This is a genomic window from Pseudomonas sp. ok266 (assembly GCF_900110195.1).
Lineage (GTDB): Bacteria > Pseudomonadota > Gammaproteobacteria > Pseudomonadales > Pseudomonadaceae > Aquipseudomonas > Aquipseudomonas neuropathica.
Genome location: NZ_FOCU01000013.1, coordinates 110,833 through 167,070, shown reverse-complemented (window position 1 = coordinate 167,070; position 56,238 = coordinate 110,833). Strand labels below are relative to the sequence as shown.

Sequence of the window (56,238 nt, the reverse complement as noted above, 5' to 3'; positions counted from 1 at the left end):
TGGCCGGCGCATCCGAACTGGCTGGCCGGTTTCCTCGGCTTGCTCGGCACCAAAATCACCCTGTAACGAGGATCCGCCGATGTGCGAGCTCTACGTCAAGGCTGACCCGATTCTCTACGAATCACGCTCGCGTTCGCTGCGCATCTGCGGTGTGGTGACGACGTTGCGCCTGGAGAATCAGTTCTGGGACATCCTTAGCGAAATCGCCGAGGTCGACGGTATGACCACCAACCAGCTGATCGCCAAGCTGTATGAAGAGGTGATGGATTATCGCGGCGAAGTTGTGAATTTTGCCTCGTTCCTGCGGGTGAGTTGTACGCGCTATCTGAGTCAGCGGCGGGTGAATGTGCCGGAGTTGTCGGTGGTGCGGGCGGTGGTGAAATAGCCGGCACCGAGCTGCCTCATTCGCGAGCAGGCTCGCTCCCACTTTCGAGCGCGTTCTGCAACTGGAATGCGCTCAAATGTGGGAGCGAGCTTGCTCGCGAAAGGGCCGGTTCAAGCGACAGATATTCAGGACTGGTCTTTACTCTGAAGCGCCAAACCTCTCAATCGCCAAGGAGAAACGCGCATGTCCGGATGGTACGAAATCAGTAAAAGCAGCAACGGCCAGTTCAGGTTCGTGCTGAAAGCGGCGAATGCCGAAACGATTCTGACCAGCGAGCTGTACACCACTCGCGCTGCGGCCGACGGCGGCATCGCTTCGGTGCAAACCAACAGCCCGCTGGATGAGCGCTATGAGAAGAAGTCGACGAAGGACGGCCATCCGTACTTCAACCTGAAAGCGGCCAATCATCAGATTATCGGCAGCAGTGAATCGTATTCGTCGGAGGCGGCGTGCGATAAAGGCATTGCCAGTGTGAAGGCGAACGGACCGAGCAAAGTGATCAAGGACAAGACCTTGCCGGTGCTCTGACCTCACTTTCAAATCCACCAAAACCCCTGTGGGAGCGAGCTTGCTCGCGAAAGCGGTCGTTTACTCAACATCAATGTTGACTGAACTGACGCCTTCGCGAGCAAGCTCGCTCCCACAGGTATTTGTATATTGCAGTGAGATCAGCGCAGGGTTTTCAGGATTGCTTGCAACTGAGTCTGGCCCGCTTCACTCAGCGGAAACACCGGCAAGCGCGGATCGCCCACCTCCAGCCCGGTCTGCCGCAACCCTGCCTTGATCGTCGCCGGCAAGCCACCCTTGAGGATGAAATCCAGCAGCGGCAACTGGCGGTAAAACAAATCCCGCGCGCGATCCAGATCACCGGCCATGGCGGCCTCGTACAAGTCCAGATTCAACTGCGGGATCAAGTTCGGCGCCGCCGTGCACCAGCCTTTCGCCCCGGCCGCAAACGCTTCCAGTGCCAGCGGATTGCAGCCGTTGTAGAACGGCACCTGACCTTCGCCGAGCAATTGCAGTTTGTGCATGCGCTGAATATCGCCGGTGCTCTCCTTGACCATAGCCACGTTTTCCACGCCTTTGACGATGCGCAAAATCAGCTCCACCGACATGTCAGTGCCGCTGGTGGCCGGGTTGTTGTAGAGCATGATCGGCACGCCGATGCGCTCGCCAATAGCGCGGTAGTGAGCGAAGATTTCCGCCTCGGTGAGCTTCCAGTACGAAGCCGGCAGCACCATCACCACATCGGCACCGTGGCCTTCGGCGAAACGTGCGCGGCGCACGGCTTTGGCGGTGGTCAGGTCAGAAACGCTGACGATGGTTGGCACCCGTTTGGCGACGTGCTTGATGCTGAACTCGGCAACCTGATCCCACTCCGCATCGCTCAGGTAAGCGCCTTCGCCAGTGCTGCCCAACGGCGCGATGGCGTGGACGCCGCTGTCGATCAGGCGATCGATCGATTGACCGAGCGCTGGCAGGTCCAGCCCTTCGCCGTTGGCGCCGAACGGGGTGATGGTGTAGCCGATGATGCCGTGAATAGTGGACATGGGAATCTCTCCGTAACAGATTTCAGTTCAGGCAATCGGCGTGTTGGCGCAGGTTCTGCCGGGCGTAATAGTTGAAGGCGGCGGCGTGGCGTTTCGGCTTGGCGATCCAGTCATGGGCTTCGCGACCCAGTTCGGGAATGATCGGCTTGATCGTACCGGCCGCCATCGCCAGCAGTTGCAGTTTTGCCGCGCGCTCGATCAGTTGGGCGATGACACAGGCCTCTTCAATCGTTGTGCCGGTCGACAGTTGACCGTGGTGCGAAAGCACAATCGCGCGTTTGTCGCCCAGCGCGCCGGCAATCAGCTCACCTTCTTCATTGCCCACCGGCACACCCGGCCAGCCTTCAAGAAACGCGCAGTCGTCGTACAGCGGGCACAGGTCCATGTGGGAAATCTGCAACGGCACCTCCAGCATCGACAGCGCCGCGACGTGGGTCGGGTGGGTGTGGATGATGCAGTTCACATCGGGGCGGGCGCGGTACACCCAGCTGTGGAAACGGTTGGCCGGGTTGGCCATGCCGTGACCTTCGAGGACTTCCAGATCCTCGTTGACCAGCAGCAGATTACTCGCGGTGATTTCGTCGAAACCCAGCCCCAGTTGCTGCGTGTAATAGGTGCCGGGCTGAGGCCCACGGGCGGTAATTTGTCCGGCCAGACCGGAGTCGTGACCGTTCTCGAAGAGGATCCGGCAGGTCAGGGCCAGCTTTTGCCGGTCCGTCCACGTATTATCCGCCAGGCTTTTTTGCATCTGGGTCAGCGCTTGCTTGACCAGTTGGTCTTTGGGTAGTGCTAATGTCTTGGCCATGTCTGTGCCCTTTGGGTGATTGCAAATGACACGAAAGAGGCTATATGACACAAAGTGTCATTGGCAAGCACGAATCGTCGCTTCCTCCATGGAATAACTGTTTCGCATGTCTATCCGTTTGAAATTATTGAGAAAAAAACTTGGTGTAACCCTTGAGGCACTGGCCGAGAAATCCGGCATGACCAAGAGTTATCTGTCCAAAGTCGAACGTGGGCTGAACACGCCGTCGATTGCTGCCGCGTTGAAACTGGCGAAAGCGCTGAATGTGAAAGTCGAGGAATTGTTCTCCGAAGACAACGTCAGCCTCGACAGCTACAGCCTGGTGCGCAGCCATGAGCGCCAGTCACTGGCGGCGAATGACCAGAGTCCCGGGTACGCCGTGTTGGCCCATCAGGTCAGCGAGCGCAGTCTGCTGCCGTTCATCATCTACCCGCCGAGCGAGTTCACTGACAAAACGTTCAAAGAGCATTTGGGCGAAGAGTTTCTATTCGTCCACGAAGGGCAGGTCGAAGTGGATTTCATGAACGAAAAGGTGCTGCTGGAACGCGGTGATGCGCTGCACTTCAATGCACAGAAACCGCACCGGATCCGCTCGGTGGGGGAGGTGCAGGCGCAGTTGCTGGTGGTGGTGCACAGCACCGAGGAATGAGGTGTCAGCTAAAAGCTTCGCGAGCAAGCTCGCTCCCACAGTAGTCCGCGTTCCAATGTGGGAGCGAGCTTGCTCGCGAAGGCGTCGGCGCGGTCTACATCAAACCTCGACCGGCACCGACAACTTCGGATTGCCGAGCGCATGGCTCTTGGCATCAAAAAACCGCAACTCCACACCCGTGCCCTCAAACACCTGCGCGTAATGCCGCTTCTGATGCTGAACAAACGCCGCACTGCGCGGATAAATCGAGATCGCCACCACCTTCGGTTTCGCCAGGCGCAACGCCCGCACGATGTGCGCATCCTGCTCGCCTAACGCATGACCAAAAATGCACAAGCCGTCGCCATGCCCCAACAACTGCTGATAACAGAACGACAGATAATCCGAGCTGCGAATGGTCTTGAGTTTGTCCGCACTCGGCCCTTCGGTGACGAACAGCGGCACGTCATCCAGCGTCTTGATCGTGTTGTTGATGGCGAAGTTGCCGAGCAACGTGCCCTCGGTTGAGGTCAGCTTGCGCGCGGTGCCGTCCTGATTGCGCACCAGATGCAGACCACCGTGCAGGTACAACAGACGCGGTTTGTCGGTAGCCGTTTCGCTCAGATCAAAACTCGCATTGGCGCCGTTGAACAGATCGTCGATGGCGTCGCTTTGGTGTTGCAGCGCCCAGTAGTTGAGCAGGTCGTAATTGGTGGTGAACACGGTGCGATAGCGCGCCAGTTCTTCGTTCAACGTCGCCAGCGTCGAAGGCTTCACCAGTCGCCACGGAATGTGTACGGCGTGCACGGTGTTGATCAGCGCTTCCTTGATCGCGTAGTAGCGATTGCGCGGTGCCGCCGAGCTGACGGCCAAGGCCTTGTTGACCCGGCTGGTGGTTTTCAGTGCGCCGAGTACCTGCTCGAAACTGCGCGTTTGCATGGCGTCGAACACCGCCAGTTCCGACGGGCTGAGTGGTTTCTCCTCGACGGTCCGGGCGTTTTCGAACAGCGAGTCATAGCCGAAATCGTCCCACACCGCACGACTGGCGCCATTGCCCACCAGCAAACCGTTGAACTCGGTCGCGGCGCGCAGGGTGTTCCAGTCTTCAAGGCTGGCGTCGACATCCAGAAAATCGGTCATTGCGTAGGCGGTCTCAAAACAAAGGGGCTGATGGGCGGCGACTTTATCACGAGCGGGCATTGAGCCAGATCAACATCGCTCGTGACCGATCGGTCGATCCTGTGTGCATCCGCCGGATCGGCGCAGTCGATTCGGCCTCAGTCAGGAGATGCACGATGAGCAGCACCTTTTTCATTCCGGCGGTCAACATCATGGGCAGCGGCTGCCTCGACGAGGCCATGGTCGCGATCCGCAACTACGGTTTTCGCAAGGCGCTGATCGTCACTGACACAGGTCTGGCCAAGGCCGGCGTGGCGACCATGATCGCTGAAAAGCTGGCGATGCAGGACATCGACTCGGTGATTTTCGACGGCGCCAAACCGAACCCGAGCATCGCCAATGTCGAGTCGGGTCTGGGCTTGCTCAAGGAAAGTCGCTGCGATTTCGTCGTGTCGCTGGGCGGCGGTTCGCCGCACGACTGCGCCAAAGGCATTGCCCTGTGCGCGACCAATGGCGGGCAGATCCGCGATTACGAAGGCGTCGACCAATCGAGCAAGCCGCAACTGCCGCTGATCGCGATCAATACCACCGCCGGCACCGCCAGCGAAATGACCCGCTTCTGCATCATTACCGACGAATCGCGCCACGTGAAAATGGCCATCGTCGACCGTAACGTCACGCCGCTGCTGTCGGTCAACGACCCTGCGTTGATGCTCGCCATGCCCAAAGGCCTGACCGCCGCCACTGGCATGGACGCGCTGACTCACGCCATCGAGGCTTATGTCTCGACCGCCGCCAACCCGATCACCGACGCCTGCGCGCTGAAAGCCATGACCCTGATCAGCAACAACCTGCGCCTGGCCGTGCGCGACGGCGGTGATCTCGCCGCGCGGGAAAACATGGCTTACGCGCAGTTCCTCGCCGGCATGGCCTTCAACAATGCCTCGCTCGGTTACGTGCATGCGATGGCGCATCAGTTGGGCGGTTTCTACGACTTGCCTCATGGCGTGTGTAACGCCGTGCTGCTGCCCCACGTGCAGACCTTCAATGCGCTGGTGTGTGCCGAGCGGCTGACCGATGTGGCCCACGCCATGGGTGCGGATATTCGCGGTTTCAGTGCCGAAGAGGGCGCGCAGGCGGCGATCAATGCGATCCGCTGCCTGGCCAGGGATGTCGAAATTCCCGGTGGCTTGCGTGAACTCGGCGCCAAGCTCAGTGATATTCCGCTGCTCGCCACCAATGCCCTGAAAGACGCCTGCGGTTTGACCAATCCTCGGGCGGCGGATCAGCGCCAGATCGAGGAGATTTTTCGCAACGCGTTTTGATGGGCGCGGCAGGGTTAATTCTTGAAGGTCAGGTTTTGCCCTTGCCCTTGCCTTTAGCGATCACCGTAAACGTACGAACACGGACCCAGTCGGACAAATTCCCGTTGATGTTGTGAATGGCAGATATCCGGTGCGGTCCGGGAGGTAAGGGTTTTGTAATCTGTTTACTCCATTGCTTGAGGGAGTCGACGTCGGCTTTGGCAATCATCTCGCCGGTGTCCAGATCGATAATGCTAACGAAGCCTTCAGCTTTTGTGACATTTCCGGAAAAGACCGGAACAGCGCTTACCTGTGCTCCCTCTTTTGGTTCGACAATTACCGGGACGTCGATTGCTGGCTGCAGTAGCACGGTATACCTGCGCTCCTCACTCCAGTCTGACTTGATGCCTTCCCATGTCTGGTGGGCGCGAACCCCGTGCTGACCCGTCGACTGGGCACCGCTGATGCTGAACGCCCATCGTCCATTTGCGCTGACCTGTCCTGCACCGAGTGAATGCGTATTTTCAATGTTCCAGACCTGCACCAGAGCACCCGGTATACCGCTGCCGAGAAACAGTGTTGCAACTCCCGTTTTCTGGCCCTCTTCGGGGTACGTGATGGTTGGGGGCGGGACAGGTTGCGTATTGGGCTTGTCGGGAGTGCTCATTGTTCTTCTCGTTTCAGGCTGAACTTGAATCGAGAGGCTGGCATGACCGGTTGCGTTTTGAACCTGTAAGAACTACCAGTTTTTTAGCCTTTTTTACTTGATCAGTAATTTCGTTTTCTTCTAAAAAACTGTCATTTCTGTCAGTTGTCTGGTGTGGCTGCTTCGGATCGAATGCTCTGACAGCGGGGTCGACTCCGATCCTTCGAGGAGCACACGAACATGCCGAAAGCCAATGCACATAAAGCACGATCAGCCGGTGAGCTGGATCACACCTTTGCCCATTCGGGCCTGCAAACACTGCGGTTTCCAGCCGCGCGCAAAACCATCGGGAAAAGTGTCGCAGTGCTGCCTTCGGGACACATCATGGTCAGTACAACCGTCATCGATGCATCGGGAGCCTCGCATTACGGCCTGACGCGATTGCTCGCGGATGGTCATCTCGATACCAGCTTCGGCGATGACGGGTACCTTCGCGGTCAGTTTGTCAGGGGGCGATTGTCACAAGGCGGGAACCTGGCCGTCGGTGAGAGCGGCGTATTCTGGTTGTGCGCAGTGCTTGCAGATGCAGCAGGCAAGCTTGAGCAAATCATCGCTCGATTCAAACCGGACGGTACGCTCGATCCCGAATTTGGTGATGGACAGACAGGCTACCGAGTCGTGCCGATGCGTATTCCCGTGCTGAACAATGCCACGGGCGGCCGCTTGATATTGGCGCACTCCACTCCAGCGAAAGCGCTGCCGGACAGATTGCTTTTCGTCACCTCTCAAGGGGGCAGCGGGTTATTGACGCGTTTTTTTCTGGATGGCAAGGATGACCCGGAGTTTGCAGGCAAAGGCTGGATTCACCTGACGCTTTCCGGTGTGGCGATCACGTTGCACGGGGTTACGCAGTTGGACGATGGGCAGATTCTGGTTCATGGCAAGACAGAAGTGACCAACCAGGGTTTGGTCATGGCTTACGAGCGTTCCGGGCAGGTTGCCACGTCGTTCGGCAAGGACGGCACGCTGCTGCTGAATCTGCACAATGCCGGCGCACCGCTCGAAAGCTCGGTGAATCGCATCGTTGGGCAATCGGCGCAGCGCTTGTTGTTGATGGGATCGGCCGTCGAGTCGTCCGCCGGGGAAAAGCGTCAGCATGGCTTCATCAGCGGGATCACCCGCGACGGTGAGTTTGATCCAGCATTCAACGGCGGTGCGCCAGTCATTACTGCCGCAACGCGGCCACTGGATCTGAAAAGCTGGAGCGCAGGATTCGCGCTGAATGACTTCCCCGGTCCGCGAATCGTCACGGTCGGGCAGACCTCGGACGGCGAACGACGCTTACTCACCGGAGGCTTTTTGGTCGATGGTGCCGTGGATCCTGCATTTGATGTCGAAGGCGCCGCCGGTATCGAGTGGATTGCGCAGGACGCCTGTCTGCAGGAGTCGTCAGTGTTGGTACTGGGGCAGAGAAATGAAGCCGCTCATCTGGTGCGATTGTTGACGGTAGCGGACTGACGGGGAGGGCTGACAAGCCTTCGCTGAAGGGGCTGGCCTCTTCGCGAGCAAGCTCGCTCCCACAGTTGATCGCATTTCCCAGTTGAAATGCATTCCCCTGTGGGAGCGAGCCTGCTCGCGAAGACTGACTTCCAGACGCAGAAAAATCATGGATTCATGACATCAGTTAACAGCCAGTCCGTTCCTCTCAAGCATCCGAATCACCCCCCCCCCGCGATCACCAACATCGCCCCGCCACCCGCGCCGCCGTCAACTGCTTCTCGCTACCAAACGGGACATGCGCTTTGGTCTACTGATGATTCGGTTGAAAGGGCCGATACAGCAGGGGATAGTGCGCGGCTGAAAAAGTAATCAAGGAGCGGGAAGTGACAATGAAGTCTGGCTGGATCGGATGTGCGGCATTGTGCGGGTGGTTGCTGGCGGAGCAGGCATTGGCCGATTGCACGCCGGCGCCAAAGGCGCATGAGATGGATTTTTCCGTCTGTAAGGACTGGCCGGCGTATCCCGGACTGACGCTTACCGCCGCCGCCAATTTCTCGCCCGATCCGGTGTATGGCGAGTCAGAGACTATAGGGCTTTACGATCTGCGTTTGGCCTTGGTGGCGAGCGCAGACTCACAGCCGTTAGCGAGCTTTTATCAGCCATCCGCATTCTCTGTTGATGCCATCGCGCTGGACGAACTGAAATTCGATACCGCCCGCTATAAGCTCGCACCGCAATTGCAGGCCTTTGGCGTGCGAGTACGGTTCAAAGGCTCTTCGCGCGTGAATCCTGTGGATGAAGCCTGGTTGTCGCTCTATGTGAAAGACGGCAACGCATTGCGTCCTGTCATGGATCGGCTGGTGGTTTATGAATATGGCGGGGAGTGGGATGGCAATTGTGCGGGAGAGCGCTACGAGACTACGCGAACCGTGGCTCTGGCCAAGACCAGCAGCCATGGCTATGCCGATCTGATGATCAAAACGATCCGTAGTTCGACCGTTGGCGAGGGCGAGGGCGAGGGCGAGGCGTGTGTATCCAATACCGTCACGCAAAAACCGGTCTTGACGACACTTCGCTATGACGGCAAAAACTACGTAGTGCCTGAAGATTTCAAAGGCCTCTAAGACCGATGACTTTTACTCAAGGAAGAACAATGATTTCGCTTAACACACTGCTTGGCGTTTTCATCGCAACAGGTCTTTTGACCATCACCGCTGAAGTCCAGGCTGCCTGCGAAGTGAAAAAATTCGATGGCCATTCCCTTTCACGCTGCAAAGCGTGGCCGGCGTTCAACGATCAGTCGATTGCGGCGAAATCTTCATTTCTCTCGGATTCGGGCGACGATGAAATGGGGGTGTTCGATCTGGAATTGGCGCTCGTCAGTTCGACAAGCGGCAAGAGTCTCGCCACCTATGCCAAACCCGGTGCCTACAATTCCGATGCCATCAGTTTCGACGATCTGACCATCGATACGGCCCGTTACCGATTGGCTGCTGATGTCCGTGCGTTCGGTTTGCGTTCGAGATTCGCCAGCCACGGCTCCAGAGCCAATCCTTACGCAAAAACCGATCTGGCGTTGTATGTGCGCGAAGGCAACAAATTGCGCCCTGTGCTGGAAGGCTTGGTGATTCGCAAGGAGTTCGGCGAAGGGACGGATGAGTGTGGAACCGAGGACACGCAAATTCGCAGAACTATCGATATCGCACCGACGACTCACCATGGTTTCGCCGATCTGATCGTCAGCTCGAGTGGTTCAGTTTACAAATCCTTCCTGTCGGGCAAGGAGTGCATCTCGAAAACGATCGAGATGAAGAAAACTCGCGTCACCCTGACCTACGACGGCCAACAATACATCGTCCCCGAAGACCTCAGAGGCTACTGATCCGATGCTCACCGGCCTCAATCACCTGACCCTCGCGGTCAGCGATGTGCAGCGCAGCCTGGCGTTCTACCGCGATGTGTTGCAGCTGCGCGTCGACGCGACGTGGGACGCCGGTGCCTACCTGTCGCTGCCGGGACTGTGGTTGTGTCTGTCGCTTGATCCGCTGCGCAAAGCCGATGCGTGCAGCGATTACACCCATTACGCTTTCAGCCTCAATGCAGCCGATTTCTCAACGTTCGTAGCAAAGCTAAAAGCGGCGAACGTGCGGGAATGGCGGGATAACCGCAGCGAAGGTGCGTCGTTCTACTTTCTCGATCCCGATGGCCACAAGCTCGAAGCCCATGTCGGCGATCTCGCTTCACGGCTGTCGGCGTGTCGGCAAAAACCGTACTCCGGCATGCGTTTTTACGACGAGTCATGATCAGACACATTTGTCTGTTATAGACTGGCGGCCACGTGTTCTGGCGCTGCAGGTTTTCCATGACTCCATCGTTGCTAATGGCCGTGCTGGCCTCGGGTTTCATTTACGGCATTACGCCAGGGCCGGGTGTGCTAGCGGTGTTCGGCATCGGTGCAGCCCACGGGCGGCGGGCCGGGGCGGGGTTTCTTTGCGGGCATCTGCTCGGCGATGTGGTCTGGTGCAGCACCGCGCTGATCGCGATTGTCGGCGCCCGCGAGATCGGCAGCACCGCGTTTGATGTGCTCGGTGTGCTCAGCGGTGTGTACCTGTTCTGGCTCGGCTGGCGCGCGGTGCGCGCCCAGCGTCGCAGCGGTGACGCGCCGCAGGGCGCGGCGCGCAATCCGTTCTGGCACGGCATTCTGTTTGGTTTGACCAATCCCAAGGCCTATCCGGTGGCGGTCGCAACGTTCACCGCGCTGCTGTCGAGCCGTGCCGAACTGCTCAACTGGTCGATGCTACCGGCGCTGATTGCGCTGAGTTTCCTCGGTGGCTTGCTGGCCTACGCTATTCTCATCGGCGTGGTCGGCGCGCAGCGGGTACGCACGCTGTATCAGCGCCACGAACTGTTGATCACCCGGCTGTGCGGCGTGATGTTTATCGGTTTCGCCATCAACGCGCTGATGCATGCGCTGCCGGGGCTGATGCCGAACAAGGCTTGAAAGTGAGTGCAGGGAGGCGCAATCACGAGGTCAGGGATGGTTGATCAGTGCTGCATTACCCGGACACCCACGCTGAACCATGGAAAGCCGAAATTCCGCGCCGCTGGCGAGTTTTATCGATCTGTTGCTGGACGCCGTTTGCGCGGTCGACAAGCAGGGGCGCTTTGTTTTCGTCAGTGCCGCCTGCGAGCGTGTTTTCGGCTATTCGCCTGAAGAGTTGATCGGCCGGCAAATGATTGAGCTGGTGCACCCGGCGGATCGTCAGCGCACTCTCGCGGCTGCCAGCGAGATCATGGGCGGCGAACCCAAGCTCAACTTCGAAAACCGTTACTTGCGCAAGGATGGCAGCGTCGTGCATATCCTCTGGTCAGCGCGCTGGTCGGAAGTCGATCAACTGCGCATCGCGGTGGCGCGCGACATCACCGAACGCAAACAGGCTGAATCGCGCCAGGCAGCGCTGTACGCGATTTCCGAAGCGGCCCATGCGGCCGAAGATCTGCTGGCGCTGTTCAAGCGCATCCACCTGATCATCGGCGAGTGGTTGCCGGCGATGAATTTCTCGGTGGCGCTGTACGACGAGCACTGCGCGCAACTGAATTTCCCCTATCACGTCGACGACCACGAATTGCAGCCCGAGCAACCGGGTACGGTCACTGGACGCCTTTGCGCGGAAGTTATCCGTAGCGGCCAGCCGATTCTTCTGACGCCGGACAGTGAAGATTCCTCTGCCGATTTCGCCGAGCTGGTGGCGGGGCAGAACGCGCCTTGCTGGCTCGGCGTGCCTTTGAACTCGAAGAACGGCACCATCGGCGCCTTGATCGTCAAAAGCCTGCCCGGCGGCGAGCGCTACACCGAGCAAGACAAGGAACTGTTGCAATACGTCTGCGCCCAAGTCGCCACCGCCATCGAGCGCCAGCAACTGCACGCTCGCCTGCGACGCATGGCCCAATACGATCAACTGACGCAACTGCCCAACCGTGAATTGCTGCGTGATCGCCTGAAAGCCGCGTTGGCCGGCGCTCGCGAGCAATCCGGGCATATGGCCTTGTTATATGTCGACCTGGATCGCTTCAAACAGGTCAACGACACCTTCGGTCACGCGGTCGGCGACATGCTCCTGCAAACCGTGGCCAACCGCCTAAAAGGCTGCGTGCGGGAAACCGACACCGTGGCCAGAATTGGCGGCGATGAATTTGTCGTGCTGCTGCACAGCGTGCAGGTTTCGGAAGATGCTGACGGCGTGGCGGAAAAAATCCGACAGGTACTGGTACAACCAATGCGCCTCGATGGCCACAACCTGCACATCGAACCCAGCATTGGGGTCGCCCGCTATCCAGAGCACGGCAGGGAGGAGCAGCAACTGTTTCGCCATGCCGATCAGGCGATGTACGCCGCCAAACGCTTGAACCATCACGCGCTCAATGGCTGAAAAAGCGACGCCGTTCGTCGCAGCGACTGCAATTTTTCTAAACCTTTGCCGGTCAGAAAATTCTCAATCTAGGCGGGCACCTGCTCGCCACGATCATTACCAAGAGGTAGAGAATCATGCCTAATTCAAGAAACTCGAACTCGGGAAACTTCGCCAACGATCGAACGAAGGCCTCTGAAGCAGGTCGCAAAGGTGGGAAAACCACCACAACGACTGTCGACAAAGAGCCAAAACCAGACATGGGCCGCAAGCCCGCTCAGAAATCGAAGTAGTCGGTGAAGGTAGTTTTGATTGAGAGGCGGGGGCGTAAGCTCCCGCTTGAATTTCGCTAGGAAGGAGGGCGCGACCATGAGCCGGATGGCCACCCGTGTACGCATTATGAGTTTTGCATCGCTTTTGGGTCTGTTTGCCAGCAGTGCTTTTGCCCAGTCGCCCGCCGATTTCATCAACGATGCCTCGGCCAAAGGCATGGCCGACATCGAGGCCAGTCGTCTGGCCCACAGCAAGGCCGAATCGAAAGAGGTCAAGGACTACACCATCGTCGTCATCAACGACCGCACGACTGCCAACCAGCATCTGGCGAAAATCGCCAAGAAGCTCGATCTGCCTGTCGCGCCTCGTGAAGAACTGGCCGACAAGGCTAAAGAATTGATGCCGCAAGTGACCGACGGCGCCTCCTTCGATCAGGCGTACGCCGCCAGTCAGGTCAAAGCCACCGAAGAGGCCATCGAGCAGATTCAGCAGGAAGCGCAGACCACCGACGTGCCGGAGATCAAGGCGTTTGCCGACGAGACCTTGCCGAAGCTGCAAAGCCATCTGGAGATGGCCCGCCAGTTACAGGCCAGCCGCTAACTGCAAAAGATCGCAGCCTTCGGCAGTTCCTGCACCCGTTTCTGTAGGAGCTGCCGAAGGCTGCGATCTTTTGATTTTAAACCCTCAGCACTCATTCAAATCCTGCTTCGACTTACTCTTCTCACCCAGCCCCTCAAGGTTAAACACCTCACCCTCGCCCAACGAGCGGTAGTGCCTGCGCAACGCCTCCAACTGTTTCAGATCCAGCGCCTCCAGCCCAAGCATCGCGTTCTGCGCCTCTTTGGTCACCAACAACAACTCATCGATCTTCAAATGCAGAATGTCGGTATCGCGGTTCTGCGTGTTCTGGATCAGGAACACCATCAGGAAGGTGATGATGGTGGTTGAGGTGTTGATGATCAGTTGCCAGGTGTCGTTGTAGTCAAAGATCGGCCCGCTCAGTCCCCACAGCCCGATCAGGATCAATGCGCCCATAAAGGTCTTTGGACTGCCCGCCCACAAAGCGAGCTTCTGGGAAATCTTTGCGAATTTCATGGCCGTTTTCCTTATTGGGAAGAGTCTTGAAATTCAGACATCTGCGGCTGGTGGAAAATTCTAATTACAAATCCGCCCACGTCACTGGACGTTGGTAGGGCAGGCAGACGCGCCAGATAGCGGTATCGTGACCAACCGCTGGAATGCCCCCGACAGGAGAACGCAATGAGTTGGTCCGCCAAACAATACGTCGCTTTCGAAGATGAACGCACCCGCCCGGCCCGCGATTTGCTGGCGGCGATTCCCACGCCTGAAGCGAGGACAGTGGTCGATATCGGTTGTGGCCCCGGTAACTCGACGGAGCTGCTGGTGCAGCGTTTTTCCGGGGCGAAGGTCAGCGGGCTGGACAGCTCGGCAGACATGATCGACGCGGCTCGCAAGCGCTTGCCCCAGTTGCAGTTCGAGGTGGCCGAGATTGATCAATGGGCGGATGCAGGCCCCTACGATGTGATCTTCGCCAATGCCGTGCTGCAGTGGGTGCCGGATCACGCTTCATTGCTGCCGACATTGGCCCGCAAGTTGTCGGCGGGCGGCAGCCTGGCGATCCAGATGCCGGATAACCTCAATGAGCCCTCCCACCGTTTGATGCGTGAAGTCGCCGCGAATGGTCCGTGGGCGAGCAAGCTCAGCGGCGCTGCGGGGCAGCGTACCGACATGGCGAGCGCCAGTGATTATTTCTCGATGCTGCGGCCACACTGCGCGCGGGTCGATGTGTGGCGCACCACCTATCACCATCAGCTGTCAGGTGGGGCGGCGGGGGTGGTGGAGTGGTTCAAGGGCAGCGGGTTGATTCCGTTTTTGAGTCCGCTGACCGAGGCGGAAAAGGCGCAGTACCTGGAGCAGTATCTGGCGGAGGTTGAGAAGGCTTATCCGGCATTGGCGGATGGCTCGGTGTTGTTGCCATTTCCACGGTTATTCATTGTCGCGACTCGCTGAAATGAGCTGGACGTGTTGTTCGGCTGGAGATTTCGGGTGCGTTTTCGGACGGGCCCCTCACCCCAGCCCTCTCCCGAGGGAGAGGGAGCCGACCGGTGTTGTATTCGAAACCGGAGTTCGGCTCGATATTTCAGGTCGGCGTAACCCTAGAGAACAACTCGGTCAGTCCCCTCTCCCTTTGGGAGAGGGTTAGGGTGAGGGCTTCTGCACCGCCACCAACATCATCATCGGCCGCTCCCGCTCTTCCGCCAGCGCCGGTTGCGCCGCCACTTCAGCTTCGCTCGGCCCCCATTCATTGACATGACGAATCGAAAACCCTGCGTCGATCAACGAATTGAGCAATGTCCCGACCGTACGATGCTGCTTGATCACTCCCTCAGCCAACCAGTTCGTAACCCGCTCCCCCTCCAACTGATAGCTGTCCAGCGGCCAACGCTTGTTGCCTTCACTATCCACCAGCCAACCCGGATTACGCGGTGCCATAAAGATCGGGTGCTCAATGGAAAACACAAAGTGCGAACCCGGTTTCAGCGCTGTGTACAGGCGCGCAAACAGCCCCGGCAGATCTTTGATGTAATGCAGCGCCAGCGAGCTGTAAGCCAGATCGAAACTGCAAGCGGGCAGGTCGAGCTGTTCCAGGTCGGCGCGCTCATAGCGAATATTCGCCGCCGTCGGGGTCGCACGTGCGCGCTCCAGCATCTTCTCCGAGACATCAAGTCCCAAGACACTGGCGGCGCCATTCTCAAGCGCCCAGCGACTGAACCAGCCATAACCGCAGCCCAGATCCACCACGTTCAGGCCGTGCATGGAGGGCAACAGCGCCTTGAGCGCTGGCCACTCCGGCGCCGCGTCGAGGCCGCCGATGGAACGGTTCATCTGGCTGTAGCCTTGAAAGAATTCGGGATCGTCGTAAATGTTTTGCGTCATGGTGAATGGCTCTTTTGAGTTCGGTCGTCAACGGCAAAGTGGCCGCGATTGGAATCCCTCGAAAGTGATGGCGCGTATTCGTCGATGGCCGCGCAGGGGGAGGGTGGTGGGTGATGAGGAAATGCTAGTCGGTTGGGCGGGAGGTGAAAACCGGTGGAGTGTTGTGGGTCTGTAATGTCGGGGAAATCGCTATGTTTTATCGCCGCGTAAACATCTTCCGAGCGAAGTGTTTAAAGGCGTGCGGTGTTACGTCCTGAAGCCTACAAATCCTTGCGCCGTTGCCTACCGCTACGCCAGAATCCGCCGGCTTGTGCGCCTTTGGGGCAGTCGGTAACTTGGTTCGCGTCACTGATTTCCAGTGATCGGGTTTAGCAGCCACGCGTTTCCACCAAATCGTACAAGCGTCATTTAGCCAGGTTCTCCTGTGCTTAATGGTGGCTGTGCGCATGGCACCCTCGGGTGCGCCGGGATTTTGGTGGATTCGCCCGGTCTGCTAACTTGCGTACAGCCGCCACCCTTTCGTGTAGCAGCGGAATGGTCGTAGCCCTATTTTGGAATACACCACATGTTCAAAGTAACGCCCAATCCGCCGGAAACCGATCCGGCATCCCCCTACGAATCACCCAACTCAAAGAAATTCCACGAAGCCGCCGAACGCGCCCTCGACCACTATCTAAGCCCCACGGCCAGAATCATGGGTTCCACCCACGAACCCGAACCGATGTACCTCGCCAATCCTGCCTACGACACCGAATCCTTGCTGGCCAACGCCAGCGAAACACTCGGCTCGGCCACCACCATGCTCAACAACTTCGCCGCGTTGCTCGACACCTCACACCGCAAGACTGCACTCGGCATCGCGCAGGTCGTCATGTTGGGGGAATTGGCGGTGAATCAGGCACTGGATAAGGTCGTGCCGGCGGGGTAATCACAAAATCGTCGAGGTGTAGCAGACACAAAAAAACCGGCTCTAAAGGCCGGTTTTTTGTAATTGCGGCTACAGACATTCACGATTCAAGGCGCCAACATCCGCAACGCCGCCGAAGTCAAAAACGCCGAACGATTCTTCTCCTCCGGATGATGGTGAACGTGAAGATCAATGCGCTCAAGCAGGTAGCCCGGCAGCGTAATACTCACTTCTTGCGGACTCCCGAGGCACCGACCGACATCCGCGTCCACCAACGCCCAAACGCAGCCTGCGTATTTCGGATTGGAAAAGTGAGTTCCAAGTTTGCCTGCGACCGGAATGACTGCACCACTTTCGGCCAGAATCTCGATGTGGGCCTCTATGGCAGCTTTTGCCATCTTAACGGCATTCTCTTGATCCTCTCCTGCAGAAAAACATCCCGGCAGATCCGGCACCTCAACACCCCAGACACATTCACCGTCACTGGCAGAGATTGCGATTGGATAGAGCATCTAGATCAAACCCTTGAGCACGCAGCGCTTCTTATCGTTAGAGAGATCAAAGGGTAAAGGGGGATGGCGAATCTGCAATCAACGGTGTGTTTCTGAATGGTTCTGCAACGGGCTAAACGGTTAAAAACCGGAGTAGACAGTGAGGAACGGGAAATACCAGAATGAAAAAGCCCGGCACTTTGCCGGGTTTTTTTTAAAAATCAGTAAAGTAATCACGCCTGCTTTTCACGCGCTGCCAGCATCACTTCATTCTGTTTTTTGGTCGCTTCGGTCAGCACTTCACTGTAAACGCGCTTTTTTTCTTCCGATTTTGCATTCCGAATGAAGTCTGCGAATGGACTCGTGGACTCCTTTGTGGATCCGAATTTCATGAGGTTACTCCGTCATTGATCCCAAGCATGGCCATCAGGTCGTGTCTCGTATGCTTCTCGGGGATATGGTAGTCGATCTTGTCGACGCCAGCCTTGTAAAGGCGTCCAGAATTATCAATGTGCTTCACGAGCAGATCGACATGAATGTCCTTGCCAAACTCTAGCTTAAGGGTGTTTACCACGTCACGCGCTGCAAAGTATTGGTCGACGAAATGCTCCGGTCGAATCCTGCGTCCTTCGGCTTCCTCACGGGCTCTGACAAAGGACCACGCAAGTCTAGGATCTTGATAGACGTAGAGAATTTGCACAAATCTCCCTTTGTCTAGGCAGCGCTGCACATTTTTCCTTGCGATCTCTATATTGGAAAGCGTCCCGTCCAGCAGGAAAGACTGTTTTCGCTCCAAGGCAAGGTCAATCAGCTTTCCGACGAGAATTGAAACGGCTCCTTGGAAAAGCCAGGCATTGCCACCTTGATAGGCTTCAAATTCGTTTCTGAGCTCGTCTGGGTCGATTCGCAGGATGGGGGTATCGGAGAAGAGGTTCAGCAGGGCTAATGATGCCTCTGTTTTACCTGCGCCCGGCGAACCTGCCATGAATACCGAAACAGGCTCTTTTTCGGGAGGATAGGTTGTCTGATCGGTTAGCCGCTTACCGATAGCTTTCTTGTTTGATCGAGCAAACTTGATTGCACCATCCCAGATGGTCTGCTCCTCTTCCGTCATTCCCTGCCTTTTATCTTCATGCACTGAGCGCGCAACCTCTTAGAGTGAGCAGTGATTTGCCGTGTGCTCCAGATTCTCTTCTCTGTACCGAGCACCACATGTAGTCATTCCCTTGAACAGACTGCACTTGTTGTCATTAGAGAAACCGAAGCGTAGAGGGGACTGGCGAATCTGCAATCAACGGAGTGTTTCTAAAAGGTTCCGTACTGCCCAAGTGGCCAACCTCAAATCCCAGGCACAAAAAAACCGGCCATCAAGGCCGGTTTTTTCTGTTCCTGCATCCCCCGTCAAAAATCACAACGTGAGACCAATATTCGAGTGGAGCGGGTAGAGGGAATCGAACCCTCGTCGGAAGCTTGGGAAGCTACTGTTCTACCATTAAACTATACCCGCTCAGAGCGGCTGACTTTGTACCAGACTCGGCCACGGATTTGAAGTTTTTCTTTTACTCATGAACGCTTTGAATCACTGAAAACGGTCAATCGCGGGCGAGCACTGCGGTGAGAAAAGCAAAATCCCAGCCCGGCAGCCTCGCTCGCGACGACACCCTTTCAAATAGCCAATGCATGTTGATCCTGAACAAACGAGTAACGCGTTCGGCTAGCCTGCTGCGCCGGTTTCAGAAAGCCAAGCAAGGCGTTCTGGCTATCGCGACACGCGGCCTTGTGTTCCATGTCGAGAAAATGCCCGGTGGCCTGCAGCGTGGTGAACGTGCTCTGCGCCACGTGGTTGCCAAACAGGCGTGCATCTTCGGCAGCGGTGTATTCGTCCCATTCGCCGTTTAGAAACAGCACTGGCACGTTGATCTTTTTCGCTGCGTTCAGATAGCACTGCCGATCGCTGTGCAGCACGTCGCTGATGTGGAAGTGCATCTGCCCGTATTCGTGCTCGGCGAGGCTGCTGACGTGGCGATAGTTGAAGCGTTTGAACAACGACGGCAGGTGTTTGCCGATGGTGTTGTTGACCAGATGGCCGACGCGGTCGCCGTCGCGCTGGCCGAGGTAGTCGACGCCGCGTTCGAGGTAGTCGAGCATGTGCGCGTTGATTACTGGCGAGAACGAGCTGATCACCGCCCGTTCGATGCGCCGTGGCTGGTGGGCGAGGGCGACCAGGGTCGCGGCGCCGCCCCAGGAGAACGACAGCACGTGTTCGGCGGCGAAGTGGTCGATCAGCTCGAGCAGAATCTGCCCTTCGACGTCCTTCGTCAGATGTTTCTCGTGGCGGTTGTGGGCTTTTGACCGGCCCGCGTAGGGCTGGTCGTAGCAGACCACGTTGAATTGCGGGTGCAGGTTTTTCACAGTCTGTGCAAACGACGCAGTCGTGGCCATCGAGCCGTTGACCAGGATGATGGTCTTTTCTGCGGCGTCTGCGCGATAGAACTCCGTGTAAACCCGATACTGACCCTGTATATCCAGCACAGCGATTTCTGGCCTCATGTCATAAGACTCCTGGCAAGCAAGCGGGTATGCGCGCAAATAGAGATTGCACGAGCTTTGTGACAGGTAGGCATACGCCTGGAATTTGCTTGGCCCATGTCGATCCATGACTGCGGTCGACGGGTATTGTTATTGGCGGGCAGTCTGCCGGCTGAGGCGGAGCCTTGAAGGCTCTCTACCGGCAAAAAGTTTCTTGGATGTCTGTTGTGACTCATCGGTCACAATCTGGCCGACGTCCTGATTCAAGCAGGGGAGTAGGGATCGCGCAAGTGCCGTTGGTAAATTGTTCGACAACTTCTGCTGAGCGGTCGCGGGCTTAGAACAAATGGATCTCTTCGGTGCGCAAAGCGCGGTACTCGCCCGGTTTTAGCGCGTTATCGAGGTGCAGAAGCCCCATGGATTCGCGGTGCAGGCGCAGGACTTTGTTGTTGAAGAAACCAAACATGCGCTTCACCTGATGGTAGCGGCCCTCGACGATGCTCAGCCGCGCCGAGCGTGGGCCGAGCAGCTCCAGGTGCGCCGGCTGCGTGGTCAGGTCTTCGAAGGCGAAGTAGATCCCCTCGGCAAAAGTACTCGCATAGTGCGCGCCAATCTCCTGCTCGGTCTCGACGTAGTAGACCTTTGGCAGTTTGGTCTGCGGCTGGGTCAAGCGGCGCGACCACGCGCCGTCGTTGGTGATCAGCATCAGGCCGGTGGTGTTGAAGTCCAGGCGTCCGGCGATGTGCAGGTCGTCCTTGTCCGGCTCATCGATCAGGTCTAGCACCGTCGGATGCTGCGGGTCACGCGTGGCGCTGACGCAGCCCGGTGGCTTGTGCAGCATGAAGTAGCGCGCCGCTTTGCCGCTTTGCAGGACTTCGTTATCGACTTCGACACGGCTGAATTCCAGCACTTCGCTGTGCGGATCGCTGACGACTTTTCCGTCAATCCGCACGCGCTTTTCCACCAGCAACAGACGAACCTGCTGACGGTTGTAGCGGGGCAGGTTGCTGAGGAAACGGTCGACACGCATGTTCAGAGTTCAGTAAATGAAGGGGCGCGCATCTTACGGGATCGGCCGCTTGGCCGCTTGCAGTTGCGCCTCGACTTGCGCGCAACGCGGGCACAGGCAGGATTGGTTGCGCAGTTCTGGCGGCAGCGCTTCAAGCACGGCCGGATCGATGCTCACGCCATAGCACCAGCATTCGCGGTCGGCGGTGCGCGGGTCGGCCAGACTGCAGTCGTTGCGGGCGCCGCAGGCCGGGCAATGGTCGGGTTTAACGTCGGAATCAGGCATAAGTCGAGTGAGGCATTTCCACGCAGGTGCGGTTGCGGCCGGTTTGTTTGGCTCGGTACATCGCATGATCGGCCCGCGACAGCAGGCTGTGCAAGGTGTCATCGCGTTGCAGGGTGGTGGCGCCGATGCTCACCGTCAGATTGAGGCTGTGGCCGTCGTATGCATATTCGTGTTGTTCGACGTGTTGGCGGATCTTTTCGGCAATTTTCTGACCGGTATCGCCGTCGGTGTCCTTCAGTAAAACGATAAATTCCTCACCACCCCAGCGGCAGACAATGTCGGCATGGCGCAGGCAACTTTGCAGATCGCGGGCGAAACCGATCAGCACCTGATCGCCGGCCATGTGCCCGTAGGTGTCGTTCAACACTTTGAAGTGATCGAGGTCGAGCAGCAACGCGGTTAAAGGTTTGGTCTCGCGTCGGGCTTCGTGCAGGGCCTGCGCGGCGAGAATATCGAAGCCTCGGCGGTTGGGCAGCTCGGTGAGGCTGTCGAGTATGGCCTGCGCCTGGATTTTGCTTTGGTAGCGCTTGATCACGCGGTTGAGCAGCGCCAGCACAATCAGCGTCACCAGCAGGCAGATCAGTAGATTCAGATACAGCGACTGGCGGATCTCACTCAGCGCGCCGTCTTCGCGTTTATCGACAAACAGATACCAGTTCAACTCAGGAATAAACCGCACGTTGAGAAAGTGCCCCTGGCCGTGGGCGGAGTATTCGTAGCTGCCGCTGTGCGGTTTCGGCAACTGGCTGACCAGGCTTTTCATGCTCTCCAGTTCACTCAGGCTCTGACCGATGTGCGCGCTTTCAGGCCCGCCTTCGGCGCCGGTCAGGACCAACCGGCCAAAGGTGTCGACGAAGTAAACGCTGCGTTGATAGCGCTGTTGATACTTGTCGATCAGCTTGATCACCGCGTCCACGGTCAGACCGACCCCGGCCGCGCCGATGAAGCGGTTGTGGTAGTCGTAAACCTTGTAGTTGATGAAGAAGGTCAGGTTGTCCTTGTTGGCCAGATCCGGGTCGACGTTGATCTCGTACGGATCCTTCATGTCGCGCACGCGGAAGTACCAGGCGTCGCGCGGTTCATCGACCTTGACCTGCTTGAGCACGCCTTTGGCGTGGTAGTAGGTGTGGGTGCTGTTGGAGACGAAGAAGGCCGTGTAGGCGCCGTAATGGGTCATGACCTCGTCGAGGTAGCGGGTCATCTGCTCGGGGTTTTGTTCGCCGTTGACGACCCAGTCGCGCATGAAGGTGTCGCGGGACATCATCGAGGAAATCAGGATCGGCCGGACCAGATCTTTCTGGATTTCCGAGTACACCGTATCGGAGGTCAGCGGCAGTTCAGTGTTGACGATGTTGTCGCGGATCGACTCGCGGGAGGCGTAGTAGCTGAGCAACGACGTGGCGAGGAAACCGGCGCCGAGCAGGGCGATCAGCGTCAGGACCAGCGAGCGTTGCGAGTACAGGGGAGAACGAAGCGGCATGGCGGTTCCGTTGGCAGTGGCCCGATGGCATGCATTCTAGTGGGATGGCCGGGAAAAGCCTGCGGGATTTATGCCTGAAATGGCGGGGGATATGACGTAGAGGGTGTGTCAGAAGGATAGCTCCCTCACCCCAGCCCTCTCCCGGAGGGAGAGGGAGCTAGATTGTGGTGATTTCAAAAAGTGTGTTCGACTCGGTATCACCGAATGGCAACCACCTGACAAACACCCCGGTCAGTCCCCTCTCCCGGAGGGAGAGGGAGCTAGATTGTGGTGATTTCAAAAATTGTATTCGGCTCGGTATCACCGAATGACAACCACCTGACAAACACCCCGGTCAGTCCCCTCTCCCTCCGGGAGAGGGCTAGGGTGAGGGTTGGTTTCTGGACCAGCTCCGAGTTTCAAGATGCGCCCGCCATCCCACTCCCGGAGGGAGAGGGAGCTAGATTGTGGTGATTTCAAAAATTGTATTCGGCTCGGTATCACCGAATGACAACCACCTGACAAACACCCCGGTCAGTCCCCTCTCCCTCCGGGAGAGGGCTAGGCTGAGGGCTGGTTTCTGGATCAGTTCCAAGTTTCAAGATGCGCCCGCCATCCCACTCCCGGAGGGAGAGGGAGCTAGATTGTGGTGATTTCAAAAAGTGTGTTCGGCTCGGTATCACCGAATGACAACCACCTGACAAACACCTCGGTCAGTCCCCTCTCCCTCCGGGAGAGGGCTAGGGTGAGGGCTGGTTTCTGGATCAGTTCCGAGTCTCAAGATACGCCCGCCATCCCCCCAAATGGCTGATGTCCAGCGCACCCTCCAGACCATACGGCTCGCAGATAAACCCGCTCTCCCAACGTCCGTTCGCCAGTTGCACTTTGCCCAGTCCCAGCGGCGCCGGAATCCCGGTGAGGAACGAACCCAACTCACTGCTCGGCAATTCCCACACCTCCACCGCAATCGCCACGCCGCCATCCTTGACCCGCACCATCCCCGGCCGCAATGGCGGGCCGCCGGCCAACGCATACAGTTGATAGTCCGGCGAACTCAATGTCGTTTCCAACAAGCGCCCACCTCGCTGAGTCAGTTGCCAATTCAACGCCAACCCTTGCAGATGCGCGCCACACACCACAATGCGTGCGCGATCATGACGTGCAACGTTCGCCGGTGTCGGCAGGTCGGAATCCAGCTGACGCTGCAGCGCATCGGCCACGCTCAGCAGGTATTGATCGGTGAACGCCCGGCCAAACAGCGTCACGCCCCACGGCAAACCGTTGGCCATGAACGCGCTCGGCACGGCGACGGCGGCGTAGTCGAGCAGGTTCATGAAGTTGGTGTAGTAACCCAGTTCGGAGTTGCGCAGCACCGGTTCGGCGTGCAGTTCGGCCAGCGTCACCGCACGGCCGATGGTCGGGCTCAGCACGCAGTCGAGGCCTTCGAGGGCCTGATCGCACAGGGCTTTCAGGGCTTGTAGCCGATACTGCGCACGGAAGGTCTGCACGCCGCTCACCGCCGGGGCTTTCGCCAGCACGGCTCGAATCACCGGTAACACCGCTTCGGGATTCTGCTCCATCAACTCACCCGCCACGCTATAGCGCTCGGCAACCCACGGCCCTTCGTAAAGCAGGCGCGCAGCTTCAAGGAAGGGCGACAGGTCCAGTTCGACCGCTTCGCCACCCAAGGCTTTGAGGCGGTCGATGGCATCGCCGAACAACAACGGGCCTTCGACGCAGCCGAAAAACTCAAGGTCTTGCGCGCGCGGCACACCGAAACGAAACGCCCGTGGCGCACCAAACGCCGAGCCGTCATTCCACGATGGATTGCGGCGGCTGTATTCGTCGCGCGGATCTAGTCTGGCGGTCAGCGCCAGCAACTGACTGGCCTCACGCGCTGTGGCGGTGAACGTGGTCACGCAATCCAGCGTGCGGCAAGCCGGCAGCACGCCGGCCGTGGAGATCAACCCTTTACTCGCCTTCAACCCGACCAGATTGTTCAGCGCCGCCGGCACCCGACCGGAGCCTGCGGTGTCGGTGCCCAAGGCAAAACTCGCCACGCCCAATGCCACCGCCAGCGACGAACCGGCGCTGGAACCGCCGGACGGATATTCCGTCAGCACACTGTTCGGGCATGCGCCATAAGGCGAGCGGCTGCCATTGAGGCCCGTGGCAAATTGATCGAGATTGGTCTTGCCCAGTGGAATCGCGCCCAAGGCGATCAACTGCTCGACGATGGTCGCCGAGCGCTCCGGCACATAAGCAAAGTCCGGACACGCGGCGGTGGTCGCAATCCCCGCCAGATCAACGTTGTCTTTGATCGCAAACGGCACGCCGTACAGCGGCAGGTTGTCGAGGTCACGACCGTCGAGGGCGGCAAGATACGGCTCCAGTTCGGCGACGCTGAGCAGGTGGATGAACAGGTGATAATCCGGGTTCAGCGCGGCGGCTTTTTCCCGTAGTTTCAGCAGCAGTTGACGCGGTGTGGTGTCGCCATTGCGATAGGCCTGGCGCAGAACATCGAGTTGCAGATTCATGAGTAGATCCTTATCCAATTGGCTTCAGTCGAGTGCCAGCACCACGACGCGTTGTCCGGCGCGCACCGCCGAACCGGGCTGCACGCGGATCTCGCGCACTACCCCGGCCAGCGGCGCGAGTACCGGGATCTCCATCTTCATCGACTCGAGAATCACCAGCACATCGCCCGCTTCAACACGGCTGCCGGCCTCGACCTGCACCTGCCAGAGATTGCCGGCAATGTGGCTGTCGACGCTGTGTTCTCCGTCGGCCAGTGGCGCATCCTCGGTCGATTCCGGCACGGCTTCTTCGCTGTCGAAATGCGCCTGACCGCTGGCGATCCAGCGTTCGCGTTCGGCGTTGAAGGCACCCTGTTGCTGGGCACGAAAGGCACTGATGCCTTCGGCTTCGCGATTGAGAAAAGCCTGATAATCGGCAAGGTTGAGCTGGCTGTGTTCGATGTTGAGATCGAAACGCCCCAGCGGAAAATCGCGGCGGATGCGCAGCAGTTCTTCGGCGCTGACCGGGTAGAAACGAATCTGATCGAAGAAGCGCAGCAGCCACGGTTTGCCATCGAACGCAGCGACTTCGCGGTAGCGATTCCACATCTGCAAGGTGCGCCCGACAAACTGATAACCGCCGGGGCCTTCCATGCCGTACACACACATGTAGGCGCCGCCGATGCCCACCGAGTTTTCAGCGGTCCAGGTGCGTGCCGGGTTGTATTTGGTCGTCACCAAACGATGGCGCGGATCCAGCGGCGTGGCGACTGGCGCTCCGAGGTAAACATCGCCAAGACCCATTACCAGATAGCTGGCATCGAACACCGTGCGCTGTACTTCGTCGAGATTCGGCAGGTCGTTGATGCGCCGGATGAACTCCAGATTGCTCGGGCACCACGGCGCGTCCTTACGCACGGTGGTCATGTATTTCTCGATGGCCAACTGGCAAGCCGGGTCGTCCCACGACAGCGGCAAATGCACGATGCGCGACGGCACTTGCAGGTCGTTGGCGGCGCACACCGCGTCCCACTCGCCAGCGATGATGCCGAGCAGATCGGCCAGCGGCAGTTGCTCGGGCTGGTAGTGGATTTGCAGCGAGCGAATGCCGGGGGTGAGGTCGATCACGCCGTGCAGGGTTTTGTTTTCCAGTGCCTGCATCAGGGCGTGGGCGCGGAAGCGCAGAACCAGATTGAGTTCCGGCTCGCCGATTTCCAGCAACAGATGAGTATCCCCGGAGACTCGTGCAACAAGCCGGCGATCCCCCTGACCCAAATCCAGCACTACAGGTGACATCAAACCCTGTGGGAGCGAGCTTGCTCGCGAATGCGGTGTGTCAGACACATCAATGTTGACTGACACGGCCTTTTCGCGAGCAAGCTCGCTCCCACAGGGGAGATCCCATTTCAAGGCGAGATCGCGGGCGTCAGTGAGGCCGACAGGAATGAACTGGATTTTATCGCCCGCCTTGAGCTGCCCAAGCTGGCAAAGATCCGCTTCGATCACCGTCACCGGGCACACGAATCCGCCAAGGCTCGGGCCATCCGGGCCGAGGATCACCGGCATATCCCCGGTGAAATCCACCGCGCCAATGGCATACGGATTGTCGTGAATGTTCGACGGATGCAACCCCGCCTCGCCACCGTCGGCCCGCACCCATTCCGGCTTCGGCCCGATCAGCCGGACACCGGTGCGGCTGGAGTTGAAATGCACTTCCCACTGAGTTTGAAAAAAAGTGCTGATGTAGTTTTCAGTGAAGTATTCCGGTGCCGCGTGCGGGCCGTAGATCACGCGGATCTGCCGCACCGCCGGCAACGCGGTGATGTGCTGTTCGGTCAGTTGCTGACCAGCACTGCGGTCCTTCAGCGCAGCGATATGCAACACATCCCCGGCACGCAACGCCCGACCACCGTGCCCACCAAACTGACCCAGAGTGAAAGTACTTTTGCTGCCCAGGTAATCCGGCACCTGCAAGCCACCGCGCAGACACAGATAACTGCGTGCCCCGGCGCCGCTGATACTGCCCAGATGCAACGTCGCGCCAGCGGGGATCAGCAACGTGGTGTTCATCGGCACGCTTTCCCCCTCAAGCGTCAGGCCAATCGGCGCCCCCGTCACCGCGACCACCGCCGCACAATTGAAGCGCAGCAAAGGTCCGCTCATGGTGATTTCCAGCGCCGCCGCGCCTTCAGCATTGCCGAGCAAGCGATTGCCCAGACGCAATGCACGGCTGTCCATCGGCCCCGATGGCGGCACGCCGACCGCCCAGTAACCGAGGCGGCCGGGATAGTCCTGCACACTGGTTTGCGTGCCGGCGCTGAGCACTTCGAAAGTGTTGGCGCGATAGATCAGACCTTCCAGACAACGGGTCCACGGCTCACCGCTGGCGAATGGCGTGTCGAGCAAAATCTGCCGCAGGTAATCACGGTTGGTTTCCACACCGTACAACAGACTTTCGCCCAGCGTTTTATGCAGCTCGGCGCGCGCCTGTTCGCGAGTCGGCGCCCAGGTGATGACCTTGGCGATCATCGGGTCGAAGTACGGCGGGATCTCGCAACCGGCCTCGACCCAGGTATCGATGCGCAGTTGAATGCCGTTGGCCGGCGGAAACTCCACCTCCGTCAGCAGGCCCGGGCTCGGCTGGAAATCGCGCCCCGGATCTTCCGCATACAACCGCGCCTGAATCGCATGGCCCTCGGGTTGCAAACCACATATGAGTTCGCTCAACGGCGGCAGATCACCGGCCGCTAACTCGACCATCCAGCGCACGAGATCGACGCCCCAGACTTGTTCAGTGACGCCGTGCTCGACCTGCAAACGCGTGTTCACTTCGAGAAAGTAAAAGCGCTGCGCCTCGCTGTCGAAGACGAATTCCACGGTTCCGGCGCTGCGGTAGTTCACCGCTTTCGCCAGCTTGATCGCCGCTGCGCACAGCTCTTCGGCCATTCCGTCCGGCAGGTTCGGCGCCGGGGTTTCTTCGAGGACTTTCTGATTGCGCCGCTGCACCGAGCAGTCGCGCACGCCGAGGGCGATGACTTCACCGCGACCGTCACCGAACACCTGCACTTCCAGATGCCGGGCGCGCTGAATGTACTTCTCGATGAACACGCCAGCGTCGCTAAAGTTGTTCTGGCCGAGACGTTTTACCGCTTCGAAGGATTCGCTCAATTCGCTGGCGCTGCGGCACACGCGCATGCCGATGCCGCCACCGCCGGCGGTGCTTTTCAGCATCACCGGGTAGCCGACCTGTTCGCCGGCAATCAGCGCGGCGTCGAGGCTGTCGAGCAGTTCGGTGCCTTCGAGCATGGGCACGCCGTGCTGTTTGGCCAGCGCACGGGCGGTGTGCTTGAGGCCGAATACGCGCAGTTGTTCTGGCGTCGGGCCGATGAAAGCGATGTTGTGCGCTGCGCAGGCTTCGGCGAACGCGGCGTTCTCCGAGAGAAACCCGTAACCGGGATGGATCGCCGTGGCGCCGCTTTGCTTGGCGATGGCGAGAATTTTGTCGACCGCCAGATACGTGCCGGCAGCGGCGCCTTCACCGAGGCTGTGCGCTTCATCGGCGTGCAGAATGTGCAGGCTGGCGGCGTCGGCTTCGGAATACACGGCCACGCCTTTGACCTGCAGTGAAGCGAGGGTGCGCAGGATGCGGCAGGCGATGGCGCCACGGTTGGCGATGAGGACTTTTTCGAACATGGCATAACCCCTGAAGGGGAAGCGGGCCGTCCCGCCGTTTTTCGACAGACATCCGGGCCGTCCCGGATGAAAAAACACTTCAGATCACCACCGATCCCTTGTAGGAGTGAGCCTGCTCGCGATAGCGTCGGATCAGTCAAAACTGATGTGTCTGACACACCGCTATCGCGAGCAGGCTCACTCCTACAATTGGGTCTGTGGTGGTTTCACTTTTTCAGGCACTGCCCGGAACGCGCCTGGCACAGTGCAAACAACCAACGGCGTAAACGGCGGATAGTCAGTTCCATACCAGTAGCTCCGCAGGTGTCGGGTTATAGGCGTTGCACGGGTTGTTCAACTGCGGGCAGTTGGAAATCAGCACGATCACGTCCATCTCCGCGCGTAAATCGACGTACTTGCCCGGCGCCGAAATCCCGTCCTCGAAGGTCAGCCCGCCATCCGCCGTCACCGGCACATTCATGAAGAAATTGATGTTCGGCCCGATGTCGCTTTTGCCCAGTCGCCCATCATGGGCACAAGCGCGCAGGTAGTTGTCGCGGCAGCTGTGCATGTAGCGTTTTTCCAGGGCGTAGCGCACGGTGTTGCTCTCTTGTGCACAGGCACCGCCGAGGGTGTCGTGGCGTCCGCAAGTGTCGGCGACGATGGTCAGCATCGCGTGGCCGAGGTTGGAATACAGCACGCTGCCGGTGCTCAGGTAGACGCTGTTCTGCCGACGCAAGGTGCGCTGCACGTCGTAGCGTTCCTTGGGATTGGCGAGGCTGTAGAACAACGTATCGACGGCTTGATTGCCCTCCAGGTCGAGGATGCGCAGGGTCTGACCAGCCATGACCTCCATCAGCCAGGGTTCACCGGCCGGGATCGTGGCGCGGTACACCGCTGTGTCGGGTTGGTGTTGCGAAGTGGCGATAGCAACTGACATGGCAGCGATCCTCAGGCGAACAAACGGTCGGTATTGATAAAGCCGCGCTCATTTTCCGGGCGCGAGGTGCGGCAGTGTTCGGCGACGCTGGCGTCGGCGTTCATCCAGCTCAGCTTCAGTGGTTTCGGTGCGTATTCCGGCGCCGGATCCATCGGGTGCTGCAGCGCAGTGAGCACCACCAGTGTGTCCATCGGCGCGTACAGTTCGATGTAATCGCCGGCCTTGGAATTGCCTTCGACGAAGTGGAAACGCCCGGCCTCGTCGACGTTGACGCGACTGAACAGATTGAGCGTCATCAACAGGTCGGAGAGGCCCAGGCCCCACTTGCCGAGTTCCACCAGCAGGTTGTCGGTACCGTTGCGGAAGAAGCCGTTGCGCAGTTCCTGATAGCGGCCCTGACCGTACTTCTGCGCGACTTCTTCGGCGCAGAGCACGCCGCCGAGGCTGTCGCTCCAGCCGCAGGTGTCGGTGGTGATTGCAGCCAGCACGCGGCCCATGTCCGAGTACAGGCAATGGCCGCTGGTGAGCTTGGCGGTGTGTTGGCATTTGAGGCTGTCGGGCAGGTTCAGCCGTTCGGTTTTTTCATTGGCGTTGAGCAGGGTCAGGCTGACGTTGGCGCCGCCGCGCAGGTCGGTCAGGCGCAGCAATTGACCGCGCTTCAACACGAAAGAGCGATGGCCGCCGCCGGGAAGCATTTCTTCGGCGAAAGGTGGGAACAGTTGGGTCGAATCAGTCATCGGCTTATTCATCGAAGCAGTCCTCTCAAGCGGTGCGAAGGGCACCTGCCAGTGGCAACGGCAGGGCGTCGACGGCGGCGCGTTGGGCGCGGCGGTCGCTGTTCAAAGGGATGTCGTAGGTGATGCGCGCGCCATAGGCGCCGGGGGCGTGCGGGTCGATGCGAACCTTGTCGAACACCAGCAGACGCGTGCCGAGGCTGAAGCCTTCGGACAGGTCATGGGTGACCATGAACACCGTCAGTTTGGTTTCGCGCCACAGCTCCAGCAGCAAGGCGTGCATGTCTTTGCGGATGCCCGGATCGAGCGCGCCGAACGGTTCGTCGAGCAGCAGCACGCGCGGTTTCATGATCAGTGCCTGGGCAATCGCCAGCCGTTGCTGCATGCCGCCGGACAGCTGCGCCGGGTACTTGTCCAGCGCATGGCCGAGGCCAACTTTATTCAGCAATGCTGCCGCTTGTTCGCGAGCTTCACGTTTGGCGCTGCCGAACAGCCGACCGAGCAATGGCGCACGCGGCAGTTCGAGGCCGAGGGCGACGTTGTCGAGCACGCTCAAATGCGGGAACACCGAGTAGCGCTGGAACACCACGCCACGGCTGGCATCCGGCTCGCTGGCGAGCGCTTGGCCGTCGAGCAGAATCTCGCCGCGACTCGCCGTTTCCTGGCCGAGCAGCAGACGCAGGAAGGTCGATTTGCCGCAACCGGACGCGCCGACCAAGGTGCAGAATTCACCTTCGTTGACGCTCAGGTTCAAGCCTTCCAGCACCACCTGATCGGCGTATTGCTGCCAGACGTTTTTCACGGTGATGAAGCTCATTTGGCCGCCCCCTCATACCAAGGGAATGCGCGACGGGTCAGGTATTTCAGGCCCCAATCCATCAGCCAGGCGAGGAGGGTGATCCACACCACATACGGCAGGATCACGTCCATCGCCAGATAACGCCGGACCAGAAAAATCCGGTAGCCGAGGCCGTCGGTGGAGGCGATCGCTTCGGCGGCAATCAGGAACAACCACGCCGAACCGAGCATCAGCCGCAGCGAGATCAGCAAGCGTGGCAGCAGTTGCGGCAGCACTACGCGCAGCATCAGTGTCCAGGTCGAGGCACCGAGGGTCTGCGCTTTGATCAGCAGTTCGACGGGGATTTCCCGCGCACGCTGTTCAAGGTCGCGAGCGAGCGCCGGGGTGATGCCGATCACGATCAGCATGACCTTCGACAACTCGCCCAGACCGAACACGATGAACAGAATGGGCAGGATCGCCAGCGGTGGCACCATCGACAGCACCGTCAGCAGCGGCGACAACGGCGCACCGAACAGCGGCAGCGTGCCGGCGGCGATGCCCAGGCACAGCCCGGCCAGCGCGGCGATGCCGAGGCCGATGGCCAGACGCCGCAGACTCGACGCGGTGTCCTGCCACAACAGGTAGTCACCGGTGCGGCTGTCGGCATTGAAGGCCAAGCGTTTGACCGCGTCGGTCATCTGTACGGCGCTCGGCAGCAGTTTGTCGTTGGGGTTGTCCGCCAGGCGCTCGGCCGAGCCCATGAAGTAGGCGAACAGCAGCAGAGCGAACGGCAGGATCACCAGCAACAGGCGACTCGGGCGATCCGGGTGGCGATTGATCAGGCGCATGGCCAAATCCTCCGTGGCTTACAGCTTGGCGTCGGCGGCCATCTGCACGTAGGTCGGATCGAAACGCAGCTTGAGGTTGCCGGTGTCGCCACTGGTCACGCCGTTGGCGAAGGCCATGCCGACCGCGCTGGTATCTTTCGCGCCTTCGCCGAGCAAGCCGTGCTGGAAGGAGAACTCGGCGACCTTGCGCATGGTTTCCGGCAGTTGTTTGCTGTTGGCGAAACTCAGCGCTTCGCTCGGGGTGGCGAACAGTTTGGTGGTGTCGAGTTGCGCCTGGAATCCGGCCAGATCGGTGCCCGAGGCCTTGGCCATGTGCTCCAGCGCAGTCTTGCTCGCGGCGTTCTTGGCGTTCATCAGTTCTACCACTTCGAACCACGCGCCGGTCAGTGCTTTGCCCAGCGCCGGGTTGTCTTTGAGCGTGGCGCTGTTGACCACCATCATGTCCATGATCTCGCCGGGAATCTGGCTGGAGTTGAACACTTCGGTCACCCCCGGTTTGGCCTTGATGTCCGAGAGCATCGGGTTCCAGGTAGTGACGGCGTTGACCTGTTCGGTGTTGAAAGCGGCGGAGATATCGGCGTCGGAAGTGTTGACCACTTTCAGGTCTTTTTCGGTCAGATCGACCGAGTCCAGCGCGCGAGCCAGCAGGTAGTGCGAGACCGACAGTTCGACCAGATTGACGTCCATGCCCTTGAGGTCGGCGACTTTTTTGCCGTCGCCCTTGAGGACGATGCCGTCGTTGCCGTTTGAGAAATCGCTGACGATCAGCGCGGTGCTGTCGACACCGCCGGCGGCCGGAATGGTCAGCGCATCCATGTTGGTCATGGTGCAACCGTCGAACTGGCCGGCGGTGTACTGGTTGATCGATTCGACGTAGTCGTTGAGCTGCACGACGTCGATCTTGATCCCGTATTTCTTCGCCCATTTGTCGACGATGCCCTGGCTGCCGGCGTATTCCCATGGCATCCAGCCAGCGTAAATCGTCCAGCAGACGCTGAAATGGTCTTTCTGTGCGGCGAAGGATTGGCTGCTGATGAGCGCGGCGAAGGCGGCGGCGAGCAGGGCGGGCAAACGTAGTCGGGTCATGGTGGATTCTCCAGTTGATCAAGGGCGGACAGGAAGGCAACGCGGCACCGCGAACGGTGGCTTGTCTCCCGGGCTTTTGTCCCGCCGTGTAACCTCAACTGGAGGTCGCCAACTCTCGGACCAGCCACTCGCGATTGCGAGCCGGAACCCTAGTCAGCCATTGCAAATTGTGGTGCCGCGAACCTGTGATGACTCCTGCACGGGTTTGCTAAAGCGAGACGCGTGCCAAGTCGCGTCAGGCGCTCTGGCACGGGCGCGCGGGTTGCCTAGGGTTGGTGGCGAGGCTGCTGAGGCGCTTTGAGTTGGTGCGCGGCTGCACCGTGATGCAGCGTCTTTGCCGCTGATCCGATGGTTTTGGCGTGTTGGCACTCGGCATGGGTTTGCCAGTCAAAACAGATGTCAGCCGGTCTGTGCCGACTGCTGTCGCGGGTCTTTCAGGAGGCCGCCATGCTTATTCAAAAAACATTGCGAAGGGTGCTGCTGGGAGCGGTGCTCGGTTTGGGTCTGTCCGGTTGTTACTACTACGCCGGACCCTACGATGCTTATCCGTCTACCTACTACTATCCCGGCTATTACTCACCTTATTCCTACGGTGGTTATTACGCTCCGCGCTACTACGGCGGCGCGCGTTATTACCACGGTGGCTACGGCTATCGAGGCGGTTACGGACGGGGTTATCACGGCGGCGGATATCACGGTGGCCACCATTGATCAGCGGCTGAATGACAGCGTTTTCCAAATGAACAGGATTTCATCAATCACTTGTTTCAACTTGTTGCAGGAACGCACCAGATGCCGAAAACGCTGTCTGATTTTTCGACAGTCACCGATTAAATGACTGTCGCCTGCCAGCGTCGCTGGTGTGGCCAACCCGCGGTCCAGGAGGCCGCCATGTATAGACGAATTCTTCTACTTGCTGCGATGATGTTTTCCGTTGCCGGTTGCGTCCCGTACTCCTACGCGGACTCGTATTACAGCTCAGAGGTCTACACATCACCCGCACCGGCCTACTACAACTCTGGCGGCACGTATTACAACGGTGGCAGCAGGTATTACGCGCAGCCTCGCTACTACCAGCCAGCCCCGCGGTATTACCAGCAACCGCGCTATTACCAATCGGCGCCGCGTTACTACCAGCCGGCTCCACGTTATTACGAAAGCCGTCGCTGGCACGACAACGATCGCGGGCGTTGGGATGGCCATCGTCGCGGCGGTTGGGATAACGATCACCGCGGTCGCGGTAACTACGACCGACACAGTGGACGCGGCGATCACAATGAGCGTGGTAACCGCTGGTAGATCCACGCAAATGAAAGCGGCGCAATTAGCGCCGCTTTTTTATGCCCGTCGAAAAGCCGTCCCATAGCCATCTCCTAGGGCATTCCCAGACGCTTCCTACAGTTTCATTTCCTTGCATTTGTTAGCGTCTGTTCGTGCCGATCAAGGTGAGCAAAACTCAGTTCAACAGCGGCGAATAAAAGGACGATGCCGCTATGAAGCTTCTTGTGATTCACCAAAACTTTCCGGGCCAGTTCCGTCATGTGGTGCTGGCGGCGATTGACAGGCGTTATGAGGTTTTGGCGATAGGTCGGGATACGGCGCCGGGTATCGCTGGGGTGAAAATATATCGATACCGCGCTGCCAGCCGAGCACCGGGCGGTATTCACCCCTACCTGACCCGTTACGAACAAGCGGTGACTGATGGACAGAAGGTTTCTGAAATTCTGAGCCGGCTGAAACATTCGGGTTATCGGCCGGACGTGATTCTCGCTCATCCCGGATGGGGGGAAACGCTGTTCGTCAAGGATGTCTATCCTGACGCGCCGCTTATTCACTATTGCGAATATTACTATCGGGCGCAGGGCGCAGATTCCGGGTTCGACCCTGAATTCCCGCGAGCCACAAGAGAGTCATCAAGGCTGCGAGTGCTCAATTCGCTGCATCTTTTGAATCTTGAGCAATGTGACATTGCCATTGCGCCCACGCGGTGGCAGCGCAGTCTGTTTCCTGCAGCTTATCAGTCGGCCATTCGGGTTATTCACGAGGGCGTCATTCAAAGTTCCAGTTTGGCGAAAACTGGGGCCGTCAGGTTGCCCAATGGCGTCGAACTGAGAATCGGGCAGCCGATCGTTACTTATGTCGCGAGGAATCTTGAGCCTTATCGCGGGTTTCACAGTTTTATGCGAGCGATCCCGCATATTCAGGCTGAGTGTCCCGATGCGCAGATAATCATAGTAGGCGGTGATGACGTCAGTTATGGGGGTAAGCCGGTTGGCTATGCAAATTGGCGCAGCAGGATGGAGGCAGAGGTAAGTTTCGATCATTCCACCGTTCATTTCACAGGGAAGCTTCCTTACCAGACTTACCGGGCAGTTCTGGACTGTTCAAAGGTTCATGTTTATTTGACGTATCCGTTTGTTATGTCGTGGTCGTTACTGGAGGCAATGGCGGCTGGGTGTGTGGTAGTAGCGTCGGATACGGCTCCGGTAAGGGAGGTGATCATCGATGGTCACAATGGAATGCTGGTGGATTTCTTCGATCATCACGGTATCGCCAAACGTATTGCCAAGGTTCTTGATTCCGTTGATGAGTACGACTGCCTTCGTAGCGCTGCGAAGTTGACGGCGAGCAGATTTGATGTGGCGTACGGCACGAAACACTACTTTGACGTATTTGAAAGCGCGATGTTCGGGCATCTCAAGAAACAGCCTGCTCGTCAGTTTGACAGGGAGATTTGAAGTGCTCCGGATGTCGCGTAAGCCATGGGTTAAATGGTTTAAGAAGTTGTTGAAATGCGGCTTGTTTGTTTATGCCTGTTATTGCGTGGTGGATTTTTATATCCGTGAAGAACAAGTCGCCGAGGCGATGGCAATCTATTACGCGGATCAGGAGGCCTGTCAAAAGAAGCTGGCGAGCATGAAGCAGGTGCCCATACTGGGCGGCAGCTATGTGGATAAGACTCTGGTGCCGGAGTTTTATGTAGGTATGCCTGAACTGGCGAATAAGAAAGCGTGTCTGGCCAATACACTCAAGGGGCATTTCTGGTGGACCGGGACGGAGATACGGTCGTACCACGATCAGAGTGTAAAGCCGATTCCTGAAAGTTGGCGTCTTTATAAACTGAACGCTGGGCTTTATACAAAAAAAGAGACTACCGAGCCCCATGAGCGGGGCTATCGACACGTCAACTGGCCGGATGAGTTGATTGTGAAGTTGACTAATTATCCGGGGTTAGAGATTTGGCTGGATGCTCCGCCGCCGCATTTCAAGAATGTGGATTCCGTCAGAACGTTTGTCATTACTGGCTGGCCGCGGCGTGATGGCACCCCTCGGTTGATAGGCTGTGACGGTTTGATTCGCCCGGCTTCCGAGGAACAACTGACTGACGAGAAATTGGCAAGGTTCAGCAGATCAGAATTGGAAAATCTGGATTTTGGCAAGTTGAACTTTTTCTGCACTGTCAATCTGGATAGCTTTGACTTTGCTGGGGGGCACGGCAGCGTAGACCTAGGTCTATCGTCATTACGCGAAACACCTGAGATGCTCAAGTTTCTCAGTGATTATCTTTCACGCTCAGTTATTACAAGGAAGTAACGATGACTTATGTTTTTAGCGATATTGAAAAAACAGCGATCTTTAACGCAGCCAATATTTGCAAAGGTATGAGGCTTCTCTCAAAAAAAATTGAGTACGAGGCACTGGGAATAGCAGGGGCTAGCTGCGCTCCCCTGTATCAAAAACTATTCGATATTATTGGCGGAAGAGTTTCTGAGGTTATCGTTGTCGATAATGAAGCGGGAAAAATTCTGAAAAGCGCCAGGCTCTGGCTTGCCGTGGCCATTGATGCCAACGGTGGAAACGGTGCCTACTCCGCCCTGATTCGCGGCTACACCTCGCGGCAAGGTGAACTGAGATTGAATAAAATCTTCAGTGAAAACCTGATGCAGCTGTCATCGAATCAGGTCGCCGCCAATTTCATCAATACCTTGATCGACGGATCCCTCGCGGGTCGGCTGGCACCCTGGACGGTTCCATCCATCAGCCAGATTGCAGAGATTGATGCCAGTGCGATCGGCAAGGCACTGTTTAGTGAGGCTTGCGGAGAGAAGGATACCGCCGTGAGCCATAACGCCGGCTGGTCAGGGACAGTCGGATTCAGCCTGTTGGGTGGAGCGCCGCCCTATGAAACCTGGAGATTGATCTCTGCGGGTGATGCGCAAGGGGAAGATGGCGGCCCGCCGACTCAAACAAAAGCCAACAGGCTCGATGACTATAAAAATATTCTGTTCGCCATCGATTCCTACAGTGTCGGCCTGCGAGCGGCGATCAGCAATTTCGGCGTCAATCCATTGCAAAGTCTGCTTTCCGTCGTGCCAGAGCAAATCAATATCGCGCTCGCCAGTGGCAGCCTCAATCCGCTGATTCAGCATGTCGTTAGAGGCACGCCAGTTTCCGCCGTGGTCGACCTGATATTGCGCTATGGCCAGAACGAATTCCTGGACATGTTCAAGCGCACCTACGACGGCGATTCAGCAGCGCCATCTACCACCGATGCAACCTTCGCCACCAACGCTTACGCATTCTTCTCGGCATTTTCACCGGAGCAGTCCCAAAGCATCGTCACCCGGTCAATAGGTGAATACGGAAACGCCAATTCATGGGCAAAACTGGCTGGCGAGTCGACACCCATCGGCCTGGCGTTGCGCAATTCCCTGAAGCAACTCAGTGAAATCGTCATCGAGCGCGATGACGGTTACCCCGGACGCGGACTGGAACTCTACGATCCGCTGACCGGCGAAGGTTTCATCACCGCGCAATGGCTTGCCGATCGTGCGCAGATGTTGGCCCGGTTGATTGCCCGAACCCAGGGCTCGTTTGGAGAACACTCGCTGCAGAAGTTTTCCTACTCCGATCTCGCCTCAGCCAAACAGGCGCCGATGACCACCGGTGTGTTGAATCCGCTGGTCATGTTCGGCGATGACGGTGCGCGGTCTTTCGCGGGCGGTGCGAACACTGATCATCTGTATGGCGGCGCGGGCAATGACACGATCAACGGACTGGCAGGTCACGATGTCATCGAGGGTGGACGCGGCAACGACTTGCTTGGCGGAGGCGACGGCAATGATGCGTTGCACGGAATGGCCGGTGATGATGTTCTGGTCGGAGGAAAGGGTAACGACTCTTTGAGCGGTGGCGAAGGCAGCGACCGCTATGAGTTTTCCAGCGGTGATGGCATCGATGAGATCTTCGACGCCAACGCCAATGGGCAGCTGTGGATCAACGGCGCGGCGATTCCTTCACTCAAACGTCGCGCCCCTTTGAGCAGTATCTGGTCGACCGAGGATCAGGCCATCACCCTGACCCTCATCGAAGAACTCACTGAACCCACCCTCAACATCAAATATGGCCTGAACGACCTCGTCGTGATCAAGAACTTCCGCCCCGGGATGCTTGGCATCCGACTTCCTGAACACCAAGACCATACGGTCTCTGCTCCCGATCTGGTTCTCCAGGGCGACTGGAAAGCGAAAGATATCGACCCCAATGTTCCCGGTGATCAGTTCTCATACGATGAGCTGGGCAACGCCTTGCTATTGCCCAACGTAAAACAGAGAAACAAGGCCGATGTGCTCTACGGCTCTGCAAAAGACGACATCATTCTAGGACTTGGTGGATCAGACCGATTGTTCGGCAAGGACGGAAACGATCAGTTGTTTGGGGATAAACAGACGACGCTCGAAAAAGCCATGGCCGCTGGTGACTCTAAAGGGAAAGCCGCTCGAGGCGATTGGCTTGATGGCGGGGCAGGTCACGATTTGCTCATCGGTACGGCATCCCAGGACGTGCTTCTGGGCGGTAACGATCGGGATACGCTGATTGGAGGTGCGGGAGATGACGTTTTATCAGGGGATGAAACGACGGGCGCGCTGGAGCAGAAATGGGGATTCAAACGCGTCGACGTTCTTATAGACGGTGGTGTCACCAGTCACCGAACTGTCTTTTCAAAGGCCTCCTTTAACAGTTCGACGCAGGGAGATAACGATGTTCTCTACGGCCAGGGCGGTCGCGATGTTCTCAATGGCGGATGGGGCGACGATCTGCTTGATGGCGGAACTGAAGATGATCTTCTTGGAGGGGATGGCGGGAATGACACGCTGGCCGGAGGAAGTGGTAACGACACATTAATGGGAGACAACCTCGATTGGGGCGGTGGCCTGCAAAGCAAACACCATGGCAACGATGTATTGGACGGTGGCATTGGCGATGATTGGCTCGCTGGTAACGGTGGAGCCGATGCGATTTATGGTGGCTCAGGTAATGACACTCTCCACGGGGATGACGATGTACTGAGCGGCGTTGCCGGTGACGCCGCCCACTTTTTTGGAAATGACCTGCTGGACGGTGGTGCGGGAGACGACACACTCTGGGGCGGCGGGGCGAATGATCTGCTGTTCGGAGGTGAAGGTAACGACGTGCTGGCTGGGGATTATGCTGAGCACCCGATTCGTTATCACGGTAATGATTTACTTGATGGCGGAACGGGCGATGACACACTTCATGGAATGGGTGGTTCCGATACCCTGATCGGTGGGGCAGGATCTGACGCGATGGATGGCGATGTGTCCAACCTGCAGCCAGGTGGAATCAACAATGATTACCTTCAAGGCGATGAAGGAAACGATACCCTTTTGGGCGGCTTGGGCGCCGACACGCTTTATGGCGGCGCTGATGATGACATTTTATCCGGCGACTACGCGCAGACAGCCGAAGCCGAACATGGCGCAGATTATCTGGACGGTGGTTCAGGCAACGATACCTTGCTCGGCGGTGGTGGCAACGACACGTTATTGGGCGGGGAGGGTGTAGACCACCTTCGTGGCGATTCCGGCAATAACGTTTTTGATGGCGGGGCCGGTAACGACGTGCTGGAAGGCCATGACGGTGCTGATGTTTACTATTTCGGGGTGGGTGATGGTCTTGACGTTATTACCGATTCAGGTGGCAGCAATGTCATCAAGTTCGGTGCCGGGTTCTCTGCGGAAAGTTTGAAAGCCGACATCATTGATGTTTCCGTAGGCCGGGTATTGCGGCTGTTCAATGGCGCGGGCGACGCGATACTCATCAAGAGTCACGAGCAGTGGAAGGATTCCACATTCAGTTTCAGCGATGGCGTTGTACTTGGTTATGAGGATGTCCTGCGCAAAACATTGCCGCCGATAAAGGTGCCCGAGTCACCTGTACCGGAAGTTGTAACCGCCACAGGAATCCAGCAAAGCAAAGTTGATGACCCGGTTCTGCCAGACGATGTAACCATCGCGGCGCAACGCCCTGTGGCATCTGATCACTCCGTTGACTGGACTGAAAAATTCCTCGCGCAAATCAAATCCAGACGCTCCGCCCGCAAACACGCCACAGGTTTCACCTTGAGTGATCAAGGCGTCTGGGTTCGCAGTCATATCACGACTAGCGACACCGGTTACATCACTCACACCGAGCTGAGCGATGACAGCGTAGAAGCGGGAACACTGTCTGAAACGCCGTCATGGATGAAGGTTGATGCAGGGCATGCCGTGGTCAGTGAAAGGCAGTCGAAAACCACAACTCGTGTCGAACATAAACAGGTGAAAGCCGATGGGACGATAGCCTCTTCACGTCAAGCGCCTCGCTATTATCGATCCGGCTCGGCCACCGGCTTTTCATTCAATACGGGAGATGTATTGGTTGAAGACCGTAAGGAATCCGGCGCGCTTGAGGGCTGGTACATCTATCCGGCAGCAAGCTTCGATTCGGGGGAAACGGTGCCCAAGGCGTTTCGCTGGGATGTCACAACTGAAACGATCAAACGCAAAATCGTCCCAGGCGACGATGCCGGCGGGCGAGTCAACGTCGAAGTGGAAAACGTTTTCCACGGCGGCGCGGGAGACGATCTGATTGTCGCCTATGCAGGCTCCCCACTTGACTACGGCACTGTCGGCGACAGAACACCGGGCGCGTTTTTATCCGCAGGTGCAGGTGACGATACCTTGCTGGGCTCCGAGGGCGCCGACTATCTGGTCAGTGGGGCAGGGGATAATTGGCTTTACGGTGAAGACGGTGCCGATACCTACATCGTGCAAGCGCACGCCGCAGCAACTACCACGATTGCGGATGTGCCGAACCCTGTTTTCCACCGAGCAGAAGTTGGCGCAGCGGGGTGGAAAGACGAGTACGGATTGATCGATCAGGACACTGTCGTCCTTCCAGCAGATGCGCAGTGCGATGCACTGCAATTGAGCTGGGGTGCTGCGCTGATAGAAACCACACATGTCGAACTGGAACCCAACCCAGGTCGCGGGGCACACCGCAATCCGCCAAGAGCGAAAATGCTCCATCCGACACTCGATATCAATTGGGGTGGGATACAGAAAGTTCGCATCGTCTTGCCCCTCAATGGTGAACTCGAGGGGGCCGGGATTGAGCTCTTGAATTTCGCCGATGGGTCGGTCGTGAGTTTGAAACAACTCTTGGAGTCAAGTCAGCTAGGCCCTGCGCCCGAGACTTTTCATACGGGTGTAACCGTTAACAATTCAACGCGTTTTACGTCTCTGCGAGACGGACGGGCGCTGCCGTTAGTCGGTGGTCGAGGCAACGACACGATAAGCGGCGCGGGGGAAATCCGAGGCATGGAAGGGGATGACGTGCTCACGGGCAGCCCCGGTGATGATCTGCTGTTGGGTGGGCCGGGCAATGACACGCTAACCGGCGGCGCCGGAAATGATATCTACCGATACGATGGCCTCGGCAGGGACGTGATCATCAATCGCGGAGACGGCCTTGACGGGATCGACTTTTCCGAACGCAGGCTGACGATCGACAACTTGAAGTTTCACCGTGAGCGCGATGATCTGGTGATCGTGGTGGATTACGGCATGGCACCGAAAATCCGGGTTTCCAATCATTTTGCCGCAGGCGAAAGCGCTATCGGCTTCATAAGAGTCAGCGAAGGAACAGCGACTCAAGACTACAGCGCGATGCAGATTGCTGAACGTCTGCATCCTCTTCCGCCATTGAGGGATGTCGAAGACATTTTGATAAAGGGCGACGAAGAAGCGCAGCGGGCGATGACGGAGATCATTCAGTTTTACGAGCTGAATGTCTGAGTCTTATGGCGACCGATTGAGGCAGCTCGCGATGGGGATCCAGTCGTCATCGCGAGCATCGCGTCAGTTCAATACTGCGTCAGATCCGCCAACGGATGTCGGCCCTCCCAAACCTTGTGAAAGTGCGCCTCGACCACTGCATCCGGCACGTGATTGACGTCCGGCCAATGCCAGTGCGGCTTCTGATCCTTGTCGATCAACCGCGCGCGAACCCCTTCGCTGAATTCCGGATGCCGGCAGCAATTGAGACTCAGGGTGTATTCCATCTGAAAGACTTCGGCCAGCGACATATGGCGGGCGCGGATGATCTGTTCCCAGACCAGATGCGCGGTCAGTGGCGAGCCTTCGCTCATGGTTTTCGCTGCCCGCGCGATCAACGGATCGATGCTGTCGCGTTGCAGGCTGATGGCTTTCCACGCACAGGTCACGTCGCTGACGTCGAGCAGTTCGTCGATCTGCTGACGACGTGGCAACCACTGTGCCTCGGGCATCTGCGCCACGGCTTCCTGCTGCAGGGCCTTGAGCAGACTGTTGAGCTGCATGTCGGTCTGTTCCTGCCAATTCAGTTGCAGCAGGCCTTCGATCAGTTGCGGTTGTTGTTCGTCAAGCAGGAAGCGATCAGCCAGATCCAGATCGATCGCATCACGACTGTTCATGTGCGCACCGGTCAGGCCCAGAAACAAACCTAGTTTGCCCGGCAGCCGCGCGAGAAACCAACTGGCGCCGACGTCCGGATACAGACCAATAGTGATTTCCGGCATGGCCAAACGGCTGCTCGGTGTGACGATCCGCGTACTCGCGCCTTGCAACAGGCCCATGCCGCCGCCGAGCACATAGCCATGGCCCCAACAGATCAACGGTTTCGGATAGGTGTGCAGGCTGTAATCCAGGCGATATTCCGCGCTGAAAAACTGCGCAGCCAGCGGCGGGACTTCGCCGGGATGGGCGCGACAGGCCTCGACCAGGCTGCGCACCTCGCCGCCGGCGCAGAAGGCTTTGGCGCCGTTACCGCGCAGCAGCACACAGACGATTTGTGGATCCTTGGCCCAGGCGTTCAACTTGTCGCTGAGGGCGTTGATCATTGGCAGAGACAGCGCGTTCAGCGATTTTTCAGCATCCAGGCTGGCGATACCGATGCGGGCGCCGTCGGTGCCGGTGAGTTCTTCGACGTGCAGATTCATCGTGACCTCGATCGGGAATTTGAACGATCAGTATGATCGTTGTGTGGGAAAGTGCCGGATCTGCATCAGATCAATTGACAAGCGTGGTCGGCTTTCCTAGGGTTCGCCCCATTGTTTTTGCCGGGTATGACCATGACTGCTGACGACCGTATCAAACTCGAACCGAGCTGGAAGGAGGCACTGCGTGCTGAGTTCGACCAGCCTTACATGGCAGAGTTGCGCCAGTTTCTGCAGCAGGAGCGGGCGGCCGGCAAGGAAATCTATCCGCCGGGACCGATGATTTTCAACGCGCTGAACTCGACGCCGCTGGATAAAGTGAAGGTGGTGATCCTCGGCCAGGACCCGTATCACGGCCCGGGCCAGGCCCACGGCTTGTGCTTCTCGGTGCAACCGGGCGTGCCGGCGCCGCCGTCGCTGGTCAACATCTATAAAGAGTTGAAGCGCGACCTGAACATCGATATTCCCAATCACGGCTACCTGCAGAGCTGGGCCGATCAGGGCGTGTTGATGATCAACACCACCATGACCGTCGAGCGCGCCAACGCCAATGCGCATAAAGACAAGGGCTGGCAGTTTTTCACCGACCGGATCATTGAACTGGTCAGCGAGCGCCAGCCGCATCTGGTGTTCATGCTTTGGGGCGCCCATGCGCAGAGCAAGCAGAAGCTGATCGATGCGACCAAGCATCTGGTGCTGACGTCGGTGCATCCGTCGCCGCTGTCGGCGTATCGCGGGTTTTTGGGGTGTGGGCATTTCAGCCGGACCAACAAGTTTCTCGAGCAGAATGGCGAGACGCCGATCGAGTGGCGTTTGCCGCCGATTTGATCGATTGGCTGAGCGGGCCCCTTCGCGAGCAAGCTCGCTCCCACATTGGTTTTGCGGCGTTCACATGACCAATGTGGGAGCGAGCTTGCTCGCGAAGAAGGCAACTCGGTCTTGCAGACTTACTCGGGATTACGATTCCAGTACTTGAACAACGGCTCCGCCAGAAACAGCACAAACAGCAACCGCATCACCTGCATCGCCGTCACCAACGGCACCGACAATTGCAGCGTCTCCGCCGTCAGACTCATCTCGGCAATCCCGCCGGGCATCATGCCCAGCGTCAGCGAACGCAGATCCAGATGGGTCAAAGCACTCAACCCCAACGCCGCCAGTGTCGCAATCAACATGGTCAACGCCGTGCCGATCAATGTCCGCCCCATGAATGAAGGTGCACGGCGGAAAAACTGCCGATTGAAGTGACAACCCAGACCGCTGCCAATCAACCACTGACCAATCTGACTGCCGCCATTGGGCAAACCAATGTGTAAATCCCAGCCAATGCTCACCGCCGCACTCACCAGCAACGGTCCGAACAGCCACGGATTGGGTTGGCGCAAACGCTGCCAGAGCCAGGCGAGCAGACCGCCCGCCGGAAACAGAATCGCCAGCCAGCGCCAATCGACGCTGCCAGCGTGAGAAATCGGGTTGCCATCGCCGAGCAGGTACTTGAACGCCGCCGGCACACACAGCACCACCACCAGCACCCGCAAACTCTGCCCTGCCGCAACATGACTGAGCATCGCGCCGTTACGGGCGCCGAGGTTGACCATCTCCCCGGAACCGCCGGGCATGCTCGAGAAAAACGCCGTGGCGCGATCCTCGCCGGTGCGGCGCATCAGCCAGACGCCGACCACCGCCGACAAACTGGTGACCAGCGCACCGAAGAAGATCAATCCGAAATGACTGAGCACCTGCTCCATCACCACCGGGGTGAAGTGCAGGCCAATCCCGATGCCGACGATCCACTGACCGCACTTGCGGCCGCCAGGGATTTCCGTCAGTTGCCACGGGGTCAGGCAGCGCACGAGGATGATCGCCAGCAACGAGCCGACCATCCACGGCAGTGGCCAGCCGATCTGGCTGGCGAGGTAACCGCCAAGCAGACCGACCAGCGGGGTTCCCCACCAGGATTTCAGTGAAGCGCGATCAAACATCGGCAATGGCGCGACGCGCGACCGAACGTTTGCGCCAGATGCGGATGATCGGCATCAGCAGCATGATCGCCGTCAGCACCCAGACACCGAGGGTGATCGGGCTCGACCAGAGGATTTCCAGCGCACCGTTGGAGATCGACAGGGCGCGACGCAGGTTCTGCTCCATCAACTCACCGAGGATGAAGCCCAACAGCAGCGGCGACAGCGGGAAGTCCAGCTTGCGCAGGATGTAACCGAAGATGCCGATACCGATCATCAGGAACAGGTCGAACGTAGTGGCGTGCACCGCGTAGACGCCGATCCCGGTGATGATCGCGATCACTGGCACCAGTGCCCAGTTCGGCACGGCAAGGATGCGGGTGAAGATGCGGATCATCGGGATGTTGAGGATCACCAGCATGATGTTGGCGATGAACAACGAGGCGATCAGGCCCCAGACGATGTCCGGTTGCTGCTGGAACAGCAGCGGACCCGGGGTAATGTTGTACAGCGACAGGGCGCCGATCATCACCGCCGTGGTGCCCGAGCCGGGTACGCCGAGGGTCAGCATCGGCACCAGCGCACCGCAGGCTGCGCCGCCGATCGCGGTTTCCGGCGCGGCGAGGCCACGGGGGTCACCTTCACCGAACTTGCCGCTGGCGCCGGCCAGACGTTTTTCGGTCATATAGGCCACGGCACTGGCGAGGGTCGCGCCGGCACCCGGCAACACGCCCATGATGAAACCCAGCACGCCGCAACGGACGTTGACCACGAATACCGAGGCCGCTTCCTTGAAGTTGAACATCATCCGGCCGGTGGCTTTCACCGCTTCCTGGCCGTGGTGGGTTTTTTCCAGCAGCAGGAGAATTTCGCTGATCGAGAACAGACCCAGCACCAACACGACGAACTGAATGCCGTCGGTCAGGTGAATGTTGTCGCCGGTGAAGCGGTACACACCGCTGTTGGCATCGATGCCGACCGTTGACAGGAACAGACCGATCAACGCGGCAATGAATGTTTTCAGCGGACGGTCACCGGCCATGCCGCCGAGACAGACGATCGCAAACACCATCAGCACAAAATATTCCGCGGGGCCAAAAGCAATCGCCCATTTCGCCAGCAACGGTGCGAAGAGGACCATGCCGCAGGTGGCAATGAACGCGCCTATGAACGAACTCCACGCCGACAGCGACAGCGCCACACCGGCAAGGCCTTTGCGGGCCATCGGGTAACCGTCGAGGGTGGTCATCACGGTGGAGGCTTCGCCTGGAATGTTCAGCAGGATCGAACTGATCCGGCCGCCGTATTCGCAGCCCAGATACACCGCTGCCAGCAGGATCAGCGCCGACTCCGGTGGCAGGCCGAGGGCAAATGCGATGGGGATCAGCAATGCTACGCCGTTGATCGGGCCCAGGCCCGGCAACAGGCCGACGACGGTGCCGATCAGTGTGCCGCACAGCGCGGTCACCAGGTTGTACGGGCTCAGCGCGACGCCGAAACCCTGACCCAAATAGCCAAGAGTATCCATATCAGTTCTCCAGAACGCTGAGCAGGCCGAGAGGCAGCGGAACGTCCATCACACGGTCGAACAGCAGGTAAAGACCGATCGCCATCAGGCTGATGATCACCACACTCGGTAGCCAGCGGCCGCCGTACAGGCGAGCCATCGGAACGCCGGTGATGATGCTGGCGATGATGAAACCCAGGGGTTCGAACGTGCCGGCGAATACCAGCAGCAGGACGACGCAAGCGGCGATCTTGATCAGGGTTTCGCGATCCAGTGGCGGCTCGTCATCGCTGTGTTTGATCGGTGCCGGGCGGAACACCATGTACAGCAGCGCCGCGCCCATCAGGCCGAGCATCAGCAGAGGGAAGGCGCGCGGGCCCACCGGTTCGTAGGAAAAAGCCGCTTGGTACGGCCACGCCATCAGTGCCAGGCCGGCACAGACCAGCAACAGCACTGAGGCGAAAATGCGTTGAATAAGCATGGGAGCTCCTGTGCTGCGTCCCCATCACCGGGAACGCAGCCGCTAGACAGAGGCGATCACTGGATCAGGCCGAACTCTTTGGCCAGCACTTTGTAGTCCGCCACCTGCTTCTTCACGTAGGTGTCCAGTTCCGGGCCGGTCATGGCGAACGGGAACAGTTCACGCTGATCGCGCAGCTTGGCGAAATCCTCGGAGGCCAGCAGTTTGTCGAACGCGTCTTTCCACCAGGCGTAGTCTTCATCGCTGACTTTTGGCCCGAGGTAGAAGCCGCGTACCACTGGCCAGACAATGTCATAGCCTTGCTCGCGAGCGGTCGGGATGTCTTTCATCTCCGGCTCGTCGAGACGTTTGTCGGCGAACACCGCGAGCAGGCGCATGTCACCGCTCTGGATGTGCGGCATGGAGTCGGAGATGTCGGTGCTGCCGACCTGGATGTGCCCGCCGAGCAGGGCCGTGGCGATTTCGCCGCCACCTTCGAGCGCCACGTAACGCAGGTCACGCGGGTTGATCCCGGCAGCCTTGGCGATCAGTGCAGTTTGCATCCAGTCCTGGCTGCCGACGGTGCCGCCGGAGCCGATCACCACGGAGCTTGGATCTTTCTTCAGTGCCTGAACGAGATCGTCGAGGGTCTTGTAGGGCGAATCGCTCTTCACCGCGATGGCGCCGTAGCTGGTGCCAACCGCTGCCAGCCAGCGCACGTTGGTCTCATCGAAGCGACCGAACTTGCCCTGAGCCAGGTTCAACAGCGAACCGCTCGACCACGCCACCAGCGTGCCGGCATCCGCCGGACGTTGCGCGACCACGGCGTTGTACGCCACCGCGCCGACACCGCCGGGCATGTAGGTCACGCGCATCGGTTTGGTCAGCAGTTTCTGGTTGACCAAGGCGCTCTGCGCCAGTTTGCAGGTCAGGTCGAAACCACCGCCGGGGGAGGCCGGGGCGATACATTCCGGACGTTTCGGTTCGGCCATCAGTTGGCCGGCAAACAGGATGCAACTGGCGGCCAGTGCAACTTTACGCAGTGACAGGTTCATTCGATTCTCCACGGGCATTGTTGTTATTCGACGTGTTTTTCACTTACGGGCATTTACCAAAGTGCAACGCTATAGCTCACCAGCAAACGCACTTCGTCTGCATCGCGAGCCGAGTAGTTGGAGCGGTAAGTGGCATTACGCAAACGCACGGCGACATCCTTCAAGGCGCCGCTTTGTACTACATATTTGATCTCGGTGTTGCGTTCCCACTCTTTGCCTTCTTCACCGTTCTTGAGCTTGATGTTGTCACCGCTCAAGTAGCGGCTCATGAAGCTCAGGCCTGGAATGCCGAGTTTGGCGAAGTCGAAGTCGTAGCGAGCCTGCCAGGAGCGTTCTTCAGCTCCGGCGAAGTCGTTGATCTGCACGAAGTTGACCAGGTACGGGTCGCTGCCATCGACATAAGGGAAGGCGCTGTCGCCAGACATGTGCTGATAACCGGCGCTGAACTTGTGGCCGCTCAGCGCATAGCTGACCAGACCGTTGAGCGAGCGGTTGTCGATCTCGCCGCCACGGGCTGCGCCCTGATCATCACTGACGGCGAAACGCAGGTCAGTGGCAAACGTGCCGGGACCCATAGGTCGCGAGGCAACGAGGCCGAAGAAGTGCTGGTTGTAGACTTCGTCGAGTTGGGCGAAGTGGTAACTGCCGGTGATCTTGTCGGTGAACTTGTAGTCCACGCCGCCAAAATCGAAGTGCTTGCCAGCGGCGGTGCCGGCAAAACGGCTGTTCTTGTTGTTGAGGGCGATGTCCTCGAAATCGGTGCTGTCGCGATCCTTGGCTTTCTCCAGGCGGCCGCCGGTGAAGGTCAGGTTCTTGATCTCTTTGGAGGTCAGCAAGCCGCCTTCAAAGGTCTGCGGCAGGATGCGCCCGTCGTTCGGTTTGAGGATCGGCAGTTCAGGAATCAGGCTGCCGATTTTCAGCTCGGTGGCGGAAATTTTCACTTTGCCGGTCAGGCCGACTTTGGAGTATTCATCCGCCGCGCGTCCGTCATCATGGGTCGGCAGCAGGCCGGTACCGGTGCGGTCCGGGCTTGAATCAAGTTTTACCCCGAGCATGCCCAGCGCATCGACACCGAACCCGACGGTGCCGTCGGTGTAACCCGATTGCAGATTGAGCATGAATCCCTGAGCCCATTCGTCACGCTTGGACTGTTGAGCACTGGTGCCATCGCGAAAGTCGCGATTGAAATACATGTTGCGGGTTTCGAACGTGGCGCTGCTGTCGTCAATGAAGTCGGCAAAACTCAACGGCGAAAAACCGGCAAGGGCGGCGGCACTGGCGAGGGCGGTGTGACTGAAACGGGAAGGGCGAACAGGCGTGGAGGCCTGAGGCTGCATGGACGGCATGCGGGTGTACTCCGTTTATTGTTCTTATTGGTCGAAAACGCTTCAAGGCGTTTTTCTTTACGCTGTGTGGCATCAGCGACGGCAGTTCGGACTGTCCGTGGGCCGACTCTAACCGGCTAACCTTTCACTAACCTTTCAGCTGACTTTCAAGGTTTTCGGGCTTCACAGCGGCGGTTGCGGCTGTAAACTCCGCGGCAAAGCGTGGCGTTGGCCATTCCTGAACGAGGTAAAAATCCATGCGTGTTCTGCTCGTCGAAGACCATCTGCAACTGGCCGAAAGCGTTGCACAGGCGCTCAAGAGCACCGGTCTGACCGTGGATGTGTTGCACGATGGCGTGGCTGCCGATCTGGCATTGGGCAGCGAGGAATACGCCGTAGCGATCCTCGATGTCGGCCTGCCGCGCATGGACGGTTTCGAGGTGCTCGCGCGTTTGCGCGCACGCGGCAAGAATCTGCCGGTGTTGATGCTGACGGCGCGCAGCGATGTGAAGGATCGCGTCCATGGCCTCAATCTGGGCGCCGACGATTACCTCGCCAAGCCTTTCGAGCTGACTGAGCTGGAAGCACGCGTCAAAGCCTTGCTGCGCCGCAGTGTCCTCGGTGGTGAACGCCAGCAGCGCTGCGGTGTGCTGGCCTACGACCTCGACACCCGGCGCTTCACTCTCGGCGAAGAGTTGCTGACCCTGACGTCCCGCGAACAAGCGGTGCTGGAAGCGCTGATCGCCCGGCCGGGACGGGTGATGAGCAAGGAGCAACTGGCGTCCCAGGTATTCGGCCTCGACGAAGAGGCCAGCCCCGATGCTATCGAAATCTACGTGCACCGCTTGCGCAAGAAACTCGACGGCCAACCGGTGGCGATCGTGACGTTCCGTGGTCTGGGTTATCTGCTGGAAAGCCGCGATGCATAAGCCCAGCAGCCTGCGCTGGCGTTTGCTGTGGAACCTCGCATTGCTGCTGGTGGTGCTGATGCTCGCCAGCGGTTTGAGCGCGTACTGGAATGGTCGCGAAGCCGCCGACACCGCGTATGACCGCACGTTGCTGGCCTCGGCGCGGACCATCGCTGCGGGCCTGTCGCAGCGTGACGGCACACTGAGCGCCGATGTGCCCTACGTCGCACTCGATACCTTCGCTTACGACAGCGCCGGGCGGATTTACTATCAGGTCAACGATATCCATCAGAAGCTGATTTCCGGCTACGAAAACCTCCCCGGCCCGCCACCGGGGACGCCGCGAACGGACAGTTATCCCGCGTTGGCGCGCTTCTACAACGCCACCTACAACGGTCAGAACGTACGCGTGGTCAGTCTGCTCAAGGCGGTGACGGAGCCGAACATGAATGGCATGGCGGAAATCCGCGTGGCCGAAACCGACGAAGCGCGGGTGAGCATGGCGCGCAGTCTGGCCGCCGATACCTTGCTGCGTTTGGGCATGTTGGCGATTGGCGCGTTGTTGCTGGTCTGGTTCGCGGTCAGTGCGGCACTGCGCCCATTGGAGCGCTTGCGCACGGCGGTGGAAGAGCGTCAGCCCGACGACTTGCGCCCGCTGCCATTGGTTGAAGTGCAACATGAACTGTGGCCGCTGGTGCGCGGGCTTAACCACTTCACCGAGCGCTTGCGTGGCCAGTTTGAGCGACAGGCGCAGTTCATTGCCGATGCCGCCCATGAGTTGCGTACGCCTTTGGCAGCGCTGAAGGCGCGGCTTGAGCTGGGCCTGCGTTCCAATGATGCCGAGGTCTGGCGTTCGACGCTGGAGTCCTCCGCACAAAGCACTGATCGCCTGACGCATCTGGCCAATCAGTTGCTGTCGCTGGCGCGGGTCGAAAACGGCGCCCGTGCGATTGCCGAGGGCGGCGCGCAGTTGCTCGATCTGAGTCAGTTGGCCCGAGAACTGGGCATGGCCATGGCGCCACTGGCGCACAAGCGCGGGGTGGCCCTGGCGCTCGAGGCGGACGAACCGGTGTGGCTGCGCGGTGAACCGACGTTGTTGAATGAGTTGCTGAGCAATCTGGTGGACAACGCTTTGGCGCACACGCCATCGGGCGGCAACGTGATTTTGCGGGTGACGGCGCCGGCGGTGCTGGAGGTTGAAGATGACGGCCCGGGGATTCCGCTGGAAGAGCGCGATCGGGTGTTCGAGCGCTTCTATCGGCGCAATCAGCAGGTGGCGGGTTCAGGCTTGGGCCTGGCGATTGTTGGCGAGATCTGCCGGGCGCATCTGGCGCAGATCACCTTGCATGATGGCGAGCAGGCGGGGTTGAAGGTGCGGGTCAGTTTTATCGCCGGCTGATTGTGGTGGTTTGCTGGCCCCTTCGCGAGCAAGCTCGCTCCCACTCTGGAATGCACTCCAATGTGGGAGCGAGCTTGCTCGCGAAGGTCGCGCCTCGGTTCCGGATCAATAAAACATCGTCCGCGACTCTTCCAGATCTTCACACAGCGCTTTGTTTTCCGGATCAATCCCAAGCTTTCTGAACGCCGGCACGCTCAGTGGATCAATCCGCGCAAACGGGTGGTCAGTGCCCTTGTGGCAATACAGGCTCGCCACCTGCACCAGATCGACATAGTCAATAGCAGTCGAGTCGCGCTTGAAGTCCTGATAGCGCCCCGGCAACTCCACCAATCGTTCCGGAAACTCCCACACGCGCAGCAACTTGTCGCCGAGCAACGGGTGAATATGGTCGATCACATGGTTGAGGCTGACCGGATCCGACAGCAGCTCATAATGATCTTCGGCGTAAGTCAGAATCGGCAGTACCCCGATCTGATGCACCAGCCCGCCAAGGGCTGCCTGATCGGGCTTGAGTTGCGTGTAGCGGCGGCACAACGCGTAACTGACCCCGGCAATTTCCAGGCTCTTGCGCCAGACTTCGCGCATCTTCTGTTCGACCACTTCCGAGCGGGCGTGAAAGATCTGCTCCATCACCAGGCCGATGGCCAGGTTGCTGCTGTAATTGATGCCCAACCGGGTGATGGCTGTGTGCAGGTCGGTGACTTCCTGCGCGGCGCGCAGCAGCGGGCTGTTGACCACTTTGATCAGGCGCGCCGACAGTGCCGTGTCACGGCCGATCACTTTGCTCAGGTCGCTGACGCTGATTTCCGGGTCTTCAGCGGCCTTGCGAATCTGCAGGGCCACTTCCGGCAACGTGGGCAGAACCAGGTCATCGTTATCGATGGCCGCAACCAAATCCTGTTGGACTTTTTCCGCCAGTTCGCTCATTTAAACTCTCTAGGGTGTTGCAACAAATGCTGCGATCAGCGCTGGATTTCGCGGTCGCGATCCAGTTCGTAAGGCAGGTCGAGCAGATGCAGCGCGGGACCTTCGAGGGTGCCCAGATGCAAATCACCGGCTTCGGCAGCTTCGGCCTGCAGCACCGCCAGGAGTTCAATGTTTTGCCCGGCCTTGGCGGCCAGCACCACTTCGCCGATGGCGCTGTTGTGGCTCGGCGCAAACAGTTGTGTGCCAGGTTCCGGCAAATCAGCAGCGTCCAGGCTCAAGCGGTACAGACGACGCTTGAGTTTGCCCAGGTACTGCATGCGCGCGACGATTTCCTGGCCGGTGTAGCAGCCTTTCTTGAAACTCACGCCGCCGACGGCCTGCAGGTTGAGCATCTGCGGGATGAACAGCTCGCGAGTGCTTGGCATGACCTGACCGATACCGGCGCGGATCTGGCCCAGAAGCCATTGATTCAGCTCGGCTTCAGGCAGGGCTTCGGACAATTTGGCTTTGATCGCGTCAGCCTGATCGGCCGGTGCCCAGAGTTCGGCGCGGTCGGGCGAGACGCGGATCGCGATCAGGTCATCGTGACGCACAACGCTGTCGGTTTCCGCCGGCAGGTCCAGACCAAGACCGATCAAGGCACTGTCGCCGTGCTCCAGGCCGAAGCGTACCCAGGCGGCGCTTTCGTCGGTCAGTTTCGATTTGGAGAACACCGCGTACTTTTTCAGGTCCGCCAGTTGCGGCTCCAGCAGCTCGCTGGCCATCGCCAGGACCACGCCGTCACCTTCGAGCAGAATGCGGAAGCTCGACTGCATCCGGCCTTTCTGTGTGCAACGAGCACCGAGGCTGGCGCGGCTGTCGCTCAGGTAATTGAGATTGCAGGTCAACTGGCCTTGCAGGAATTTTCCGGCATCCGCGCCGCGAACCGCGAGAACGCCTTCATGAGACAGGGTGCAGAAAAAAGCAGAATCGGCCATGGGTCTTCGCAGGGTAAATAGACTGGGGCACATCATAAGGGCGCGTTGGTGAAATGGGTAGTTGATAAAGGATCGGTGGTGCCCGACCAAAGCCGACTGTGCGACCCGCCTCGGCGCTGTATACTTGCCGCCAAATTTGAGGAGGGCTCCATGGTCGAACAAGTTGAACTGAATCGCCTCTTTTGGCACAGCCGTCGCGGCATGCTTGAGCTTGACGTGTTGCTGGTGCCGTTCGTGAAGGAGGTCTATGCAGACCTGAATCAGGTGGATCGCGATCTGTATGTCCGTCTGTTGACGTGTGAGGATCAGGACATGTTCGGTTGGTTCATGGAGCGCAGCGAGTCTGAAGATCCGGAGCTGCAGCGCATGGTTCGCATGATCCTGGACCGTGTCCAGCCCAAGTAACACGTTCGAATGCCGCTGGCATGCCTCACGGCAGTTGCTGGCGGCGTATCTGTTGGCCCAGGCGTTCGCACTGGGTTCGTTGTTCCTGCTTTCTATTCCACTCTGGGCAAGTTTGCTCGGGGCTTTTGGCTGTCTGCTTCATGGATATTGGGTGTTGCCTCGGCAGATTCTGCTAAATCACCCTCAGGCGTTTCGCGGATTGCGCCGGGACGCCGATGGCTGGCAGTTATGGAATCAGGCGGATGGCTGGCAAGCCGTGCAGTTGAGGCCGGACAGCCTGGCGCTGCCGTTGATCGTGGTGTTGCGTTTTCGTCTGCGTGGGGAATGGCGGGTCAGATCAATCTGTGTGCCACGGGACTCGCAGGCGGCGGATCTGCACCGGCGCCTGCGAGTGCGGCTCAAGTTCAGCCGGCGTAGGTGGGCGGCACCAGAATAGTGTCGAGTGCCTCAGGCAACAGGTCGGGATAGTCGAGGGTGTAATGCAGGCCGCGACTTTCCTTGCGCTCCATGGCTGAGCAAATCATCAGTTCGGCGACTTGTGCCAGGTTGCGCAGTTCGATCAGATCGCGACTGACCTTATAGTTGCTGTAGAACTCGACCCTATGAGGCTAAACCCAATGGATACAGGGGTTTCAGCCGATGACCGTCAACCACCGCTCCCAAAGTGGGACAAACCTGTTACAAACTGCGCTCGCCAAGCCGTACCACTATCGCCGGTCTGGTCGCTATTACCTTCGCCTTCGCCCTCAAGGCACCGCTGCGGGCGTCTTCACGCTTTCGCTCAGAACTACCGACAAGGCCACCGCTATGACCATCTCGAAGGACATCCTCAAGACCCTCAAGGCGTATCACTTCGACAACCCTGAGGCTACTTGGGGCGAACTTCGTGAGCGTCTGGTAGACATCGCCGAGTCATCCTTGGCGATGGCGCACGGGGATAGCTCATTGGTCGCCTATGAAATGATCCACGATGAGCATCATGAAGCGCTCCGAGAGGCCAGCGCCAAGATGTCCTTGAGCCTGAATCAGCAACGAGCAGTGGGGAAGGCATTGGAGATCATTGAGGCATCTCAGGAGCGCCTGAATGGGAGGCCGGGGAAACTGGTCGAGATCGTTAGAGAACTTAAAGGTAAGCCTTGTAGCACGTCTGTGGCCCTGCGTCCGTCTCTATCTGTATTATCAGCTGAAGCCTCCAAGCCGTTGACCTTCAAGGCCATCTCTGAGCTTTACATGGACGAGCGCAAGGAACACGTAGAGGCAAGCACTATGCGGGACATAAAGTCTTCCTGTGGGGCTATTGCTGCTGTGCTGGGTGAGCTTGATCTGAAGATCCACACACGTGCTGACATGGTGGCTCTGAAGGAAAAGCTCCTTGAGGATCGCTCAGCGTCAACCGTGAAGAAGATACTGACCCGCCTTACCACTGTCATGGATTGGGCGGTACATAACGGCTATATCGATAAGAGCTTCGATAAGGGTCTGAAGCCTACCAAAGGCGCCGATAGCTCCCGTGAGGCGTTTTCACAGGATCAGGTAAAGGCACTCATGGCCCACGCCAAGACGCTCCCGGTTGACTCGTGGCAGGGCTGGGCATTGTCTCTTGGGGTCATCACTGGAACTCGCATTGAGGAACTGAGGCAGCTCACCAAGGCTGACGTTAAGAAGATCCCAGGCACTGACGGCAAAGGAGTCTGGGTCATCGACATTAATAGGAACGATGGCAAGACAGCCAAGACCAAGAATGCGATCCGTGTGGTACCGCTGACCGATGGGGCCTATGGGTTTGACCTTCAAGCGTTCCTTAGGTTTGTCGAGAAGGTCGACTCGCAGTTGTTCAAGCTGGGAGCTGGGCAGTTCTCTGCGGTTCTCAATGGCACTCTTCGAGATGTTCTGAGCTTGAATGCTGATCGGACACAGACGTTCCACTCACTCCGTCACTCATTGGCAGGAGCGCTGAAGGCCGTTGCGACCCAAGTGGAAATCAACGAGGCAATCTTGGGGCACGCTTCGGGATCTATCAGTAACGACCTGTACGGGGCTGGAAGCTCTGTGGGGGTAGAGCGGCTGGCTGAGGCCTTGAAGACAGCTTTGCTCGCTTAGATACTCACTGCTTCTGAATGACTGAAATCTGGTCTGTCGCCTGAGTGATGCCTTAATGATAT

The 56,238-nt window shown here is 58.6% G+C and carries 54 protein-coding genes, 1 tRNA gene, 1 pseudogene and 1 riboswitch (1 of these 57 only partly in view); of the genes and pseudogenes, 26 read left to right on the top strand and 30 right to left on the bottom strand.

Annotation, left to right across the window (positions count from 1 at the left end):
• From BMY54_RS23700 to BMY54_RS23690, 3 genes are all read left to right on the top strand, one after another.
• Positions 1 to 66, top strand: the end of a protein-coding gene (locus BMY54_RS23700; RefSeq protein ID WP_093438544.1) for a DJ-1/PfpI family protein. Its footprint begins 516 nt before the window's first position; 66 of the gene's 582 nt are visible here — the last part of the coding sequence; the start codon falls outside the window, past its left edge; its stop codon occupies positions 64 to 66.
• A gap of 13 nt (positions 67 to 79) precedes the next feature.
• A complete protein-coding gene (locus BMY54_RS23695) occupies positions 80 to 385 on the top strand; it encodes a ribbon-helix-helix domain-containing protein (protein WP_093438539.1) in 306 nt (101 codons plus the stop codon).
• A 183-nt stretch (positions 386 to 568) separates the two neighbouring features.
• The gene (locus tag BMY54_RS23690; protein ID WP_093438535.1) at positions 569 to 913 is read left to right on the top strand and encodes a YegP family protein; all 345 of its coding nucleotides are present in this window, start codon (positions 569 to 571) and stop codon (positions 911 to 913) included.
• A 140-nt stretch (positions 914 to 1,053) separates the two neighbouring features.
• On the opposite strand, the gene BMY54_RS23685 is transcribed toward BMY54_RS23690, so the two are convergent.
• Entirely contained in the window at positions 1,054 to 1,935 is an 882-nt protein-coding gene (locus BMY54_RS23685) for a dihydrodipicolinate synthase family protein (RefSeq protein WP_093438531.1), read from the bottom strand.
• A gap of 22 nt (positions 1,936 to 1,957) precedes the next feature.
• Entirely contained in the window at positions 1,958 to 2,740 is a 783-nt protein-coding gene (locus tag BMY54_RS23680) for an aldolase (protein ID WP_077571483.1), read from the bottom strand.
• A gap of 106 nt (positions 2,741 to 2,846) precedes the next feature.
• Between BMY54_RS23680 and BMY54_RS23675 the strand changes: the two genes are divergently transcribed.
• Positions 2,847 to 3,389 carry a helix-turn-helix domain-containing protein gene (locus BMY54_RS23675; protein WP_093438526.1) on the top strand — a complete coding sequence of 181 codons (543 nt, stop codon included), beginning with the start codon at positions 2,847 to 2,849 and terminating at the stop codon, positions 3,387 to 3,389.
• Between the two features lie 99 nt (positions 3,390 to 3,488).
• Here the strand turns inward: BMY54_RS23675 and BMY54_RS23670 are convergent, their stop codons facing one another.
• The gene (locus BMY54_RS23670; protein ID WP_093438521.1) at positions 3,489 to 4,508 is read right to left on the bottom strand and encodes a DUF4917 family protein; all 1,020 of its coding nucleotides are present in this window, start codon (positions 4,506 to 4,508) and stop codon (positions 3,489 to 3,491) included.
• 155 nt (positions 4,509 to 4,663) lie between these two features.
• Here BMY54_RS23670 and yiaY point away from each other — a divergent pair, with 155 nt between their 5' ends.
• A complete protein-coding gene (yiaY, locus tag BMY54_RS23665; protein ID WP_093438516.1) occupies positions 4,664 to 5,812 on the top strand; it encodes an L-threonine dehydrogenase in 1,149 nt (382 codons plus the stop codon).
• 28 nt (positions 5,813 to 5,840) lie between these two features.
• On the opposite strand, the gene BMY54_RS23660 is transcribed toward yiaY, so the two are convergent.
• On the bottom strand, positions 5,841 to 6,458 hold the full coding sequence (locus tag BMY54_RS23660) for a hypothetical protein (protein WP_093438511.1): 618 nt from the start codon (positions 6,456 to 6,458) through the stop codon (positions 5,841 to 5,843).
• Positions 6,459 to 6,677: 219 nt separating this feature from the next.
• Here BMY54_RS23660 and BMY54_RS23655 point away from each other — a divergent pair, with 219 nt between their 5' ends.
• The 8 genes from BMY54_RS23655 to BMY54_RS23620 all read left to right on the top strand — a co-directional run bounded on the left by BMY54_RS23655 (position 6,678) and on the right by BMY54_RS23620 (position 13,219).
• Positions 6,678 to 7,955 (top strand): NHL repeat-containing protein, encoded by a 1,278-nt coding sequence (locus BMY54_RS23655; protein ID WP_093438507.1) that lies wholly within the window; start codon positions 6,678 to 6,680, stop codon positions 7,953 to 7,955.
• 371 nt (positions 7,956 to 8,326) lie between these two features.
• Positions 8,327 to 9,061 (top strand): PA3715 family protein, encoded by a 735-nt coding sequence (locus BMY54_RS23650; protein WP_093438503.1) that lies wholly within the window; start codon positions 8,327 to 8,329, stop codon positions 9,059 to 9,061.
• A gap of 5 nt (positions 9,062 to 9,066) precedes the next feature.
• Positions 9,067 to 9,819, top strand: coding sequence for a PA3715 family protein (locus BMY54_RS23645; RefSeq protein WP_371914460.1), 753 nt, complete (start codon positions 9,067 to 9,069; stop codon positions 9,817 to 9,819).
• A gap of 4 nt (positions 9,820 to 9,823) precedes the next feature.
• Positions 9,824 to 10,240, top strand: coding sequence for a fosfomycin resistance glutathione transferase (fos, locus tag BMY54_RS23640; RefSeq protein ID WP_093438492.1), 417 nt, complete (start codon positions 9,824 to 9,826; stop codon positions 10,238 to 10,240).
• A gap of 59 nt (positions 10,241 to 10,299) precedes the next feature.
• The gene (locus BMY54_RS23635) at positions 10,300 to 10,938 is read left to right on the top strand and encodes a LysE family translocator (protein WP_093438488.1); all 639 of its coding nucleotides are present in this window, start codon (positions 10,300 to 10,302) and stop codon (positions 10,936 to 10,938) included.
• Positions 10,939 to 11,017: 79 nt separating this feature from the next.
• Entirely contained in the window at positions 11,018 to 12,367 is a 1,350-nt protein-coding gene (locus BMY54_RS23630) for a diguanylate cyclase domain-containing protein (protein ID WP_093438483.1), read from the top strand.
• Between the two features lie 116 nt (positions 12,368 to 12,483).
• Complete coding sequence (locus BMY54_RS23625) at positions 12,484 to 12,639, top strand: KGG domain-containing protein (RefSeq protein ID WP_007911485.1); 156 nt, start codon at positions 12,484 to 12,486, stop codon at positions 12,637 to 12,639.
• A 76-nt stretch (positions 12,640 to 12,715) separates the two neighbouring features.
• Complete coding sequence (locus BMY54_RS23620) at positions 12,716 to 13,219, top strand: DUF4142 domain-containing protein (RefSeq protein ID WP_093438478.1); 504 nt, start codon at positions 12,716 to 12,718, stop codon at positions 13,217 to 13,219.
• Between the two features lie 84 nt (positions 13,220 to 13,303).
• On the opposite strand, the gene BMY54_RS23615 is transcribed toward BMY54_RS23620, so the two are convergent.
• Complete coding sequence (locus tag BMY54_RS23615) at positions 13,304 to 13,714, bottom strand: low affinity iron permease family protein (RefSeq protein ID WP_038358294.1); 411 nt, start codon at positions 13,712 to 13,714, stop codon at positions 13,304 to 13,306.
• Positions 13,715 to 13,879: 165 nt separating this feature from the next.
• Between BMY54_RS23615 and tam the strand changes: the two genes are divergently transcribed.
• Positions 13,880 to 14,650, top strand: coding sequence for a trans-aconitate 2-methyltransferase (tam, locus tag BMY54_RS23610; protein WP_093438473.1), 771 nt, complete (start codon positions 13,880 to 13,882; stop codon positions 14,648 to 14,650).
• A gap of 189 nt (positions 14,651 to 14,839) precedes the next feature.
• On the opposite strand, the gene BMY54_RS23605 is transcribed toward tam, so the two are convergent.
• The gene (locus BMY54_RS23605; protein WP_093438468.1) at positions 14,840 to 15,577 is read right to left on the bottom strand and encodes a class I SAM-dependent methyltransferase; all 738 of its coding nucleotides are present in this window, start codon (positions 15,575 to 15,577) and stop codon (positions 14,840 to 14,842) included.
• A 565-nt stretch (positions 15,578 to 16,142) separates the two neighbouring features.
• Between BMY54_RS23605 and BMY54_RS23600 the strand changes: the two genes are divergently transcribed.
• Positions 16,143 to 16,505 carry a DUF6124 family protein gene (locus tag BMY54_RS23600; RefSeq protein WP_093438463.1) on the top strand — a complete coding sequence of 121 codons (363 nt, stop codon included), beginning with the start codon at positions 16,143 to 16,145 and terminating at the stop codon, positions 16,503 to 16,505.
• Between the two features lie 86 nt (positions 16,506 to 16,591).
• On the opposite strand, the gene BMY54_RS23595 is transcribed toward BMY54_RS23600, so the two are convergent.
• The 15 genes from BMY54_RS23595 to BMY54_RS23530 form a co-directional block, all read right to left on the bottom strand.
• Complete coding sequence (locus tag BMY54_RS23595) at positions 16,592 to 16,996, bottom strand: type II toxin-antitoxin system HicB family antitoxin (RefSeq protein WP_093438459.1); 405 nt, start codon at positions 16,994 to 16,996, stop codon at positions 16,592 to 16,594.
• 212 nt (positions 16,997 to 17,208) lie between these two features.
• Positions 17,209 to 17,367 (bottom strand): hypothetical protein, encoded by a 159-nt coding sequence (locus BMY54_RS30670; protein ID WP_175559654.1) that lies wholly within the window; start codon positions 17,365 to 17,367, stop codon positions 17,209 to 17,211.
• A complete protein-coding gene (locus BMY54_RS23590) occupies positions 17,364 to 18,089 on the bottom strand; it encodes a zeta toxin family protein (protein ID WP_093438455.1) in 726 nt (241 codons plus the stop codon). Before BMY54_RS23590 ends, BMY54_RS30670 begins: the two co-directional genes overlap by 4 nt.
• 319 nt (positions 18,090 to 18,408) lie before the next feature.
• Positions 18,409 to 18,482, bottom strand: a tRNA-Gly gene (locus tag BMY54_RS23585).
• 158 nt (positions 18,483 to 18,640) lie between these two features.
• Positions 18,641 to 19,525: an alpha/beta fold hydrolase gene (locus BMY54_RS23580; protein WP_093438451.1), complete on the bottom strand. Its 885-nt coding sequence runs from the start codon at positions 19,523 to 19,525 to the stop codon at positions 18,641 to 18,643.
• Between the two features lie 316 nt (positions 19,526 to 19,841).
• The gene (locus tag BMY54_RS23575) at positions 19,842 to 20,534 is read right to left on the bottom strand and encodes a pseudouridine synthase (protein ID WP_093438447.1); all 693 of its coding nucleotides are present in this window, start codon (positions 20,532 to 20,534) and stop codon (positions 19,842 to 19,844) included.
• Positions 20,535 to 20,567: 33 nt separating this feature from the next.
• A complete protein-coding gene (locus BMY54_RS23570; protein WP_064119704.1) occupies positions 20,568 to 20,798 on the bottom strand; it encodes a cysteine-rich CWC family protein in 231 nt (76 codons plus the stop codon).
• The gene (locus BMY54_RS23565) at positions 20,791 to 22,278 is read right to left on the bottom strand and encodes a sensor domain-containing diguanylate cyclase (protein WP_093438442.1); all 1,488 of its coding nucleotides are present in this window, start codon (positions 22,276 to 22,278) and stop codon (positions 20,791 to 20,793) included. The genes BMY54_RS23570 and BMY54_RS23565 overlap by 8 nt, the downstream gene beginning before the upstream one ends.
• 743 nt (positions 22,279 to 23,021) lie before the next feature.
• A complete protein-coding gene (gene atzF, locus BMY54_RS23560; protein WP_093438439.1) occupies positions 23,022 to 24,794 on the bottom strand; it encodes an allophanate hydrolase in 1,773 nt (590 codons plus the stop codon).
• 24 nt (positions 24,795 to 24,818) lie between these two features.
• Positions 24,819 to 28,466 (bottom strand): urea carboxylase, encoded by a 3,648-nt coding sequence (uca, locus tag BMY54_RS23555; RefSeq protein ID WP_093438434.1) that lies wholly within the window; start codon positions 28,464 to 28,466, stop codon positions 24,819 to 24,821.
• Positions 28,467 to 28,743: 277 nt separating this feature from the next.
• The gene (locus BMY54_RS23550; RefSeq protein ID WP_093438429.1) at positions 28,744 to 29,385 is read right to left on the bottom strand and encodes an urea amidolyase associated protein UAAP2; all 642 of its coding nucleotides are present in this window, start codon (positions 29,383 to 29,385) and stop codon (positions 28,744 to 28,746) included.
• 11 nt (positions 29,386 to 29,396) lie between these two features.
• Entirely contained in the window at positions 29,397 to 30,122 is a 726-nt protein-coding gene (locus BMY54_RS23545; protein ID WP_077571665.1) for an urea amidolyase associated protein UAAP1, read from the bottom strand.
• A 25-nt stretch (positions 30,123 to 30,147) separates the two neighbouring features.
• Positions 30,148 to 30,936 carry an ABC transporter ATP-binding protein gene (locus BMY54_RS23540; protein WP_093438424.1) on the bottom strand — a complete coding sequence of 263 codons (789 nt, stop codon included), beginning with the start codon at positions 30,934 to 30,936 and terminating at the stop codon, positions 30,148 to 30,150.
• A complete protein-coding gene (locus tag BMY54_RS23535; RefSeq protein WP_077571513.1) occupies positions 30,933 to 31,748 on the bottom strand; it encodes an ABC transporter permease in 816 nt (271 codons plus the stop codon). The genes BMY54_RS23540 and BMY54_RS23535 overlap by 4 nt, the downstream gene beginning before the upstream one ends.
• 18 nt (positions 31,749 to 31,766) lie before the next feature.
• The gene (locus BMY54_RS23530) at positions 31,767 to 32,834 is read right to left on the bottom strand and encodes a putative urea ABC transporter substrate-binding protein (RefSeq protein WP_093438419.1); all 1,068 of its coding nucleotides are present in this window, start codon (positions 32,832 to 32,834) and stop codon (positions 31,767 to 31,769) included.
• Positions 32,835 to 32,897: 63 nt separating this feature from the next.
• A riboswitch (guanidine-I (ykkC/yxkD leader) is annotated at positions 32,898 to 32,998 on the bottom strand.
• A 283-nt stretch (positions 32,999 to 33,281) separates the two neighbouring features.
• Between BMY54_RS23530 and BMY54_RS23525 the strand changes: the two genes are divergently transcribed.
• The 5 genes from BMY54_RS23525 (at position 33,282) to BMY54_RS31150 (ending at position 41,974) form a co-directional block, all read left to right on the top strand.
• Entirely contained in the window at positions 33,282 to 33,545 is a 264-nt protein-coding gene (locus BMY54_RS23525) for a hypothetical protein (protein ID WP_093438415.1), read from the top strand.
• Positions 33,546 to 33,725: 180 nt separating this feature from the next.
• A complete protein-coding gene (locus tag BMY54_RS23520) occupies positions 33,726 to 34,133 on the top strand; it encodes a hypothetical protein (protein WP_093438410.1) in 408 nt (135 codons plus the stop codon).
• Between the two features lie 194 nt (positions 34,134 to 34,327).
• Positions 34,328 to 35,572 carry a glycosyltransferase family 4 protein gene (locus BMY54_RS23515; RefSeq protein ID WP_093438405.1) on the top strand — a complete coding sequence of 415 codons (1,245 nt, stop codon included), beginning with the start codon at positions 34,328 to 34,330 and terminating at the stop codon, positions 35,570 to 35,572.
• A gap of 10 nt (positions 35,573 to 35,582) precedes the next feature.
• Complete coding sequence (locus tag BMY54_RS23510; protein ID WP_256573935.1) at positions 35,583 to 36,428, top strand: hypothetical protein; 846 nt, start codon at positions 35,583 to 35,585, stop codon at positions 36,426 to 36,428.
• A 2-nt stretch (positions 36,429 to 36,430) separates the two neighbouring features.
• Positions 36,431 to 41,974, top strand: coding sequence for a calcium-binding protein (locus tag BMY54_RS31150; RefSeq protein ID WP_093438399.1), 5,544 nt, complete (start codon positions 36,431 to 36,433; stop codon positions 41,972 to 41,974).
• A gap of 68 nt (positions 41,975 to 42,042) precedes the next feature.
• Here the strand turns inward: BMY54_RS31150 and BMY54_RS23500 are convergent, their stop codons facing one another.
• The gene (locus BMY54_RS23500; protein WP_093438395.1) at positions 42,043 to 43,155 is read right to left on the bottom strand and encodes an enoyl-CoA hydratase/isomerase family protein; all 1,113 of its coding nucleotides are present in this window, start codon (positions 43,153 to 43,155) and stop codon (positions 42,043 to 42,045) included.
• Between the two features lie 132 nt (positions 43,156 to 43,287).
• Between BMY54_RS23500 and ung the strand changes: the two genes are divergently transcribed.
• The gene (gene ung, locus BMY54_RS23495) at positions 43,288 to 43,980 is read left to right on the top strand and encodes a uracil-DNA glycosylase (RefSeq protein ID WP_007911441.1); all 693 of its coding nucleotides are present in this window, start codon (positions 43,288 to 43,290) and stop codon (positions 43,978 to 43,980) included.
• 119 nt (positions 43,981 to 44,099) lie between these two features.
• Here the strand turns inward: ung and BMY54_RS23490 are convergent, their stop codons facing one another.
• The 5 genes from BMY54_RS23490 to BMY54_RS23470 are packed head-to-tail and all read right to left on the bottom strand — an operon-like array spanning position 44,100 to position 49,481.
• Positions 44,100 to 45,134, bottom strand: a complete 1,035-nt coding sequence (locus tag BMY54_RS23490) for an AbrB family transcriptional regulator (protein ID WP_077571521.1) — start codon at positions 45,132 to 45,134, stop codon at positions 44,100 to 44,102.
• The gene (locus BMY54_RS23485; protein WP_016984709.1) at positions 45,127 to 46,641 is read right to left on the bottom strand and encodes a tripartite tricarboxylate transporter permease; all 1,515 of its coding nucleotides are present in this window, start codon (positions 46,639 to 46,641) and stop codon (positions 45,127 to 45,129) included. The genes BMY54_RS23490 and BMY54_RS23485 overlap by 8 nt, the downstream gene beginning before the upstream one ends.
• A 1-nt stretch (position 46,642) precedes the next feature.
• A complete protein-coding gene (locus BMY54_RS23480) occupies positions 46,643 to 47,101 on the bottom strand; it encodes a tripartite tricarboxylate transporter TctB family protein (RefSeq protein WP_016984708.1) in 459 nt (152 codons plus the stop codon).
• 56 nt (positions 47,102 to 47,157) lie between these two features.
• Complete coding sequence (locus BMY54_RS23475) at positions 47,158 to 48,135, bottom strand: Bug family tripartite tricarboxylate transporter substrate binding protein (RefSeq protein ID WP_016984707.1); 978 nt, start codon at positions 48,133 to 48,135, stop codon at positions 47,158 to 47,160.
• Between the two features lie 53 nt (positions 48,136 to 48,188).
• Entirely contained in the window at positions 48,189 to 49,481 is a 1,293-nt protein-coding gene (locus tag BMY54_RS23470) for an OprD family porin (RefSeq protein WP_093438390.1), read from the bottom strand.
• A gap of 236 nt (positions 49,482 to 49,717) precedes the next feature.
• Between BMY54_RS23470 and BMY54_RS23465 the strand changes: the two genes are divergently transcribed.
• The gene (locus BMY54_RS23465; protein ID WP_007911422.1) at positions 49,718 to 50,389 is read left to right on the top strand and encodes a response regulator; all 672 of its coding nucleotides are present in this window, start codon (positions 49,718 to 49,720) and stop codon (positions 50,387 to 50,389) included.
• Entirely contained in the window at positions 50,382 to 51,767 is a 1,386-nt protein-coding gene (locus tag BMY54_RS23460) for a sensor histidine kinase (RefSeq protein ID WP_093438385.1), read from the top strand. Before BMY54_RS23465 ends, BMY54_RS23460 begins: the two co-directional genes overlap by 8 nt.
• A 105-nt stretch (positions 51,768 to 51,872) precedes the next feature.
• On the opposite strand, the gene BMY54_RS23455 is transcribed toward BMY54_RS23460, so the two are convergent.
• The gene (locus BMY54_RS23455) at positions 51,873 to 52,694 is read right to left on the bottom strand and encodes an HDOD domain-containing protein (RefSeq protein WP_093438380.1); all 822 of its coding nucleotides are present in this window, start codon (positions 52,692 to 52,694) and stop codon (positions 51,873 to 51,875) included.
• Positions 52,695 to 52,729: 35 nt separating this feature from the next.
• On the bottom strand, positions 52,730 to 53,671 hold the full coding sequence (locus BMY54_RS23450) for a CAF17-like 4Fe-4S cluster assembly/insertion protein YgfZ (RefSeq protein ID WP_093438376.1): 942 nt from the start codon (positions 53,669 to 53,671) through the stop codon (positions 52,730 to 52,732).
• A 150-nt stretch (positions 53,672 to 53,821) separates the two neighbouring features.
• On the opposite strand from BMY54_RS23450, the gene BMY54_RS23445 reads away from it, so the two are divergent.
• A complete protein-coding gene (locus BMY54_RS23445; RefSeq protein ID WP_093438371.1) occupies positions 53,822 to 54,076 on the top strand; it encodes an FAD assembly factor SdhE in 255 nt (84 codons plus the stop codon).
• On the top strand, positions 54,060 to 54,512 hold the full coding sequence (locus tag BMY54_RS23440) for a protein YgfX (protein WP_093438367.1): 453 nt from the start codon (positions 54,060 to 54,062) through the stop codon (positions 54,510 to 54,512). Before BMY54_RS23445 ends, BMY54_RS23440 begins: the two co-directional genes overlap by 17 nt.
• On the opposite strand, the pseudogene BMY54_RS23435 reads toward BMY54_RS23440, so the two are convergent.
• Positions 54,481 to 54,672, bottom strand: a pseudogene (locus tag BMY54_RS23435) (L-aspartate oxidase); the annotation flags it as partial. The gene BMY54_RS23440 and the pseudogene BMY54_RS23435 overlap by 32 nt on opposite strands.
• A 43-nt stretch (positions 54,673 to 54,715) precedes the next feature.
• Here BMY54_RS23435 and BMY54_RS23430 point away from each other — a divergent pair.
• Positions 54,716 to 56,176, top strand: a complete 1,461-nt coding sequence (locus tag BMY54_RS23430) for a tyrosine-type recombinase/integrase (RefSeq protein WP_093438362.1) — start codon at positions 54,716 to 54,718, stop codon at positions 56,174 to 56,176.
• Positions 56,177 to 56,238: the final 62 nt, after the last annotated feature.

Bases quoted from the DNA above. Each gene is read 5' to 3' on its own strand.
- BMY54_RS23695 (WP_093438539.1), top strand. From the start codon at position 80: ATGTGCGAGCTCTACGTCAAGGCTGACCCGATTCTCTACGAATCACGC.
- BMY54_RS23690 (WP_093438535.1), top strand. From the start codon at position 569: ATGTCCGGATGGTACGAAATCAGTAAAAGCAGCAACGGCCAGTTCAGG.
- BMY54_RS23685 (WP_093438531.1), bottom strand. From the start codon at position 1,935: ATGTCCACTATTCACGGCATCATCGGCTACACCATCACCCCGTTCGGC.
- BMY54_RS23680 (WP_077571483.1), bottom strand. From the start codon at position 2,740: ATGGCCAAGACATTAGCACTACCCAAAGACCAACTGGTCAAGCAAGCG.
- BMY54_RS23675 (WP_093438526.1), top strand. From the start codon at position 2,847: ATGTCTATCCGTTTGAAATTATTGAGAAAAAAACTTGGTGTAACCCTT.
- BMY54_RS23670 (WP_093438521.1), bottom strand. From the start codon at position 4,508: ATGACCGATTTTCTGGATGTCGACGCCAGCCTTGAAGACTGGAACACC.
- yiaY (WP_093438516.1), top strand. From the start codon at position 4,664: ATGAGCAGCACCTTTTTCATTCCGGCGGTCAACATCATGGGCAGCGGC.
- BMY54_RS23660 (WP_093438511.1), bottom strand. From the start codon at position 6,458: ATGAGCACTCCCGACAAGCCCAATACGCAACCTGTCCCGCCCCCAACC.
- BMY54_RS23655 (WP_093438507.1), top strand. From the start codon at position 6,678: ATGCCGAAAGCCAATGCACATAAAGCACGATCAGCCGGTGAGCTGGAT.
- BMY54_RS23650 (WP_093438503.1), top strand. From the start codon at position 8,327: ATGAAGTCTGGCTGGATCGGATGTGCGGCATTGTGCGGGTGGTTGCTG.
- BMY54_RS23645 (WP_371914460.1), top strand. From the start codon at position 9,067: ATGACTTTTACTCAAGGAAGAACAATGATTTCGCTTAACACACTGCTT.
- fos (WP_093438492.1), top strand. From the start codon at position 9,824: ATGCTCACCGGCCTCAATCACCTGACCCTCGCGGTCAGCGATGTGCAG.
- BMY54_RS23635 (WP_093438488.1), top strand. From the start codon at position 10,300: ATGACTCCATCGTTGCTAATGGCCGTGCTGGCCTCGGGTTTCATTTAC.
- BMY54_RS23630 (WP_093438483.1), top strand. From the start codon at position 11,018: ATGGAAAGCCGAAATTCCGCGCCGCTGGCGAGTTTTATCGATCTGTTG.
- BMY54_RS23625 (WP_007911485.1), top strand. From the start codon at position 12,484: ATGCCTAATTCAAGAAACTCGAACTCGGGAAACTTCGCCAACGATCGA.
- BMY54_RS23620 (WP_093438478.1), top strand. From the start codon at position 12,716: ATGAGCCGGATGGCCACCCGTGTACGCATTATGAGTTTTGCATCGCTT.
- BMY54_RS23615 (WP_038358294.1), bottom strand. From the start codon at position 13,714: ATGAAATTCGCAAAGATTTCCCAGAAGCTCGCTTTGTGGGCGGGCAGT.
- tam (WP_093438473.1), top strand. From the start codon at position 13,880: ATGAGTTGGTCCGCCAAACAATACGTCGCTTTCGAAGATGAACGCACC.
- BMY54_RS23605 (WP_093438468.1), bottom strand. From the start codon at position 15,577: ATGACGCAAAACATTTACGACGATCCCGAATTCTTTCAAGGCTACAGC.
- BMY54_RS23600 (WP_093438463.1), top strand. From the start codon at position 16,143: ATGTTCAAAGTAACGCCCAATCCGCCGGAAACCGATCCGGCATCCCCC.
- BMY54_RS23595 (WP_093438459.1), bottom strand. From the start codon at position 16,996: ATGCTCTATCCAATCGCAATCTCTGCCAGTGACGGTGAATGTGTCTGG.
- BMY54_RS30670 (WP_175559654.1), bottom strand. From the start codon at position 17,367: ATGAAATTCGGATCCACAAAGGAGTCCACGAGTCCATTCGCAGACTTC.
- BMY54_RS23590 (WP_093438455.1), bottom strand. From the start codon at position 18,089: ATGACGGAAGAGGAGCAGACCATCTGGGATGGTGCAATCAAGTTTGCT.
- BMY54_RS23580 (WP_093438451.1), bottom strand. From the start codon at position 19,525: ATGAGGCCAGAAATCGCTGTGCTGGATATACAGGGTCAGTATCGGGTT.
- BMY54_RS23575 (WP_093438447.1), bottom strand. From the start codon at position 20,534: ATGCGTGTCGACCGTTTCCTCAGCAACCTGCCCCGCTACAACCGTCAG.
- BMY54_RS23570 (WP_064119704.1), bottom strand. From the start codon at position 20,798: ATGCCTGATTCCGACGTTAAACCCGACCATTGCCCGGCCTGCGGCGCC.
- BMY54_RS23565 (WP_093438442.1), bottom strand. From the start codon at position 22,278: ATGCCGCTTCGTTCTCCCCTGTACTCGCAACGCTCGCTGGTCCTGACG.
- atzF (WP_093438439.1), bottom strand. From the start codon at position 24,794: ATGAATCTGCAACTCGATGTTCTGCGCCAGGCCTATCGCAATGGCGAC.
- uca (WP_093438434.1), bottom strand. From the start codon at position 28,466: ATGTTCGAAAAAGTCCTCATCGCCAACCGTGGCGCCATCGCCTGCCGC.
- BMY54_RS23550 (WP_093438429.1), bottom strand. From the start codon at position 29,385: ATGTCAGTTGCTATCGCCACTTCGCAACACCAACCCGACACAGCGGTG.
- BMY54_RS23545 (WP_077571665.1), bottom strand. From the start codon at position 30,122: ATGACTGATTCGACCCAACTGTTCCCACCTTTCGCCGAAGAAATGCTT.
- BMY54_RS23540 (WP_093438424.1), bottom strand. From the start codon at position 30,936: ATGAGCTTCATCACCGTGAAAAACGTCTGGCAGCAATACGCCGATCAG.
- BMY54_RS23535 (WP_077571513.1), bottom strand. From the start codon at position 31,748: ATGCGCCTGATCAATCGCCACCCGGATCGCCCGAGTCGCCTGTTGCTG.
- BMY54_RS23530 (WP_093438419.1), bottom strand. From the start codon at position 32,834: ATGACCCGACTACGTTTGCCCGCCCTGCTCGCCGCCGCCTTCGCCGCG.
- BMY54_RS23525 (WP_093438415.1), top strand. From the start codon at position 33,282: ATGCTTATTCAAAAAACATTGCGAAGGGTGCTGCTGGGAGCGGTGCTC.
- BMY54_RS23520 (WP_093438410.1), top strand. From the start codon at position 33,726: ATGTATAGACGAATTCTTCTACTTGCTGCGATGATGTTTTCCGTTGCC.
- BMY54_RS23515 (WP_093438405.1), top strand. From the start codon at position 34,328: ATGAAGCTTCTTGTGATTCACCAAAACTTTCCGGGCCAGTTCCGTCAT.
- BMY54_RS23510 (WP_256573935.1), top strand. From the start codon at position 35,583: ATGTCGCGTAAGCCATGGGTTAAATGGTTTAAGAAGTTGTTGAAATGC.
- BMY54_RS31150 (WP_093438399.1), top strand. From the start codon at position 36,431: ATGACTTATGTTTTTAGCGATATTGAAAAAACAGCGATCTTTAACGCA.
- BMY54_RS23500 (WP_093438395.1), bottom strand. From the start codon at position 43,155: ATGAATCTGCACGTCGAAGAACTCACCGGCACCGACGGCGCCCGCATC.
- ung (WP_007911441.1), top strand. From the start codon at position 43,288: ATGACTGCTGACGACCGTATCAAACTCGAACCGAGCTGGAAGGAGGCA.
- BMY54_RS23490 (WP_077571521.1), bottom strand. From the start codon at position 45,134: ATGTTTGATCGCGCTTCACTGAAATCCTGGTGGGGAACCCCGCTGGTC.
- BMY54_RS23485 (WP_016984709.1), bottom strand. From the start codon at position 46,641: ATGGATACTCTTGGCTATTTGGGTCAGGGTTTCGGCGTCGCGCTGAGC.
- BMY54_RS23480 (WP_016984708.1), bottom strand. From the start codon at position 47,101: ATGCTTATTCAACGCATTTTCGCCTCAGTGCTGTTGCTGGTCTGTGCC.
- BMY54_RS23475 (WP_016984707.1), bottom strand. From the start codon at position 48,135: ATGAACCTGTCACTGCGTAAAGTTGCACTGGCCGCCAGTTGCATCCTG.
- BMY54_RS23470 (WP_093438390.1), bottom strand. From the start codon at position 49,481: ATGCCGTCCATGCAGCCTCAGGCCTCCACGCCTGTTCGCCCTTCCCGT.
- BMY54_RS23465 (WP_007911422.1), top strand. From the start codon at position 49,718: ATGCGTGTTCTGCTCGTCGAAGACCATCTGCAACTGGCCGAAAGCGTT.
- BMY54_RS23460 (WP_093438385.1), top strand. From the start codon at position 50,382: ATGCATAAGCCCAGCAGCCTGCGCTGGCGTTTGCTGTGGAACCTCGCA.
- BMY54_RS23455 (WP_093438380.1), bottom strand. From the start codon at position 52,694: ATGAGCGAACTGGCGGAAAAAGTCCAACAGGATTTGGTTGCGGCCATC.
- BMY54_RS23450 (WP_093438376.1), bottom strand. From the start codon at position 53,671: ATGGCCGATTCTGCTTTTTTCTGCACCCTGTCTCATGAAGGCGTTCTC.
- BMY54_RS23445 (WP_093438371.1), top strand. From the start codon at position 53,822: ATGGTCGAACAAGTTGAACTGAATCGCCTCTTTTGGCACAGCCGTCGC.
- BMY54_RS23430 (WP_093438362.1), top strand. From the start codon at position 54,716: ATGACCGTCAACCACCGCTCCCAAAGTGGGACAAACCTGTTACAAACT.